General features: G+C 42.6%; 47 protein-coding genes, 1 tRNA gene and 1 pseudogene. 17 read left to right on the top strand and 32 right to left on the bottom strand.

All coding sequences use genetic code 11. The features are described from left to right. On the bottom strand, positions 1-248 hold a 248-nt coding region (locus tag PSF16_RS05605; protein WP_272688936.1), incomplete at its 3' end, for a LysE family translocator. Positions 249-350: 102 nt separating this feature from the next. On the opposite strand from PSF16_RS05605, the gene PSF16_RS05600 reads away from it, so the two are divergent. Genes PSF16_RS05600 through PSF16_RS05590 form a run of 3 tightly spaced genes read left to right on the top strand, consistent with a single transcriptional unit; the run spans position 351 to position 2,464 of the window. After that, complete coding sequence (locus PSF16_RS05600) at positions 351-1,334, top strand: hydrolase (RefSeq protein WP_006663029.1); 984 nt, start codon at positions 351-353, stop codon at positions 1,332-1,334. Then, positions 1,331-1,549: a YheU family protein gene (locus PSF16_RS05595; protein WP_006659547.1), complete on the top strand. Its 219-nt coding sequence runs from the start codon at positions 1,331-1,333 to the stop codon at positions 1,547-1,549. The genes PSF16_RS05600 and PSF16_RS05595 overlap by 4 nt, the downstream gene beginning before the upstream one ends. A gap of 48 nt (positions 1,550-1,597) precedes the next feature. Next, on the top strand, positions 1,598-2,464 hold the full coding sequence (locus PSF16_RS05590) for a phosphoribulokinase (protein ID WP_006663030.1): 867 nt from the start codon (positions 1,598-1,600) through the stop codon (positions 2,462-2,464). 77 nt (positions 2,465-2,541) lie between these two features. Here the strand turns inward: PSF16_RS05590 and PSF16_RS05585 are convergent, their stop codons facing one another. Further along, entirely contained in the window at positions 2,542-2,946 is a 405-nt protein-coding gene (locus PSF16_RS05585; RefSeq protein WP_006663031.1) for an OsmC family protein, read from the bottom strand. Between the two features lie 324 nt (positions 2,947-3,270). Here PSF16_RS05585 and crp point away from each other — a divergent pair, with 324 nt between their 5' ends. The 3 genes from crp (at position 3,271) to PSF16_RS05570 (ending at position 5,848) form a co-directional block, all read left to right on the top strand. Next, positions 3,271-3,903, top strand: coding sequence for a cAMP-activated global transcriptional regulator CRP (crp, locus tag PSF16_RS05580; RefSeq protein ID WP_006659550.1), 633 nt, complete (start codon positions 3,271-3,273; stop codon positions 3,901-3,903). 198 nt (positions 3,904-4,101) lie between these two features. After that, positions 4,102-4,470 carry a hypothetical protein gene (locus PSF16_RS05575; RefSeq protein WP_272688935.1) on the top strand — a complete coding sequence of 123 codons (369 nt, stop codon included), beginning with the start codon at positions 4,102-4,104 and terminating at the stop codon, positions 4,468-4,470. A 184-nt stretch (positions 4,471-4,654) separates the two neighbouring features. Then, positions 4,655-5,848: a hypothetical protein gene (locus PSF16_RS05570; protein ID WP_272688934.1), complete on the top strand. Its 1,194-nt coding sequence runs from the start codon at positions 4,655-4,657 to the stop codon at positions 5,846-5,848. 87 nt (positions 5,849-5,935) lie between these two features. Here PSF16_RS05570 and PSF16_RS05565 read toward each other — a convergent pair whose 3' ends face one another. The 3 genes from PSF16_RS05565 to ppiA all read right to left on the bottom strand — a co-directional run bounded on the left by PSF16_RS05565 (position 5,936) and on the right by ppiA (position 8,857). Continuing rightward, a complete protein-coding gene (locus PSF16_RS05565; protein WP_272688933.1) occupies positions 5,936-7,153 on the bottom strand; it encodes an aspartate aminotransferase family protein in 1,218 nt (405 codons plus the stop codon). A gap of 131 nt (positions 7,154-7,284) precedes the next feature. After that, positions 7,285-7,860 carry an aminodeoxychorismate synthase component II gene (locus PSF16_RS05560; protein ID WP_006659554.1) on the bottom strand — a complete coding sequence of 192 codons (576 nt, stop codon included), beginning with the start codon at positions 7,858-7,860 and terminating at the stop codon, positions 7,285-7,287. A 424-nt stretch (positions 7,861-8,284) separates the two neighbouring features. Beyond that, complete coding sequence (gene ppiA, locus PSF16_RS05555) at positions 8,285-8,857, bottom strand: peptidylprolyl isomerase A (RefSeq protein WP_006659555.1); 573 nt, start codon at positions 8,855-8,857, stop codon at positions 8,285-8,287. 267 nt (positions 8,858-9,124) lie between these two features. Between ppiA and yihA the strand changes: the two genes are divergently transcribed. Continuing rightward, positions 9,125-9,745 carry a ribosome biogenesis GTP-binding protein YihA/YsxC gene (gene yihA / locus PSF16_RS05550; RefSeq protein ID WP_006659556.1) on the top strand — a complete coding sequence of 207 codons (621 nt, stop codon included), beginning with the start codon at positions 9,125-9,127 and terminating at the stop codon, positions 9,743-9,745. Between the two features lie 113 nt (positions 9,746-9,858). On the opposite strand, the gene PSF16_RS17445 is transcribed toward yihA, so the two are convergent. The 5 genes from PSF16_RS17445 to PSF16_RS05530 all read right to left on the bottom strand — a co-directional run bounded on the left by PSF16_RS17445 (position 9,859) and on the right by PSF16_RS05530 (position 15,486). Then, complete coding sequence (locus tag PSF16_RS17445; RefSeq protein ID WP_438361642.1) at positions 9,859-9,906, bottom strand: hypothetical protein; 48 nt, start codon at positions 9,904-9,906, stop codon at positions 9,859-9,861. A gap of 517 nt (positions 9,907-10,423) precedes the next feature. Beyond that, the gene (polA, locus tag PSF16_RS05545) at positions 10,424-13,228 is read right to left on the bottom strand and encodes a DNA polymerase I (protein WP_272688932.1); all 2,805 of its coding nucleotides are present in this window, start codon (positions 13,226-13,228) and stop codon (positions 10,424-10,426) included. A 329-nt stretch (positions 13,229-13,557) separates the two neighbouring features. Next, positions 13,558-14,181 carry a thiol:disulfide interchange protein DsbA gene (gene dsbA, locus PSF16_RS05540; protein ID WP_006663036.1) on the bottom strand — a complete coding sequence of 208 codons (624 nt, stop codon included), beginning with the start codon at positions 14,179-14,181 and terminating at the stop codon, positions 13,558-13,560. A 33-nt stretch (positions 14,182-14,214) separates the two neighbouring features. Next, entirely contained in the window at positions 14,215-15,210 is a 996-nt protein-coding gene (locus tag PSF16_RS05535) for a serine/threonine protein kinase (RefSeq protein WP_272688937.1), read from the bottom strand. Between the two features lie 6 nt (positions 15,211-15,216). Beyond that, positions 15,217-15,486 (bottom strand): YihD family protein, encoded by a 270-nt coding sequence (locus tag PSF16_RS05530; protein ID WP_006659561.1) that lies wholly within the window; start codon positions 15,484-15,486, stop codon positions 15,217-15,219. Positions 15,487-15,700: 214 nt separating this feature from the next. Here PSF16_RS05530 and mobA point away from each other — a divergent pair, with 214 nt between their 5' ends. Both mobA and mobB read left to right on the top strand, forming a co-directional pair. Beyond that, a complete protein-coding gene (gene mobA / locus PSF16_RS05525; RefSeq protein WP_154601672.1) occupies positions 15,701-16,288 on the top strand; it encodes a molybdenum cofactor guanylyltransferase MobA in 588 nt (195 codons plus the stop codon). Between the two features lie 2 nt (positions 16,289-16,290). Beyond that, positions 16,291-16,809 (top strand): molybdopterin-guanine dinucleotide biosynthesis protein MobB, encoded by a 519-nt coding sequence (gene mobB / locus PSF16_RS05520; protein ID WP_006659563.1) that lies wholly within the window; start codon positions 16,291-16,293, stop codon positions 16,807-16,809. Between the two features lie 35 nt (positions 16,810-16,844). Here mobB and PSF16_RS05515 read toward each other — a convergent pair whose 3' ends face one another. From PSF16_RS05515 to PSF16_RS05490, 6 genes and pseudogenes are all read right to left on the bottom strand, one after another. Further along, complete coding sequence (locus PSF16_RS05515; protein WP_036959695.1) at positions 16,845-17,858, bottom strand: LacI family DNA-binding transcriptional regulator; 1,014 nt, start codon at positions 17,856-17,858, stop codon at positions 16,845-16,847. Next, a complete protein-coding gene (locus PSF16_RS05510; protein ID WP_154633268.1) occupies positions 17,855-18,595 on the bottom strand; it encodes a ribonuclease Z in 741 nt (246 codons plus the stop codon). Before PSF16_RS05510 ends, PSF16_RS05515 begins: the two co-directional genes overlap by 4 nt. Next, positions 18,585-19,625: an ABC transporter ATP-binding protein gene (locus PSF16_RS05505; RefSeq protein WP_006659566.1), complete on the bottom strand. Its 1,041-nt coding sequence runs from the start codon at positions 19,623-19,625 to the stop codon at positions 18,585-18,587. The genes PSF16_RS05510 and PSF16_RS05505 overlap by 11 nt, the downstream gene beginning before the upstream one ends. 12 nt (positions 19,626-19,637) lie before the next feature. Next, positions 19,638-20,450, bottom strand: a complete 813-nt coding sequence (locus PSF16_RS05500; RefSeq protein WP_272688931.1) for a carbohydrate ABC transporter permease — start codon at positions 20,448-20,450, stop codon at positions 19,638-19,640. A 2-nt stretch (positions 20,451-20,452) separates the two neighbouring features. Next, a pseudogene (locus tag PSF16_RS05495) lies at positions 20,453-21,317 on the bottom strand (carbohydrate ABC transporter permease). Positions 21,318-21,365: 48 nt separating this feature from the next. Next, complete coding sequence (locus PSF16_RS05490; RefSeq protein WP_006659569.1) at positions 21,366-22,583, bottom strand: ABC transporter substrate-binding protein; 1,218 nt, start codon at positions 22,581-22,583, stop codon at positions 21,366-21,368. Positions 22,584-22,819: 236 nt separating this feature from the next. On the opposite strand from PSF16_RS05490, the gene PSF16_RS05485 reads away from it, so the two are divergent. Then, entirely contained in the window at positions 22,820-23,518 is a 699-nt protein-coding gene (locus PSF16_RS05485) for a helix-turn-helix transcriptional regulator (protein WP_006659570.1), read from the top strand. Positions 23,519-23,568: 50 nt separating this feature from the next. Then, positions 23,569-24,168, top strand: coding sequence for a glutathione S-transferase family protein (locus PSF16_RS05480; RefSeq protein WP_036966515.1), 600 nt, complete (start codon positions 23,569-23,571; stop codon positions 24,166-24,168). Between the two features lie 8 nt (positions 24,169-24,176). Here PSF16_RS05480 and PSF16_RS05475 read toward each other — a convergent pair whose 3' ends face one another. From PSF16_RS05475 to PSF16_RS05460, 4 genes are all read right to left on the bottom strand, one after another. Continuing rightward, positions 24,177-25,316 (bottom strand): terpene synthase family protein, encoded by a 1,140-nt coding sequence (locus tag PSF16_RS05475; protein WP_036974124.1) that lies wholly within the window; start codon positions 25,314-25,316, stop codon positions 24,177-24,179. Between the two features lie 12 nt (positions 25,317-25,328). Further along, on the bottom strand, positions 25,329-26,288 hold the full coding sequence (locus PSF16_RS05470; RefSeq protein ID WP_272688930.1) for an SAM-dependent methyltransferase: 960 nt from the start codon (positions 26,286-26,288) through the stop codon (positions 25,329-25,331). Between the two features lie 167 nt (positions 26,289-26,455). Further along, complete coding sequence (gorA, locus tag PSF16_RS05465; protein ID WP_006663047.1) at positions 26,456-27,808, bottom strand: glutathione-disulfide reductase; 1,353 nt, start codon at positions 27,806-27,808, stop codon at positions 26,456-26,458. A 117-nt stretch (positions 27,809-27,925) separates the two neighbouring features. Then, positions 27,926-28,768: a 23S rRNA (adenine(2030)-N(6))-methyltransferase RlmJ gene (locus PSF16_RS05460; protein ID WP_006663048.1), complete on the bottom strand. Its 843-nt coding sequence runs from the start codon at positions 28,766-28,768 to the stop codon at positions 27,926-27,928. 230 nt (positions 28,769-28,998) lie between these two features. On the opposite strand from PSF16_RS05460, the gene PSF16_RS05455 reads away from it, so the two are divergent. Both PSF16_RS05455 and yhjD read left to right on the top strand, forming a co-directional pair. Further along, positions 28,999-29,400 (top strand): DUF1090 domain-containing protein, encoded by a 402-nt coding sequence (locus tag PSF16_RS05455; protein ID WP_006663049.1) that lies wholly within the window; start codon positions 28,999-29,001, stop codon positions 29,398-29,400. 175 nt (positions 29,401-29,575) lie between these two features. Next, the gene (gene yhjD / locus PSF16_RS05450) at positions 29,576-30,568 is read left to right on the top strand and encodes an inner membrane protein YhjD (RefSeq protein ID WP_272688929.1); all 993 of its coding nucleotides are present in this window, start codon (positions 29,576-29,578) and stop codon (positions 30,566-30,568) included. A 44-nt stretch (positions 30,569-30,612) separates the two neighbouring features. Here the strand turns inward: yhjD and PSF16_RS05445 are convergent, their stop codons facing one another. Beyond that, positions 30,613-31,671, bottom strand: coding sequence for an NAD(P)H-dependent flavin oxidoreductase (locus tag PSF16_RS05445; RefSeq protein ID WP_272688928.1), 1,059 nt, complete (start codon positions 31,669-31,671; stop codon positions 30,613-30,615). Between the two features lie 245 nt (positions 31,672-31,916). Here PSF16_RS05445 and PSF16_RS05440 point away from each other — a divergent pair, with 245 nt between their 5' ends. Next, entirely contained in the window at positions 31,917-32,909 is a 993-nt protein-coding gene (locus tag PSF16_RS05440) for a serine hydrolase domain-containing protein (RefSeq protein WP_272688927.1), read from the top strand. Positions 32,910-32,950: 41 nt separating this feature from the next. Here the strand turns inward: PSF16_RS05440 and PSF16_RS05435 are convergent, their stop codons facing one another. The 10 genes from PSF16_RS05435 to glyQ form a co-directional block, all read right to left on the bottom strand. Then, positions 32,951-34,483: an insulinase family protein gene (locus PSF16_RS05435; protein ID WP_272688926.1), complete on the bottom strand. Its 1,533-nt coding sequence runs from the start codon at positions 34,481-34,483 to the stop codon at positions 32,951-32,953. Between the two features lie 354 nt (positions 34,484-34,837). Beyond that, positions 34,838-35,536 (bottom strand): HAMP domain-containing protein, encoded by a 699-nt coding sequence (locus PSF16_RS05430; protein ID WP_006663054.1) that lies wholly within the window; start codon positions 35,534-35,536, stop codon positions 34,838-34,840. Between the two features lie 195 nt (positions 35,537-35,731). Further along, the gene (gene dppF / locus PSF16_RS05425) at positions 35,732-36,742 is read right to left on the bottom strand and encodes a dipeptide ABC transporter ATP-binding subunit DppF (protein ID WP_006663055.1); all 1,011 of its coding nucleotides are present in this window, start codon (positions 36,740-36,742) and stop codon (positions 35,732-35,734) included. Then, positions 36,739-37,719, bottom strand: coding sequence for a dipeptide ABC transporter ATP-binding protein (gene dppD, locus PSF16_RS05420; protein ID WP_006659583.1), 981 nt, complete (start codon positions 37,717-37,719; stop codon positions 36,739-36,741). The genes dppF and dppD overlap by 4 nt, the downstream gene beginning before the upstream one ends. A gap of 12 nt (positions 37,720-37,731) precedes the next feature. Further along, positions 37,732-38,634: a dipeptide ABC transporter permease DppC gene (gene dppC, locus PSF16_RS05415; RefSeq protein ID WP_006659584.1), complete on the bottom strand. Its 903-nt coding sequence runs from the start codon at positions 38,632-38,634 to the stop codon at positions 37,732-37,734. An 11-nt stretch (positions 38,635-38,645) separates the two neighbouring features. Further along, entirely contained in the window at positions 38,646-39,665 is a 1,020-nt protein-coding gene (gene dppB, locus PSF16_RS05410) for a dipeptide ABC transporter permease DppB (protein WP_272688925.1), read from the bottom strand. A 177-nt stretch (positions 39,666-39,842) separates the two neighbouring features. Next, positions 39,843-41,441 carry a dipeptide ABC transporter periplasmic-binding protein DppA gene (gene dppA / locus PSF16_RS05405; RefSeq protein ID WP_432652904.1) on the bottom strand — a complete coding sequence of 533 codons (1,599 nt, stop codon included), beginning with the start codon at positions 41,439-41,441 and terminating at the stop codon, positions 39,843-39,845. A 639-nt stretch (positions 41,442-42,080) separates the two neighbouring features. Continuing rightward, positions 42,081-42,157, bottom strand: a tRNA-Pro gene (locus tag PSF16_RS05400). A 230-nt stretch (positions 42,158-42,387) separates the two neighbouring features. Further along, on the bottom strand, positions 42,388-44,457 hold the full coding sequence (gene glyS / locus PSF16_RS05395; RefSeq protein WP_006659588.1) for a glycine--tRNA ligase subunit beta: 2,070 nt from the start codon (positions 44,455-44,457) through the stop codon (positions 42,388-42,390). Positions 44,458-44,466: 9 nt separating this feature from the next. Further along, positions 44,467-45,375 carry a glycine--tRNA ligase subunit alpha gene (glyQ, locus tag PSF16_RS05390; RefSeq protein WP_006659589.1) on the bottom strand — a complete coding sequence of 303 codons (909 nt, stop codon included), beginning with the start codon at positions 45,373-45,375 and terminating at the stop codon, positions 44,467-44,469. Positions 45,376-45,575: 200 nt separating this feature from the next. Between glyQ and PSF16_RS05385 the strand changes: the two genes are divergently transcribed. Then, entirely contained in the window at positions 45,576-46,139 is a 564-nt protein-coding gene (locus PSF16_RS05385) for a DNA-3-methyladenine glycosylase I (protein WP_006659590.1), read from the top strand. A gap of 205 nt (positions 46,140-46,344) precedes the next feature. After that, on the top strand, positions 46,345-47,601 hold the full coding sequence (locus PSF16_RS05380) for a valine--pyruvate transaminase (RefSeq protein WP_272688923.1): 1,257 nt from the start codon (positions 46,345-46,347) through the stop codon (positions 47,599-47,601). A gap of 219 nt (positions 47,602-47,820) precedes the next feature. Here the strand turns inward: PSF16_RS05380 and PSF16_RS05375 are convergent, their stop codons facing one another. Continuing rightward, positions 47,821-49,479 carry a putative transporter gene (locus PSF16_RS05375; RefSeq protein WP_006659592.1) on the bottom strand — a complete coding sequence of 553 codons (1,659 nt, stop codon included), beginning with the start codon at positions 49,477-49,479 and terminating at the stop codon, positions 47,821-47,823. A gap of 326 nt (positions 49,480-49,805) precedes the next feature. Here PSF16_RS05375 and PSF16_RS05370 point away from each other — a divergent pair, with 326 nt between their 5' ends. Then, on the top strand, positions 49,806-50,150 hold the full coding sequence (locus PSF16_RS05370) for a YceK/YidQ family lipoprotein (protein WP_036959671.1): 345 nt from the start codon (positions 49,806-49,808) through the stop codon (positions 50,148-50,150). Positions 50,151-50,167: the final 17 nt, after the last annotated feature.

Here is a 50,167-nt window from a genome sequence, read left to right as displayed (position 1 = left end):
AAATAAATGCTACCAACGATTTTCAGCACGATATGAATTGCTGGATATAATAGTAAGAGTGCAGCAACGCCGAATGCAGACAAATAAAGAATTGACTGCATTCCAAGCATTATTCCTAATAATAATCCGATACTACGACGGAATCCGTAGTTAGCGGCACAAGAGGTCAACAACATATTGTTAGGGCCTGGCGTGACTGCGGCAATGAATAAAAACGTAAAAAGCGAAAAAATTAGCCCCAGAGTCATTTATACTATGTTCCTCAACCTAAATATGTTTACTTGCATCACAGAAAAATAACAGTATGTTATGTGACTCTCAAGCGTTCCCACTAAATAAAAAATAAGGCCATGTCAGAAAATTTCCGCCCTATGAGTTGGGCAAAAAATCCACACCTCCAAACCTTATTACCAAGGATCTTTCGGCGTACCCCGAAAATTGTCCCCACATGGCAGCGATTAGAATTGCCTGATGGTGATTTTATCGATCTTGCATGGAGCGAAAACCCAGAACAAGCAAGTAAAAAGCCTCGTTTAGTGATTTTTCACGGATTGGAAGGAAATTTTAAAAGCCCTTATGCCCATGGGATGTTAGAAAGCGCCCAAAAGCAAGGGTGGCTAGGCGTAATTATGCATTTTAGAGGGTGTAGCGGAGAACCTAATCGCCAAAAACGTATTTATCATTCCGGTGAAACCAGCGATGCTCGCTATTTTTTACATTGGTTGAAACAAACCTGGGGGGATGCTCCAACTGCAGCAGTCGGTTACTCTCTTGGCGGTAATATGTTAGCCTGCTATTTAGCAGAGAATGGTGAGAATGCCGAATTGGATGCGGGGGTTGTTGTCTCTGCACCACTCATGCTAGAAGCCTGTTCCATCAAAATGGAAAAAGGTATTTCTCAACTATATCAGCGCTACCTACTTAACGGGTTAAAACGCAATGCAACGCGCAAGTTGGTACGCTACCCCGGCTCGCTTCCGCTTAATTTATTGCAACTTAAGCAGCTTAAACGTATTCGCGAATTTGATGATGTCATTACTGCGCGCATCCACGGCTTTGATGATGCGGCGGATTATTATCAAAAATGCAGTGCGCTACCTAAATTATCACAGATTACAAAACCCACACTGATAATCCACGCCAAAGATGACCCATTTATGGCGCCGGAAGTGGTACCAGATTTAAGCCATTTACCTGCAAATATTGAATACCAAATGACGGAACATGGTGGGCATGTTGGATTTGTCGGTGGCAGTTTTAGAAAGCCGCAAATGTGGTTGGAAACACGTATTCCGTTGTGGTTAACATCGTATTTGAATGAGCAAAAATCATGATTATTCCGTGGAAAGATCTCGCGCCTGAAACTCTAGAAAATCTCATCGAAAGTTATGTTTTACGCGAAGGCACCGATTATGGCACCCATGAGAAAAGCTTGCAGGATAAAGTGAATGACGTGAAACGGCAGTTAGTTTCTGGCGAAATTGTGCTAGTCTGGTCTGAGTTACATGAATCGGTAAATTTCATGCCTAATAACCAGTTTCGCCCGTAGCGCTGTTTCTCAAAAATAGTGGTCATGGCGTAAAACAGGGAGTCCACTATGTCAAAGAAGCATCCGATTATTGCAGTGACGGGTTCGAGTGGCGCAGGAACAACCTCAACGAGCCAAGCATTTCGTAAGATATTCCATCAATTAAATATCCGCCCTGCGACCCTTGAAGGGGATAGTTTTCATCGCTATACCCGCCCTGAAATGGATATGGCTATCCGTAAAGCCCGCGAACAAGGACGCCATATTAGTTATTTCGGTCCTGAAGCCAATGATTTTTCTCTACTTGAACAAACCTTAATTGACTACGCGACAACCGGTTATGGGCAGTCTCGTAAATACCTCCATACCTACGATGAAGCCGTGCCTTATGGGTTACAACCCGGTACTTTTACGCCGTGGGAGCCACTGCCATCCAATACCGACGTGTTATTCTATGAAGGGTTACATGGTGGTATTGTCACGCCAGAACACGATGTGGCACAACATGTTGATTTGCTGGTTGGCGTTGTACCTATCGTCAACCTTGAATGGATTCAAAAGCTTATTCGTGACACCACCGAACGGGGGCATTCTCGGGAAGCTGTGATGGATTCCGTAGTCCGTTCAATGGGAGATTATATTAACTATATTACGCCACAATTCTCTCGTACCCATATTAACTTCCAGCGCGTTCCGACGGTTGATACCTCTAATCCTTTTTCAGCAAAAGCGATTCCCTCACAGGACGAAAGTTTTATTGTGATTCGTTTCAGGGGATTAGAGCAGATTGATTTTCCCTATTTATTATCCATGCTAAATGGTTCGTTTATTTCAGCAATGAACACCATTGTGGTGCCGGGTGGGAAATTAGGTCTCGCAATGGAGCTGATTATGATGCCATTAGTGGAAAAACTCATGAAACAGCGTAATGGGTAGCTCAGCATTATAATTAAATAGATTAATGATAAGATGCTTATCGATAATAAAGATAAGCATCTGAATATAAAACACGATTATACGTTTTTAATTTCGAAGCTATGAGTCACATTCACCGTTTTTTCTAACATGATTGCGACGGAGCAATATTTTTCCGCAGAGAGTTGGACGGCGCGTTCAACGACTTTGTCTGTTAATTCACGACCAGTGACAATAAAATGTAAATTGATATCAGTGAAGTAGCGAGGCGCTTCTTCGCGGCGCTGTGACGTTAATTTCACTTCACAATCAAGAATATCCTGACGACCTTTTTGAATGATGGAAACAACGTCAATCGCACTACATCCACCCGCCGCCATTAAAACCATCTCCATTGGGCTGGGCGCTTTATCCCCTGCATTACCATCCATCATAATTTGGTGACCTGATGCTGACTCACCTAAAAAAGAGAGTCCTTCTACCCACTTTACGCGTGCTTCCATTTTTATTCCTCTCAAAAAATAGTGATGTTTATCGCCTCATTGTTCCATATATCTAGACAATGTTATATCAGCATTATTAGGCTGAAGCGATACAGGGAAGACATTCGACATTGGATATGATACAAACAATGCTTAGTTGATAGGATTAAGATCAAAACTCAACGTTTCAATTGATTATATTATACAATTGATATTAATTTGCATTGGTCCATAGCAGCATTAATAATAGGCATCAATGTGACTTAATATGCTAAGCTAGACACTTTAAAGTCAGCCTTTCCCTACTTTTCGAAAGGTTGCAATAACATACAGAGGATAACGCTAATGGTTCTCGGCAAGCCACAAACAGACCCTACTCTTGAATGGTTTTTGTCACACTGCCATATTCATAAGTATCCATCCAAGAGCACTCTGATCCATCAGGGTGAAAAAGCAGAAACCCTTTACTACATTGTTAAAGGTTCAGTGGCTGTTTTAATCAAAGATGAAGAAGGCAAAGAAATGATTCTCTCTTATTTAAATCAGGGAGACTTCATTGGCGAACTTGGGTTATTTGAAGAAGGACAGGAACGTACTGCATGGGTTCGCGCAAAAGTTGCTTGCGAAGTCGCTGAAATTTCCTATAAGAAATTCCGTCAGCTGATTCAAGTCAACCCAGATATCCTGATGCGTCTTTCTGCGCAAATGGCGAATCGCTTGCAAACCACTTCCGAAAAAGTAGGTAACCTTGCATTCTTAGACGTTACTGGTCGTATTGCTCAAACATTGTTAAATTTAGCAAAACAACCTGATGCGATGACTCACCCTGATGGCATGCAAATTAAAATTACCCGTCAGGAAATTGGTCAAATCGTCGGTTGTTCCCGTGAAACAGTGGGTCGTATTTTAAAAATGCTGGAAGACCAAAATTTAATCTCCGCGCATGGTAAAACAATTGTTGTCTACGGCACACGATAATTTATTTTTCCGTCTAGCTTATTAGCTGGACTCTGAATAAAAAGGGTTTGTATCAGTGATATAAACCCTTTTTTATACATGTCAGTAATATAACCTTTTAGCCTGAACAAAAAATAACCGCGCTTTTTGATATTATAGAAAACATTCTTCTATATAGAATACTGAATAGTTAGCCAATAATTATTTAGGATTTCATTCATGATACACATTAATAATCTAAGCCATGCAGAGTCTCTTCAGCATTTAGAGAAATACCAAAAACGCTGTATTAACACTTTCTTGAAAAAGCAGGCTTTTTTCGAACATTTAGATGCGGCAAATCGCTCAACAACAAAATGCCCCGCATTAGCGAAAAAGCCGCTGGAAAAAGTCAACAATTTGCCTCAAACACGTTTTGTATCTTCATTGAGTATTGGTCGTTTAGTTCCTAATAGCCAACCTACCCAGCATGTTTCTAAGCCGAAGGTAGCGGTTATGTTTGGTACTCATTCAAACAAAAACATTGATACCCATTCAATTGAATTTAATAAGAGCTTCGCATTCTTTAAGGATCTTACGAACAAATAGCATTCCAAATTTTTGCCATATGTAGCACCTTAATGAATATGCCACACTTTTGCCTAACCGCTATTTGTTAGGCCTTTTTTATCAATTAGTTAATTATCTAAAGTCGTTTTTTTATATTGCAAGTACATATTACTGAATAAACTAGCCTCATTTTTACATTATCAAGGTGAGGTATCATATGCCCATGTCATTCCCAAAAATTCGATGTGACACCAGTTCCGCACTCAAACTCTATATCCAAAAAACCAACCAAGGTTCATTAAGTTCTGAGACTAAAATTTCATTAATTGCCAATCAAATTGCTAAAATAAAAAGTCGTCATGATTTTTTTAATTTAAAAAATCATGAAACAGAATTAAAAGACCAAAACACCACTCACGATTTTATTATGACCACAATGGATGATGCATCATGGGATGATGAGTCATTTGAATCCTGTGAACAGTTGCCTGCTTGGAAACAAGAAATTTATGATGATTTTGCATCAAATAAATTTAAAAAATGGGATAAACAAACTAAACCATTAATCCATAATCATTACGATGGCACGGTATTTGCTCAATATTTTAATGCTAAAGAAGAACAGCATGAAAATAGCCTCCCCCCCACGCAAACACCGTCTGACACAGCCACACCACAAATATCCCAGCCTCCAGCCATTGCATTATCTCGAAAATTAAAAACAGTGAAACAAGAAAAGAAACAGCTCAATACAACAGTAAAACCGACGGTATTCCGTACAGATGGCACTCCGGTGAGCGCAAAACAACAATTAGCATCCAGTGACCGACTATCTAAGCATAAATCGTCGAATTTAACGCTGGTAAACTTAACAAAAAATAGTCAGAAAGAGCACGTTACCCGACATACACCAAAATCGACGATCAAACCTGTTCGTAATGTGATATCAAAAACAACACACACCAGAATGAATTCAGCCAGTGAAAAAACTCGAGCTTCAACATCATTCAATCCGATATTAGAAGAGAGAAATATTCCAAATGAATTTTCTTATAAAAAACCGGAAAGCCCGGCAATACAGGAGACAAAATCTACGTCCCTAACGATAAAAACGAAGAAAATTAATGGCAATTTTATCGGACTTTACACATCAGGAAGTACAGTCAAGTCGACAACTGACATGACGAAAAATAGGAGCACTGAAAATCAGTCAATAAAGAAAAATATCTCGTCGAAAAAAACCTTCAACTCTCGATTAGAACAAGAAAAATCAATTAATCGATTACAAAATCATCGAACTCAACAACCCATAATGTCGCAGTTACAAGATGGATTTGTTATGAATATCAACAAAGAAATGGTAAGAAATGCACAGCAAATAAAAGCATTGAAGACCGATATTGCCGTGAAAAAATAGAACGCAGAAATTATCAAACAAAGAATAGCAGCCCGAAAATAAGTCTAAAGCTCAAAGAGGTATCACTCTCTTTGAGCTTTGAGTTAATTATTCAGCCAATAGCTTTTCTATTGCTGCCGTCAGTTTCGCCATCCCACTGTTAATCTCTTCCTCAGAAATAATCAGTGATGGTGTGAAGCGCAACACGTTGGCTCCTGCACTGAGCATCATCAACCCTTCTGCTGCACTGGCTTGTAACACATCTTTCGAGCGATTCAGTAATTTACCTTTGAGCTCTGCACCAATTAATAAGCCCATTCCACGAATTTCAGCAAAAATTCCATATTGGTCATTTAGCTTATTTAGGTGTGCGATAAATAACTCACGGCGTTTTGCAACACCCTCAAGCACTTCATCTGTATTGATAATATCGAATGCTGCATTACCGACTGCACATGCTAGTGGGTTTCCACCGTATGTCGTACCGTGAGAACCTACTTCCATCGTTTGTGCAATATCTTCAGTGGTGATCATCGCACTGATTGGAAAGCCGCCACCGAGCGCTTTGGCAGTGGTTAAAATATCAGGTGTCACATCGTAATGCATATAAGAGAATAGCTTCCCTGTACGCCCCATACCGCTTTGTACTTCATCAAAAATAAGCAATGCATTATTTTCATCGCAAAGTTGACGTACTCCTTGCAGGAATTCTAGAGTTGCAGGTGTCACCCCACCTTCTCCTTGAACGGGTTCCAGCACGACTGCACACGTGTTTTCATCGATAACCGCTTTGACGGCATCAAGGTCATTGAAAGGCACATGAATAATATCTGCAGGCTTTGGGCCAAAACCATCTGCATATTTTGCTTGCCCGCCAACTGACACCGTAAATAATGTTCTGCCATGGAAAGCTTGCTTAAATGCAATGATCTTCGTTTTATATGGGCTATATTTGGTGATGGCATATCGACGCGCTAGCTTAAATGCGGCTTCATTTGCTTCAGAACCTGAATTAACAAAAAACGCGCGGTCTGCAAACGTTGCTTTCGTTAATTTTTGAGCCAGTTTTAGCGCCTGTTCATTCGTAAAAACATTACTCACGTGCCACAGTTTTTCGCTTTGGTCACGCACGGCCGCAACTAGACTCGGATGACAATGACCTAGCGCTAAAACCGCAATCCCGCCTGCATAATCAATATATTCTTTACCTTGCTGATCCCAAACGCGGCTCCCTTCGCCTTTAACTGGAATAAATTCAGCTGGCGAAAAAATAGGTAGCATAACCTGATCGAAAGTTTGCCGATTGACTGCTTGTTGTTCTGACATACCCCTCACCTGCTCTTTATCGAATGCTTAAGTGAAAATATAAGCATCAAATATGAATAAAAAATCAATAAAGCGCAAGAGGAAAGGGTAAAATATGCATAATTAATTTTGCTAGCCGGAAAATATAGTGACTAGTATTTGAGGAAGTTACTCAACAGCTCATGACCTTGTTCGCTGAGAATACTTTCGGGATGGAATTGAACCCCTTCTATTGGCAGGGTCTTGTGGCGGATCCCCATAATTTCATCAATATCCCCGTTATTCAATGACCAAGCAGAAACATCAAAAGAAGCAGGAAGTGTTTCAGCCGCAATCACAAGAGAATGGTAGCGGGTCACAGTTAAAGGTCGGTTAAGCCCTTTAAATACCCCCTGATGGTTATGATGGATAGACGAAGTTTTGCCGTGCATCACTTCACGCGCCTTTACAACAGATGCGCCAAATGCTTGACCAATCGCTTGATGACCTAAGCAAATACCCAAAATAGGTACTTTGCCCGCAAAATATTTTATCGCTTCCAGAGAAATCCCCGCCTCATCTGGCGTACAAGGACCGGGTGAAATGACCAAATGGGTTGGAGCCAATTGTTCAATTTCTTCAATGGTAATTTCGTCATTACGTTTCACCAGCACTTCAGCCCCTAGTTCGCAAAAGTATTGGTATAAGTTGTATGTAAATGAATCGTAATTATCAATAAGTAAAAGCATAGTAGCCTATCCGACTGATTTTTATCATTATAAGTTTTTTGTTTATGCATAATTTATAGCGGTTAGCAATCAGAGCGCCACCCAAAATCCATAAATTTACACAAAGGGCGGCTATCATAGCACAGCCAAGACAGGAAAATAGCCTATTTAAGTCAAGTAATCTATTTTCAATATAAAAATTTCCATATAAAAATCATGGAATTATATTCACAGAGATATAACAATTTCATAATTGGACAAGAAATGCTTTAAATACAATAAAGTAAAATCACAACGGTCAGATGGGTAAAATCAGAAGATACGGTTAACCCACGAAAAAATCATGCATTCGCAAGCTAGGAAATAAGAAAAAATGCAAAGAAAGGGGTTTTAAACGAAATAAAGAGGATGATTAACGAAAACCATCCTCTTCATGAGAAAGATATTAAGGCTTTTTAATCACTTCAGCAGAAATAATCGTGATTGGTTCAACAGGAACATTTTGGTATGGTCCGACATTCTCTGTTTTGACTTTCGAAATTTTATCCGCGACATCCATTCCTTTAACCACTTTGCCAAATACGGCATAGCCAAAATCACGCTGTCCGTGATCTAAGAATGCGTTATCAGCAACATTAATAAAGAATTGGCTTGTTGCACTGTCTTTATTTGCACTACGCGCCATCGCAATGGTTCCACGTAAATTACGTAACCCATTATCAGCTTCGTTAGCAATTGGTGCACGAGTTTGTTTTTGCTGCAATTCTTTATTAAAACCGCCGCCTTGGATCATAAAGCCGGGAATCACACGGTGGAAAGTGGTGCCGTTGTAATAACCTTCATTAACATATTGCAGGAAGTTTTCAGTACTAACAGGGGCTTTTTTACTATTTAGCTCTAATTCAATATTACCTGCTGACGTCACTAATTTAACGTAAGTTTCACCAGCTGCTAATGCAAGAGAAGTTGTGCTCATCGCACAGACTGCCAATAATGGCACAAAAATTCGTTTCAACATTCAAGATCCCTTTTGTTAATACCCAAAAACATATTAATGCCCAATTCTAGAGCGAAGCGGGGGTAATTGCTAAAGATTTACCTATATTTACGCCGAATAGTTAAATTTCGCTAAATATAATTAATTGTAGGACATTTAAATGAGAAAGCTTTCGCATAATGTCATTCTCAAATAGATATAGCATCAAATATCCCCCTTTTGTTGTTTGTATGCTATTCAGTCGCTATAATCCCCCAGCCTTTTGAGGCTACTCAGGGAGAACCACCAATGGCAATTAAAAACCACAACTATCACATGACAAAATTTGTCATCAGTGCCCCCGATATCCGTCATCTGCCAAAAGATACGGGCATTGAGGTGGCGTTTGCTGGCCGATCTAACGCGGGCAAATCCAGTGCATTAAATGCATTAACACAGCAAAAAAGCTTAGCGCGTACCAGTAAAACACCGGGAAGAACTCAGCTTATCAACCTATTTGAAGTTGAAGAGGGCATTCGCCTAGTTGACCTCCCGGGCTACGGTTATGCCGAAGTGCCTGAAGACATGAAGCGCAAATGGCAGCAAGCTCTCGGTGAATATTTACAAAAAAGAGAATGTATCAAAGGGTTAGTAATTTTGATGGATATCCGTCATCCACTGAAAGACCTTGATATGCAAATGATCGAATGGTCAGTTGCGATGAACATTCCCGTCCTCGTTCTACTCACCAAAGCTGACAAACTGGCTTCTGGCGCGAGAAAGAAACAATTAATGGAAGTTCGCCAAGCATTAGCACCTCTTGAAGCTGAAGGCGATATTGAAGTGGAATATTTCTCGGCACTGAAAAAGATAGGTATTGATAAGTTACGTATCAAACTCGATAGCTGGTACAGTACTTCCGCAGAATAATCTTTTCATTCCTTGTACGCCAATCGCGGCGTACAACGGTCTATGCCGTTAGCGCATCAGAATTTATGCAAAAAAAATGCTCCAGTCAAAAACTTGACTGGAGCAGCTAATATTCAGCTAAATCCGATTACGTGAAGTAAAAGGTCTGAAAGATAGAACATCTTACCTCTGTACCCTACGCCTGATAATGTACTTTATTTTTCGCTCGAAAAAAAGGCTTTTTGTAGTTTTTTTTCAAAGCTTACTACGATTCAGCCCCGAGAATCGTCTAAAAACTCGCATAAAACGTATTTTTACTACATATTTATGAGATCTAAGTCGCATAATTATCCCTTACGTCATTTCGCTGATAGTTTTAAAATTCAGTGTTTTACCGACGAATTAACTGCAATTTAAAGAGAATAAAATGGCGGAAAGATTAACGCATGTTCCACTGATAAAAAAACACCCCAAACATTGTCGCCAACCTTTGGGGTGCCTTACATTATCTTTTGCTTAGCTCTTGCTCTTGCTCTTGCTTTTAGTTTTTACATCTAAGATCGTTGTGCCAACCAATACTCTAAATAGTTCATGTTGTGGTAAGGCGGTGAACGAAGACAGCTTGGGGAGCATACACAAGTATGTGACCCAAGTGGCTGAGTGAAACCAACGCCGCCACAGCGTGAAATATGACGAGTATTAATGGGCTTCGTCCCAGTTCGAGCCAACCCCCACCTCCACTTTCAGAGGAACATCCAGCACCATACTCTGCTCCATCAGCGCCTGAACCTTCGCTTTCACCTTCTCTAGCTCGGATTCTTTGACTTCAAAAACCAATTCATCGTGTACTTGCATTAGCATGTCCGCACTTGGTTTTTCTGTTTCAAGCCAATTATCCACGGCTATCATCGCCTTTTTGATAATATCGGCTGCGGTACCTTGCATTGGTGCATTGATTGCTTCTCGCTCTGCCGCTTTACGACGCATACCGTTGCTCGACTTGATGTCTGCGAGATACAATCTACGCCCTTCTAATGTCTCGACATAGCCTTGTTCTGATGCTTGCAAACGCGTATTTTCCATATAACGCAATACGCCCGGGTAACGCTCAAAATAGAGATCCATATAACGCTGTGCTTCTCCGCGAGGGATCCCTAACTGACGCGCCAGTCCAAATGCGCTCATACCATAAATCAAGCCAAAGTTAATCGCTTTTGCACTACGACGTTGGTCGCTGGTCACTTCCTCTAATGGAACACCGAAGACCTCCGCAGCTGTTGCTCTATGAATATCTTTCCCTTGCGCAAAAGCGGTCAGTAAGCCTTTATCTTGGGAAAGATGCGCCATGATACGCAATTCAATTTGTGAATAGTCCGCAGCCATGACCTTATAACCATCACGAGCCACAAACGCTTGGCGGATACGACGACCTTCTTCGGTACGCACTGGAATGTTTTGTAAGTTCGGGTCACGTGAAGATAAACGTCCCGTCGCAGTCACAGCTTGATGATAGGACGTATGCACACGCTGCGTTCTTGGGTTAATCATTAGTGGTAGTTTATCGGTATAAGTCGATTTGAGTTTCGCTAAGCTACGGTGTTCTAACAATAATTTTGGTAGTGCATGGTTTAAGGCTAGCTCTTCGAGCACTTCTTCATTGGTTGAAGCTGCGCCACTTGGCGTTTTCTTAATAACAGGCAATTGCAGCTTTTCGAACAAAATCGTCTGTAGCTGTTTTGGCGATGCCAAATTAAACTCTTCACCTGCCAAGTCGAATGCTTGTTTTTCCAATTCAGCTAAACGCGCCGTAATGACTTGAGATTGAGCCGTCAATACAGCGGCATCAATCAGAACACCTTTACGCTCCATCCGCACCAGCACAGGGACGAGTGGCATCTCAATATTCTGGAAAACATGGGCTAATTTTGGTTCAGACTCCAGTTGAGGATATAACGCTTGATGTAATAGCAACGTCACATCAGCATCTTCGGCAGCATAATTCGCCGCTTGCTCTAATGGAATTTGATTAAAGGTTAATTGCTTTTTGCCTTTACCCGCAATCTCTTCAAAACTCACGGTTTTGTGGTTGAGATGACGATCGGCGAGGCTGTCCATATCATGGCGTCCCATACCCGCCACACTGTTCAACACATACGATTCCAGCATCGTATCAAACGCGATGCCTTTTAGTTCAATATCGTAATTTAGCAGGACTTCGGCATCATATTTTAAATTTTGACCGATTTTGCCAATCTTCTCATTCTCCAAGATAGGCTTCATAACTGCGATCACCTCGTCCAACGATAGCTGGGCAGGGGCATCAAGATAATCGTGCCCGACAGGTAAATACGCCGCGCGACCTGCTTCGATAGCAAAAGACATTCCCACTAAGCGAGCTTCTTGAGTATCTAAGCTGTCGGTTTCAGTATCAAAGGCAAACAGCGTCGATTCGCTCAGTTTTTTTACCCAACGGTCTAACTGTGCTTTGTCTAAAATCGTTTCATAATTTTCAGCACTCAGCGTCGGTACTGCTGGCTTAGCTTTTGCTGCTGGCTGGCTTTCTGGAGCACGATAACTTTCAGCGACTTTTGCAGATTTTGCACCTTTGCCGTCCATCCAAGTCCCATTTTCAACATCTGCTAGCCAACGTTTGAATTCATAACGGCTAAATAATGCATGCAGTTTATCCGCATCGAGCTCCGCAACTTTTAACTCTTCGCAAGGCTTATCTAGTTCAACATCGGTTTTGATAGTGGCTAACTGGTAGGATAAAAACGCTAATTCGCGGTTATCTTCCATTTTAGGCGCAAGGGTTTTAGAACCACGGAAACCTAATGGAGCAATAGCCTCTAAATTTTTATAGATATCTTCTAAGCTACCAATACCTTGTAACAACGCGAGTGCGGTTTTTTCGCCAACGCCTGGGACCCCCGGAATATTATCCGATGAATCACCCATTAGCGCGAGGAAGTCGATAATTAAACTTGGTGGAACGCCGTATTTTGCTTCCACTTCTTCAGGTCCTAAAATGGTGTTGGTCATAGTATTAATTAGCGTGATATTTGGCTCGACTAATTGCGCCATATCTTTATCACCTGTACTGATTAACACCGGCATACCCTTGCTGCTCGCTTCACGCGCTAACGTACCAATCACGTCATCTGCTTCCACTCCGGGGATCACCAACAGAGGAAGTCCCATCGCAGCAACCATTTCATGTAATGGCTCAATTTGCGCGCGTAAATCATCTGGCATCGGCGGACGATGGGATTTGTAGCTTTCAAACAATTCATCACGGAACGTTTTTCCCTTGGCATCAAAGACAACAGCCACATGACTTGGGGTGTATTGCATGATTAGGCTACGTAGCATATTCAACACGCCATACATCGCTCCGGTTGGTTCACCAGCGCTGTTGGTCAATGGAGGGAATGCATGATAAGCACGGTACAGGTAGGAAGAGCCATCTACCAAAATAAGGGGATTTTCAGCAATCTGAGCCATAATCTGTCATCATCTTGTTTATCGGGAATGAATGGGGAATAGGATGCCACATTGTGGCTTCAGATACACCTTGAGATTCAAATTCCCACACAGTTATCGTTTTTTATACTGGCGAACATCCTGTGGATAACTTTGTGAGTAAAATTTGGTTATCTAACGGATTCAATAAGTAAGAGAATTGCAACAAGAAAACAAGAAAATAAAATCAATGAGTTAGCGACTAGAGGTTTGATGTATCACAAATCAGGGGGGATAGTCGAATTGTGGATATTGATAACGGACAATCCGTAAATAAAAAGATAGCGGCAAGTTACCGCTATCTTCTTGGATTATTTTTTATTGACTAAGAAGTTCACAACTTTTGAGTACTCTTTAGCATAGTCATCTGCGTTATCCACAGAAATACCATTATTACGGATTTGGTACTTACCATCGACGAATAACGCTGGCACGCCGCGCAGTTTTAAATCTTGCGCTGCATTTTGCTGTTTCGCGACTAACGATTTCACAACAAAGCTATTCAGTGCTGCATCATATTCTTCGCCAGTCACACCCGCTTTAATAAACGCATTACGGATATCTGCTGGGGTATTGATAGTTTGCGTTTTTTGAACGCCTTCAAACAGAATTGGGGTCACTTTATCTTCGACTTTCAGCACCATCGCGACTGCCCATGCTTGAGTCAGCTGAGCACCTAAAGGACCTAAGAAATCAACATGATAACGAGCTTTAGTCACGCCTTCTGGCAGGTTTTTCTCAACGGTCTGTGGTACTTTATATATGCTTTCAAACTGATAACAGTGTGGACAATAAAATGAGAAAAACTCTAGTACTTGCGGTAAATCCTGTACCGGAGGTTTAACATCAGAGTACTCTTTACCTTCTGAATAATTTGCTGCTGCGGCACCAAAAGACATGGCAATACCAATCAAAGCCAACATGATTTTTTTCATAGAAAACATTCTCCAAAAACACAGTCTTAAATATTAAAATTGCGGGTTCAATTGCAAAGGAACTTCCAACAATCGTTCGGTTTGCTGTGCAAACTCAATTGATTGTTTTTGCCAAAAATCAGCAGATTGGATCCATGGGAATGCTTTCGGAAAAGCAGGATCTTGCCAGCGACGAAGGATCCATCCTAAGTAATGCACCATTCGCATCGCACGTAGCGGTTCAATCAGCTTTAACTCACGTACATCAAAATCGCAAAACTCGTTATACGCTTCTAATAACGTATCCAGTTGAATAATTTGCTCTTGGCGTGAGCCATTGAGCAACATCCATAAATCTTGTACCGCAGGACCATTGCGAGCATCATCAAAATCCACCAGCCAAGCTTCATCCCGCCACAAAATATTACCGGGATGACAATCTCCTTGTAGGCGGATAAACGATTGCTGAGCAGGCCACAGTATTTTAACTTGAGCAATCAACTTATCTAACGAATCAATTAATGGTGTTTTATCACGCTCTCTAATTAATGAACTCGTAGCAATAATATTTCTAGGCTGATCGAGATATTCATCCACACCGATAGTCGGACGAAATGCAAAATTTCGTTGTTTGCCTATCTGATGGACACGACCTAATAAATGCCCTACCCCTTCAAGTTGAAATAAGTTATCTGTTTCATATTGGCGCCCTCCGATGCTCGGAAAGACTGCAAACATAAATCCACCAAACTCTAAAACAGTCTGCCCTGCAAATTCTAACGGTGCTGCGACTGATAGACCTTCATCTTGCAGCTCAAGGGTAAAATCATGCTCTTCTTGAATTTGAGATCGGTTCCAACGCTCAGGTCGATAAAACTTCACCACATAGCGCTGGCGATTTTCATCCTGAAATTGGTAAACACGATTCTCGTAGCTATTTAGCTCAGTGAGCCCTGATTCGGGATAAATACCCGCTTCCATCAACGCATCAAGGATCACATCAGGGGAGATTCCACTAAAGTTAAAGCTCGAATGTTCTGTTAAATCCATATCCATTTAGTCTTTTATGATGCCACGCGCGCGCAAAATCGCCGTTTTAAAATCATCCTCGTAATCTTTTTGAATACCAGGGATAACCGCATTACTATCAGTACCACGCATTTTCAGATGATAAATTAATACGTCGTCAGTCAGTTCAGATAAACTGCCTTTAAAACCCGCTTCATCAGCCAGTTTTTGCAATAGTTGCACGAGATTTAAATCTGAGTTGTCCTTCCATACTGGATGCAGAAGTTCAATGACTTCATTTAAACGATGGCATTTCATGTTTATTCCTTATCACGAATATTCGATACAAGTTACCAATAATCCTACAATAGAAAAAGGGAACAGTTGTCAATCTAAGTAAAGTTTAACCGTTTCTTGTATTAATATTCATTGATTTTATAGGAAAATAGAATAGATTTTAGCTGTAACTATACTCAAAAAATTATTTAAGTTCGTTGAAACATTTTCGCTAAGATTTTCAGAGATATTGAACATGTCATTTCGTCAGTCAATTACAGGCGTTATCCTCGCAGGCGGCAAAGGCACTCGCATGGGAGGGCAAGATAAAGGGCTCATACCTTTATTGGGTAAGCCGTTGTACCGCTATATTATTGAACGCTTACAGCCACAAGTTGGTCGGTTACTGATCAACGCAAATCGCCATCACGCCGAATATGCTCAAAGCCAGCTGCCTGTCTTTAGCGATTTGACGACCGATTTTTCAGGTCCGTTAGCTGGTATGCAAGCCGCACTGCATCAAGCCACGACAGATTGGCTGCTATTTGTCCCTTGCGATGTTCCTGAATTTCCAACTGACTTAGCTGAGAAAATGTTTCATGAAAAAGGTGAGCATCTTGCCTGCTACGCCTGTGATAATGAGCGAGAACACCCCACATTTACTCTGCTCCATCGGTCTCTACAAAAAACCTTGGATGATTACCTCGCAAGAGGGGATCGCAAATTGATGCTATTTATGCGTGAAATCGATGCAAAAAGCGTCATGTTTACCTCTGAAACAGGCACATTTGCTAATTTAAATACGCCGGAAGATAGCCGTAACTGGGAGTTGCAACAAAAATAATCATGAGCCAGAACACGTTACCTTTACTCGGGATCACCGCCTACAGTGGAACCGGAAAAACCACCCTACTCAAAAAAGTTATCCCGTTACTGAGACAACGCCATGTCCGTGTCGGCTTAATCAAGCACACGCATCACGATATGGAGATTGATACACCGGGCAAAGACAGTTATGAATTACGTAAAGCAGGTGCAGATCAAACGTTAGTCGCCAGTAATCAACGCTGGGCATTAATGACCGAAACCCCTGAATGCAATGATATGAACCTGAATTACCTTGCCAGCCGTTTTGATCCTACCTCATTAGATCTGATCTTAGTTGAGGGCTTTAAAGGTGAGCCTATCGATAAGATCGCACTGTTCCGATCCGATGTTGGTAAACCCTTAAATGGCTTAATTGATGAGTATGTTGTGGCAGTCGCCAGCGACGAAATCATCGATACCAATGTCCCACAGTTGGATATCAATAATCCAGACCAAGTAGCTGATTACATTGTCTCTTGGTGGCAAAAAAGCCAGTAACCTAAATACACAAAACGCCTCATTGTAGGCGTTTTTTATGCACTTTTTCGCACGATGAGTTCCGGTTCCAGCTGAATCAGTTTTGGTTGATAGCAGGACTGAGTCCAAATCCCTTCCAGTAAAATCATGACTTGCTGAGCAATGCTATTCACTGGCTGCGCCAACGTTGTAAGTTGATACCCTTCCCATCCCGCCATTGGAATATTATCGCACCCAATTATCCGTAATTGTTGTGGGATCTCGATATTTAACCTTTGGCGGCAATAATCCATCACGCCTAGTGCCAAAGAGTCCGCAGCACAGAAGAGTCCCTCTAAGGATGTCATCTGCGGTTGATGCAATAATGCTGCCTCAAATCCAGCTTGGTAGCGGTAGCTTCCTGCTGATAAGCAGATCGGTTCTGGCTGACCTAATGCCATTAAATAACGCTTAAATCCTTGATAACGTTCATTTGATGCTTGACCATCCCCTCTTCCTGCCATAAATCCTAGCTTGCTTAATCCTAAACTTAATAGGTATTTTGCCGCCATTTCCCCCGCTAATTGATTATTCGTTTGCACTGACGGAATCAACCCTGTGGCATCAGCACGACCCAAGGTAATGAGTGGTAACGAGAGCTTTAGGCACAGATGAAAATGTTCCGCAGGAAGTGACCCTACCACCGCTACCACCCCATCAATTTGGTAGCCCGATAGTTGTAGAATCGCACCATCAAGATCGCTCGCCTGTTTCACATTCAGCAGCATAGGCTGTTTCCCATGGCCTTGTAAGGCGCTAGATAACGCTTCAAACAAATAAGACTCATAGGGGTTCGATAAATCACTGACCAGAATAGCCACAATATTCGAACGTTTTTTCTGAGAGGGCATACCGAGCGTACGAGCAAAAAAATTGGGTTGATACCCCAACTTTTTCGCCGCTTCTAGGATTTTTTGCTGTTTTTTCGGGTGGATACTTGCCCCTTCAGTAAACGCCCGAGATACTGACGAACGCGAAACACCCGCAATCTCTGCAACGTCGGATGCCGTTACTTTTCGGTTGTGCATCATGCTAAGCATTCCCCCTGCTGAGCCAACTGAAGAAACGGATATTCGACAATATGTTCACTCAAGCTATCTCGGGAACGCTGCTCAATATGATAAAGCCGCCATTGGCTATTCGATTTTGGAGATAACTTTTGTAATCGCTGGTGTAGAGACGCCCAAGAGCCATGACTCGGATGAATATCGAGGGTTTCACACTCCAAAAATACCCAATCACTTTGTAACGCCAGTTGTTCCCCTTGGGGCGAAATCTCACCATCCCCTGAGTAAAACAGGCTGCGCCCCGAATTCGCCGTCAGGTGCAAGCTACGATTACTCACCGAATGCTGCGTTAACGCCGTTGTCACTTTCCAGTCGCCAATATACTGTATGTCTTCACTATTTTGCCGAATAATGTCAAATCCTAATTGAGATTTAGGCCAGTGGGCAAACGCCAAAAGTGGCGTTAATAATGCCCATTGTTCCCGCTGAGCAATAATCGTCAGTGGGTGCTTACGCTGGTATGAATCCATCCAATTCAGCAAAGACGTTAATCCCAAACAGTGATCAGGATGGGTATGCGTCAGATAAATTGCGTCCAAGTCCTCCACATGCATTTTTCCAAACAGCGCTTGAGGAACTGACGGACCACAATCTACTAACAATTGGTAACCGAATTCTTCCACCAAGATACTGGCGTTTGTCCGCTCACTGTCATAAGCATCCCCCGTTCCTACGACGGTAATTTGAAAACTAGGCTGCATGGTTCGTCCTTATTTGTTGGGGCTCAATCCGTTGTTCCTGCGCATCAAAAAAATGTAACGCCGAACGCCCAACGTTAATCGGCAGCGCATCACCCGCAACATAAGCCTGATCACTTTCCACCACAAAGTGTTGACCTTGTAATGAACCATAATAGAGACGAGAATGCCCAAGAGGCTCCACGACAGAAATTGGCATGAGTGCATCGGGGTGTTGATTGTCTACCACGACTTGATTAGGACGAACCCCCACATATGCCGCCTCAATCGGTAATCGCCTATCTATCGAATTAAATACTTGTGGTGTCATAAAGTTCATCACCGGAGAGCCAATAAATGACGCTACAAACTTATTCGCAGGTTGGTTATATAGCGCTTCTGGCGTACCTACTTGCTCAATGCGCCCTTGATTTAAGACGACGATGCGGTCGGCTAAGGTCATAGCCTCAACTTGGTCATGTGTCACATAAATCATGGTGGCCTTTAGGTTTTGATGAAGCTGTTTCAAGTAAATACGCATCTCGCCGCGTAACTTAGCATCGAGATTCGACAACGGTTCATCAAATAAAAAGAGTTCGGGGTCACGCACAATTGCACGACCAATGGCGACACGCTGGCGTTGCCCGCCAGAAAGCGCTGATGGTAAGCGACCAAGTAAATGCGTCAGCTGTAAGTTTTCGGCGGTAGCGCGAACTTTCTGAGTAATATCCCGAGCGCTCATACCCGCCATTTTGAGCGGAAATCCCATATTTTTCTCGACACTCATATGGGGGTATAACGCATAAGACTGGAACACCATTGCCACATGCCTCAGCGAGGGATGCACATCATTCAAGCGCTGACCATTCAGTCGCAGTTCTCCTGCTGTTATCGATTCCAGCCCTGCAATCATGCGCAGCAATGTGGACTTTCCACAGCCAGAAGGTCCCACAAACACCACAAATTCACCCTCATCGATCGTTAAATCGACTTGTGGGATTACGCAGTGTCCCCCGTAACTTTTACCAATTTGAATGAGTTCAAGTTTTTTCATGATAAGTGCCTATTATTTCAATCCCATCGAGAAACCACGTAGTAAATAACGCTGCATATAGCCCGCAAGTGCCAGCATTGGCAGTGAAGAAACAATCCCTATCGCCATCATTTCACCCCATGCAGTGCCGTCTTCTGTCATAAAATTAGAGATAAACAGTGGGAGGGTGAATTTGTCCGGCGTATGAATAAATAACAGTGAAAACAAGAACTCATTCCAGCCTAGGATCATGGAGAAAATTGCTGTTGCCACTAGCCCCGGCGCACAGAGAGGAAAAACAATATAGCCCAAACGGCGTAATAGATTTGCGCCATCCATCGCGCCCGCTTCTTCAATTTCTAACGGAATATCGCGGATAAATCCAAGCAGCATCCAAATACAAAACGGCAAGGTATACACCTGATAAGACAAAATCAGTCCGATACGCGTGTTAAGTAACCCAACGTGATTCATCAGAGAATAAAGCGGAATAGCAATGACAATGGGCGGCATCATTTTGATAATTAAAACACCCAGTAAAAACACGTTATCGAGCTTTGCGGGAAAGCGATAACGCACTAAGGCGTAAGCACAAAAAAAAGCGAGTATCACAGAGAGTGCGGTAGCCCCTACAGAAATTAAAACGGTGTTACCAATTAACCTTAGCAAATCCCCTTCAAATAAGGATTTAAATGCCGAGAAACTCGGCTGGCTAGGTAATAGCTTAGCCCCCGATTGCAAAATTTCAGAGGGTGATTTAAACGCTGTGCCAAACATCCAAATCATGGGTAGCGTCATACTAAAAACAGCAATCCAAACAATTAACGAATGTATTTTTGCTTTCATAATCAGCGCCCTTTCATGACGTTACGGGCATAAATCAACGTCATCAGTAATGAAATCGCCAGCATCACTAATGCCGCCGCGCTCGCCATGCCTAAATCGAAGAATCGAAAACCGTATTTATAGACAAACATCGATAATGTCTCGGTGGAGTTGCCTGGCCCCCCACCTGTCATCACATACACTTTGTCGAATAACTTAAATGTATCGATAGAACGCAGTAAAAACGCCAACATCAACTGTTTTTTGATTAACGGGAGCGTGATGTAAATAAAGGATTTCCAACCTTTTGCACCATCCACCATCGCCGCTTCGCCAATATCTTTAGGAATGGACTGTAAACCCGCCAAAATGATCAGAAATGCCATCGGTGTCCATTGCCATGTATCAACTAATGCAATGGCATACAGGGCTAAATTCGGATTGAATAACCACTCTTGGGGGGGGGAGTCCGATAGCCACCAGCAAACTATTTAAAAAACCAAAATCATAGTTATACCAAGAGCGCCAAATCGATGAACACACCAGTGTTGAGAGCATCATTGGGTAGATAATGATAGGTAAAGCAAATTTTCGCCCAGCAAATTGACGGTTAAACAGCAGTGCTAGCCACAGTCCTAAGAGAACCTGGGCGATGGACGCTACTAGCGTAAAAATGAACGTATTTTTGATGGCAGCCAGAAAGAAAAAGTCATCGAACAATTCAGCAAAGTTTGACCAGCCAATAAAGTGATAACTATCATCGATATAATCTACCTGCCCAAATGCGTGATACAGCACGGATACGATGGGATACAGCGTCAATAATCCCAGCATAATAAGTGCGGGGAAAAGTAGCCAAAACAGCTGTTTACGATTTTCAAATAACATACTCAGCATTCCATAAAGGCGCTAGAAGCTAGCGCCATGAAAACATCACTATTTTTTGGTGCTACGTTCAATACGTTTTTGTGCTTGTTCCAAAGCTTGATCTGCGGTCATTTGCCCCATCATCGCCATTTGTAAAAAGTCCCCAAGAATACTTTCCACTTCTGCCCAATTTTGAATACGTGGGCGCGCTTTACCGGCCTCTAATGCGGCGGCTTGTTGTGGGTACCAACGGTATTGATTTACGACTTGGGGGTCTGCATACACACTATGACGGGTAGGTGGCGTACCAAAATTTAGCGCTAAAGCTTTTTGCATCGCTGCACTGCTAGCAAATGCGAGGAATTGCTCGGCTTCTGCTTTGTTTTTCGCATCCGCCGGAATGGCTAACTGCCAAATACCTAACATTGGTGCTGACTGCCCTGTTTCTGCGGGAGGTGCCATCATTTCCATTTTACCCACCACATTTGATACCTTGGCATTATCAAGATCAGGCACCCATGCTGGCCACACTTCGATTGCCATCGCCGCTGTGCCTTTTTGTAACGCATCACGCACTTCATCGGCGTTATACACATCGACACCTTTCGGTGCATATTGCTTCATCGCCAAGAACGTTTCTAACGCTTGTTTGGCTTGTGGAGTATTTAAGGTTGGTTTACCGTTAGCATCAACAACATCGCCACCATATCCCCACAGAATTGGTAAAAATCCCGTCACGATCGGGTTACCTTTCACACCACGATAAACCACGCCATTGGCTTTGCCATCTTGGCTAATGGTTTTCGCTGAGTTCAACACATCCGTCCATGTTTTCGGTTGCTGAAGTTTATACTGGTCGAAGAGGTCTTTATTCCAAGCGAACATCGCCACGTTACCTACCATTGGTAACGCATAGGTCGCCCCTTGACCATCTTGGCGACCAATATCCACGGTGGATTGAATAAAGTCTTTATCGTGTAATGCATCAGGAAGCGGAGATAACCACTTATTAGCAAGGAACTCAGGTGCCCATGTGTCGTCCATTAAGATCACATCATAGTTGCCCGTCTTTTCGCGCATGGAGAGCACGACGCTTTCGTATAACCCTTTACTTGGACGCTTCACTAGCGTGATTTCTGCTTTTGGATTATTTTTTTTATATTCATCGACAACAAACTGCATCGCATCACCGTAACCACTGTCTCGACCGGCAATAACTAATTCTGCGGCGCTAGCGCCAAATGTTGAGGCGATCAGAGCTGATGCCAATAATGTGCGCTTAATCATTTGCTTCTCCTAGTGTTTGGTTTTGCAGTACGAATTTTTGTTAAGTGATTTTTTTTTGCACGCGCGTTCAAATTGCCATGGCAGGCTACGGCGGGGAGATGACAGTGAGATGAATAAGAAGTGAAGGTTTTATGGAGTATAGGTTTTATGGCGTGTAGTGAAGACGATTAGCATTACATTGCTACTTTCTTTAGTATGATGACAATAACTTGCATAACATCCTAATTGAGAGCTGAATGACTCGCACCCAACGCCTACTCACGCTGATCCAGATCCTGAAAGAGAATCGCTATCCGGTTACCGCAGACGCCCTTGCCTGTCAGTTAGAAGTGAGTGTTCGTTCCATTTATCGTGATATTGAATCGCTACGCGACCAAGGGGCTGAAATTACTGGTGAAGCTGGCATCGGTTATCAGTTAAAAAGCGGATTATTACTGCCACCATTGATGTTCGATGAAAATGAATTGGAAGCGCTGATTTTAGGGTTACGCTGGGTAAAAAGTAACGCTGATACAGAACTCAAAAATTCAGCTCTACGCACGCTCAATAAAATTAATGCCATGGTGGGTAAAGAGGCGCAGATCATCCTAAACAGTAATACTTTATTTGCCCCGACAACTCAGCTTAATGAAGTTGACGAGCATGTGGCTAAAAATTTGCGCTTGAGTTTACGGGAAGAGCGCAAAGCCAAAATAGCGTATATGGATATTAAAGGGCAACCCAGTGAACGGATTATTTGGCCGATTGCGGTGGGCTATATGAAAGATACCCAAGTGTTAGCCGCGTGGTGCGAGCTGCGCCAAAGCTATCGCCATTTCCGCTTAGATAGAATGCAATCTTACACCGTGTTAAGCGAGACACTTCCCTACCCGAAAGGCTATTTACTCACCCGTTGGCAACAAGAAGTCTTGTGTGTCACTCCTGACAATTTCTGACACTGCTCTCGCCTATAGTGAGTGCTCTACTTCATTTAAGGAAAATCACGATGAGCGAGCTAGTTCTATTTACCAATGCAATGTCCCGCGGCAATACCGCTGAATTACTCTTAAAAATGATGGACGTTCCCTATAAGCGCATTGAATTAGCTTATGGTGCAGAGATGCACACCAAGGAATACCTTGCCATTAATCCGATGGCAAAAGTACCCGCATTAGTTGATGGAGATGTCATTGTTACTGAATGTGCGGCGATTTGTCTTTATTTAGCCGATAAATTTATTGAAAAAGGCTTTGCTCCAGCACTCAATAGCCCTGAGCGTGGTGCTTATTACCGCTGGTTTTTATTCACCGCAGGTCCGATTGAATCTGCGTTTACCGTCCTTGATTTAGGTGTGGAATTAACAGAAGAACAGCAAAAATCGTCAGGCTTTGGCAGCGTTGAACGCACTTTAGCAACACTAGATGTCTGCCTTGCCAGTGCCAAACCGTATATTTGTGGTGAAACATTGATGGCAGTTGATGTGTATGTGGGCTGCTTTGTGATGTTTTTAACTAAATATTGTAACTATACCGCCACCCCTGCGATGCAAAAATATATGGATAACTTAGCAACACACCCAGAGATTGCTGCGCTGCTGGCGATGTAGTACGTTCTCTACGCATCCCTTGAAAACATGTCGAATGAATTCAAGGGATCGTAATGCCACCACCAACGAACCGCATCAAAATCAATCGGCTGAGTTGCATTAAATTGTGACTCTGGAAGTTGCTCCGTCAAACGCCCTCCCTCAAACACACTCTCTCCGCCCTGACCGCTGATAGATTTATAGCGTCGTGTGTTTTGTGACCAGACTGTCGCGCCCATATAGTAGCGAATCAACGTTTCAATATATTCGCAGACACCCGCAGGGGCTTCTTTTTCAATATCTTTTTTCAAACGCAAAATCAGCCCAAGTAGCCGATCACGCATCTCCAAATATTCCTGAATTGCCTCATCGAACCCATATTGACGCTCACGCATCAGCACACGAATTAAATTATGTTCTTTATCCGTCGCACCACGTACAGATTCTTTGATATAAGCGTGAGGCTCCGCTTCCCATACCATTAAGTTGGCTAGCGCTTCAAATAACACGCGAACTTTACGATTTTCATAGTCACTCTGAGCAATATCCACATTTGCAATAATGTGCCCTAATGTCGGAAAAGCAAGTGCGCCACCTCCCGTTAAACGGATCGTCATATAATCATTCAATGAAGGGGCTGGGTTCACGGCTTTCCACATTTCTGCCATCATATACACCCGCATATACTCCACAAACCTCGCGGTTTGTTCTGCCGTTGCGTATTTATCTAAGCGAATACGTAGGTCGCGCGCAGCAAGCGCGTATCGATCATTAGATAGCTTGTATTCCGGCACCTCAAATTGTCGCCAAATCTCTGCTGAATATTGAATCAGCTTTTCAGGTTGATGTGCGACTTCCCCCTCATCGCAGTATTCATCGTCGTAAGCAATTGACCACATACAAAAATCAATGCCGATTTGCAGTAGCTCATCACTGCCGACCGGGAACATTAACGAACCAAACCATGCACAATGACAGTTTGCCAGCCGCGCTCGTTGGGTGTCATCAGCGTATAACTCAAAGTGGTCAGCATAGTCCCGAGTGACTTTTTCAAATGGGTGATGGTCATACTCATCAAGTTGAATATAAGGTGTGGGATTGTTGGGATAAAAGCTAGGATGAATAGCGGGTAAAAATGGGTGAGGTAGAGAAGGAAGTTGTAATGGCATGCAATGACCTCTTTATTTTTTCTCGACAATGATGCTGTAAGTGGAAACTTTGTTTTTTAACAGTGCGACAGAGAAGTTTTCGGCTAAAACCCGTAGCTCTTCTAAAGCCCCATCGACACCTTCAGGGAAATGGCGTTCAATATTGGCTTTGGATTCCATTAACCAACGGGCGACATCAATATTTGACGGTAGCACCCGAAAATCGTTAATAACGAATCCGCTATGTTCAATAACTTGCCGAACATACTTGGGAGTTTTGCGGTATTTGCAAGCTAATCGGTCAACTTCATCGGGGGTATCTGACTGATATTCATCCAATTCTATATTGTATAAATTATCTGAAATGATGATTTTTCCACCCTTACGCAATCTTGGATATAGCGCAGAAAATACTTTTTCGAAAACATCGTTGGTGAAATGGGAAATGACGCCGCGAATAATCGCTAAGTCATAATATTTTTCTTCATCGGGTAATAATGAGAGGTCATGAGCTTGGCATAAATACAGATTGATTCGCTTACGAAGCCGCTCGTCACTATAGAGTTGATCGCAATAATCAAGCTGTTGGGCGCTAATATTCATGCCATCTAGGGTGGCACATTCCGTAAAGTATTCGGCTAAATATTTCAGCGTATATCCCCAGCCACACCCTAGATCCAGAATTCGTCCCACCGCTGGTCTGTTGGATCCCGTAACACCCGCTAGAAAAAGCTGCTGATTGAGATGTCGTAATCCTGATTTATCTAACGATGACAAGAGCCTACCATCGAGATAGTTTTCATTGGAAATGAAAGGACCATCATAAACACCAAATTGGAACAGCAATAATTCGCCAATCGCTTTTTTCCATTTTTCGGGGTCTTCACTGTAAGTTAAAGCGACTTTATCGCCATATTCATCATGTTGAACGCTGTGAATTACATGGTATTTTGCACCACATTGTGGCACACCATCAGAAAGCAACGGATCCATATCTACTCCACAAAAAATAAATGATGGAGGGAAGATAATAGGAAGCATGCCCAATTAATAATGTAAAAATTAATAGGGGCTGATAAGAACCTTTCGGGGGAATTAAAAAGTAAAAAGGCCAGATATTATCTGACCTTCTTTTTTATGACTTATTTACACGCAAATGCTTAACGCATTGTCACGAACTCTTCTGCACCGGTTGGATGGATTGCGACGGTATTGTCGAAATCTTTCTTGGTTGCGCCCATTTTTAGTGCAACCGCGAAGCCTTGCAGAATCTCATCCATACCAAAACCAATTCCATGAATACCAACAATTTTTTCATCTTCACCCACACATACCAGCTTCATGCGGCATGGTTGGCGATGAGAAGTGACTGCGGTATACATCGCGGTAAATGAAGATTTATAGCATTTCACGGCATCTGAGCCATATTTTTCAATCGCTTCTGGCTCAGTTAAACCCACAGTACCAATTGGTGGATGGCTGAACACAACCGTAGGTATGTTGGAATAATCTAAATGCTCATCTGGTTTGTTGTTAAATAAACGCTCAGATAAACGACGACCCGCAGCAACCGCAACAGGCGTTAATTCAACAGCACCCGTGTTATCACCGACAGCATAAACACCCGCTACATTGGTATTTTGGTACTTATCGACCTTGATATACCCTTTCGCGTTCAGTTCAACACCCGCCGCTTCAATATTCAGGTTATCCGTCATTGGCTCACGACCGATTGCCCAAATCAACGCATCAACGGTTTGCTCATGACCATTTTCTAATTTAAGTGTCAGTGAACCATCTGCATTTTTTACCACTTCTTTCGGAATGGATTCAGTATGCAGTGTTGGACCTTCGGTGTTCATCACTTCCACTAGCGTTTCAACGATGAGTGGGTCAAAAGCACGTAGAGGCGCATGTTTACGAACAAACAGGTGTGCTTCGCTACCTAAACCATTCAATACACCTGCCAGTTCAACCGCAATATAGCCAGCACCGACAACAGCAACGCGTTTTGGTAACGCTTCCAATTCAAAGAAGCCATCGGAAGTCATGCCATATTCTGCACCGGGGATCGCAGGGATCACTGGGCGTCCACCTGTTGCGATCAGAATATGATCCGCAGTGTAGATTTCACCATTGACTTCAACAGTATGCGCATCAACGAAACGGGCAAAACCTTTAATTACGTCAACTTTATTATTACCCAGCACACGGTCATAAGATTGATGAATACGGTCGATATAAGCAGTACGACTTTCAATTAATTTCTTCCAATTGAAATCATTGATGGTGGTGTCAAAACCATAGTCTGGACCATATGCACGAATCGCTTCGGAAATTTGCGCTGCATGCCACATCACTTTTTTCGGTACACAACCGACGTTAACACAAGTGCCGCCTAACTCTTTGCCTTCAATTAGGGCGCACTTTTGTCCGTACATCGCGGCACGGTTCATTGACGCAATACCGCCGCTACCGCCGCCAATTGCAATATAGTCGTAATGTTTGCTCATAACTTGGTTATTCCCATTTGTTGAATTACGAATACGTTAATATTCTCTTATTATGCTATGTAAACATAAACATTTAAGATAGCTATTGCCTGTTACTGCAATAGCCAGAGTCTATTGTTACTCAGGTACAATCCACTCAACTAATGTATGTCCAGTACCTTCTGGCACCAGTGTTTTATGTAACCACGGCAGGACATTTTTCATCTGCTGCTCAAGTTTCCAAGGCGGGTTAATCACAATCATGCCCGATGCGGTCATTCCGCGCTGGTCACTATCAGGGCGCACGGCTAATTCAATTTGCAGAATTTTACGGATCCCCGTTGCTTCTAATTGATGAACCATACGCTTAATTTGCTGGCGTAGTACCACTGGGTACCAAATCGCATAAGTGCCAGTTGCGAAACGTTTATAACCTTCCATAACGGCTTTTACGACGGCTTCGTAATCTGATTTCATCTCATAAGGTGGGTCCATCAGCATAAAACCACGACGACTTTGAGGTGGTAATTTTGATTTTAATTGTTGGTAACCATCTTCACGAGCCACTTGCGCGCGGCTGTCACGAGAAAACTCAGTACGCAGTAATGGGTAATCACTAGAGTGTAACTCGGTTAAAACCAGTTTATCGTCTTCACGCAGTAAATATTTCGCTAATAATGGCGAACCCGGATAATAACGTAAGCGCCCATTTTCGTTTAAACGACGCACAATGTTCATATACGGGAGAAGTTCCTCAGGTAAATCTGGTTGCTCCCAAATACGTGCAATCCCTTCGAGATACTCTCCTGTTTTTTCTGCATGTTCGCTGGTTAATTGGTAGCGACCCGCACCGGAATGCGTATCCAGATACAGAAATGGTTTCTCTTTTTCTTTAAGAGATTCAATAATCAGACTTTGCACCGTATGTTTGAGAACATCCGCATGGTTGCCTGCGTGAAAGCTGTGACGATAACTTAACATGTCGCGTTTATTTCCTGAGGAATTCAGCGGTCACCATTGTGAACGCTGTTAAATAGAGTCTGTAAAGAAGGTCTGTTGAATGAAAAATAGACCGAATAATTTCTTTCGCGCCATTATAGCTAAAATTTGATGGGATTGTCATAGTGACAAAACATGACAAAATTACACATGACCTTTCTTTGCCGAAAAGTTATCCTAAGCAAAATTTAAAACCATAACAAGGAAAACCAATGAAACGAGTATTCATAATATCCTCCATTTTAACCTTATTTTTAGTGAATAACTCTGCAATGGCTGGAAATTCATCACAGGGTTGTGAAATTAAAAAACAGAAGATTGAAACTCAGCTCAAATATGCGAAAGAGCATGGTAATACATATCGCATCAATGGGCTTGAACGTGCTCTCGACAATGTGACTCGCTACTGCACATCCGATTCACTCTATCGTGATAGCCAGGAGAAAATCGCTGAGAAACAAGAAAAAGTCGCTGAACGCGAAGCTGAGTTACAAGAATCTATCCAAAAAGGTGATCCTGAAAAAATCGCTAAACATAAGCGTAAAGTGGCTGAAGCCAAAGCTGAATTGAAAGAAGCCCAAGATCTTGCGGATATCTACAAAGACACACTTTAATAGAAAAATAAATATAATCAAATAGTTATATTTTATTTTTCACCTCACCCCATGCCTAATTTAGGATAAATAACGGCATGGGGTGAAATTACCAACAAACATAGGCTATAGTATAAAATAATATAGAATGGTGAATTATAAGCATATTTTGATTAAGCAGTGAAAAGGGGAACGCATGTCAGACATGCAAGATGAGCGACAAAAAGAGACCAACAAATTAAAATCCACTCTAAACAAAAGCCTAGATGGTAGTAAAAAAGCCCTAACGTTCTCAATGAGAGTGGTCGATTTTGTTTGTGCAATTCCATTTATTGCGCATTTAATCCGCACTGCCCAACGTTTTACCGATAGAATGGGCAACCAGTTTGGTGCCGCAATTACCTATTTCTCGTTTTTATCCCTGATCCCTGTACTAATGTTTAGCTTCGCTGCGGCGGGTTTCGTGTTAGCCAGTAATCCTGAATTACTTGAGAAGCTCATTCGTGGTATTTCCGCAAATATCACTGATCCGACGTTAGCCAATACGCTTGAGCAAACTATCGACACAGCAATCCGCCAGCGTACCACCGTGGGATTAACTGGTTTAGCCTTAGCCGTTTACTCTGGGGTTAACTGGGTAAATAACTTACGTTTGGCGATTTTGGCACAATCTCGAACAGTATGGGAGCGTAACGAAGCAGAACAAGAAAATATCATTTTCCGTTATGTTCGTGACTTTTTTGCCCTCATTGGCTTACTTATTGCGCTTATTGTCACCATTACCCTAACGTCTGTCGCAGGTTCTGCGCAAGCGACGATTGTTAGTACGCTTGGATTAGACAGCATCGAGTGGCTTAAGCCCGTTTGGACACTGATTGGCTTAGCGATCTCCATTACCGCCAACTTCTTATTATTTTTGTGGATTTTCTGGATATTACCGCGCATGCAACACCGACGCCGTTCACTGTTAAAAGGAACGTTGCTAGCTGCAATTGGTTTTGAAATTATCAAATCGATTATGACGTGGATTTTACCTACCTTAGCATCATCACCATCAGGAGCAGCTTTCGGTTCGGTGCTGGGATTAATGGCATTTTTCTATTTCTTTGCCCGATTAACGTTATTTTGTGCAGCTTGGATTGCCACCGATGAGCCAAAAGGCACAACCCAAGACGTACTCATGTCTTAACGTCAACAAAGGGGAATGAGCGGTTCACCATTCCCATAACTCTCTTACACCATCTCTTTCACCAACGTTTCCATTAAATCTTTTGCGCTCATTTCACGCACTTTCGCCACATTTTGCCCTGCCCAATGAGCCGCATAATCATCACTACCAGACTGGGTTGCTGCTGCATTAAGCTGCTTACCAACATCATAAGCTATGGGGTAATCGGGTAATTTACTCACATCATACTGCTGCCCTGTCTGCATAAACTCATTAAAAATGCCACGGGCAGGTCGACCGGATATTGCAGCCGTTAAATGGGTATTATCTGTGGTTTGACTCTTTAATTTACGGCGATATCCATCGTTTGCCGCAGATTCAGGACACAACAAAAATGCAGTGCCTAATTGAGCCGCAGATGCGCCATGAGAAAGTGCTTGTTTAATATCAGCACCATCCATAATTCCCCCTGTTGCAATAATTGGCAACTGGGTATGCTTGGCTAACAATGCCACCAGCTGATTAGTCGTGAGTTCCTCATCTTTGGCTTGTACATCAAACATGCCACGATGCCCGCCTGCCTCAATTCCTTGAGCAACAATGGCATCAATACCTGCATCTTCGATTAATCGCGCTTCCTGCAAATTGGTCGCCGTCGCCATCGTGAAAATACCTTTTTCTTTCAAGGTGTTGATAATTTCACGAGACGGCACATTAAAATGAAAGCTCACTACCGCGGGTTGCCTTTCTAAGAAGAGCTGTAGCATCGCAGGGTTATCCAAGAATGAAAGATAGATTTCATCCAATTGTTCCGGAGATTGGCGATTAAATTGTTGAAATTTTGGCTGTAAATGTGTCAGCCAAGCCTGCTCATTTTGACTATTACGCTGTGGTGTCGCATGGCAAAACACATTTACATTGAAGGGCTTATCCGTTAACGCTTGAGTCGCCGCTATCAATGTTCGAGCTTGCTCTACCGAACACGCACCTAAAGCAAGGGAGCCTAATCCGCCCGCGTCACAAACAGCAGCAACCAAAGCAGGCGTAGAAACCACTGCCATCGGTGCTTGAATAATCGGATAACGTAGGTTGAGGCGATGCAGCAATACATTCGAGTTATTCATACTTTCCCTTACCTTTTTATGCTTACGCGACAGATGAATGACATGTTAATAAATTGCATATAATATGTATCTTTATCATTCTATCCCAATATTTTCCCAATGAACCTAACTGTTTATCGGAATGTGATAGCGACCGCATTTCTCATGACTATCATAAAATTAGCGTATTAAACGCATTTTAAGCGTTTCTGTTATCGCCATAACATCACTAAGATACAGAGAGTCCATCCCTAAGGAAGCCGTCCATGCAAATCTCTCTGTTAGAAAATTTACCTTGTGGTGTTGTGGTGTATGTCCGTAATCACTCCCAAGACTGCGTTGGAACATTTTGCGCACGTGGAAGCGATCTTTCTGGAGAACCGTTAACAGTCGATACGCCTTTGCGTATTGCCAGTAATACGAAGCCGTTTACCGCTGCGGCGATTCTACGTCTCGCTGAGATGGGAAAATTGTTCGTTGATGATAGCATTTCTCACTATATCTCCCCCAAATACAATCAATTGCTCACGCCTAAATATGATACTGATGCTATTACTATCCGCCACTTACTCAGCCACAGTAGCGGATTATTAGATCATGCCAATGAAGAGTACCTCAAAGAGGTATTAAAGCGCCCAGACTATCAATGGACGCGAACAGAGCAAATTGAGTTATATGTTCAGCAAGATCATCCGTTTTTTCCGCCTTCTGAAATGTTTATCTACTCTGATACAGGCTATATTTTGCTTGGAAATATTATTGAACGCATAACAGGACAAACATTGGGAGAAGCCGTTCGAGAATTACTAAAATTTAATGTAATTGGCTTACAGTCCGCCTATTGGGAAACGTTTGAATACCCAAGCACAACTGTACCACGCGCGAAACAATACTTAGGTAAGCTCGATTGCTCCGATATGGATCCTTCCATGGATGTTTATGGCGGCGGAGGTTTAGTCATGTCATCAAAACAAATGGCGCAGTTCTTTAAAGCTTTGTTCTGCGGGAAAATATTTGATAAACCAGACACATTGAAAACCATGTTAAGTGCAGGAGACCATGAAGGAGCAAGTCATTATCGACTTGGGATTATGGCAAAAGAAATCAATGGGATGATGCTATATTCTCATTTAGGTTTTTGGGGTTCAGTCGCTTACTACTCACCGGCAACTCAAACAAGCATCGCGGGGTTTGTTGATCATCGAGATTCGCGAAATGTTTTGATTCAAGTGGTTGAATCCCTCTTAACCTCAGCGTAAAAAAAAGCCCTCATAGAGGGCTTCTTGATGAAGATAATGTATTAGCGAGTCAGTGGTGCAGGTATTGGTAGTGCCGGTGCAGGCACTCCATCTTGCGGCTCTGCGACTGCTGAAGCTTCTGGAGCAGGTTCCACAATCACTGCTGGAGCAGGCCATAACACTTGCGTGAATTTTTGGCGAATCTGCTCTGCATCCATGGTCTGTTTTTCTTTTGGCTGAGCTAAAACAATTGCGGCTTCTTGAGATAATAAACGACGAGCTTCCATGTTGACTTGCTCAAGATTCTGGCTGCCTAAGAATGCTTGTCTGAGCAATTGATACTGCTCAGGTGCAATATCCACCACTCCATTTTGCTGAGAAATCAAACGTTGGCTAATCAACACGTCGGTACTGGTACGTGCATACGCAGCAAACAACTGTGACAATTGCACTTGTTTCTCTTTCATCATGTCGTTGAATAGCTCTGGGTCGATACCATTTTGGTTGATTGCCGCCAACTCATTTAAAACCACATCCGAAACAGCTGCCATTTTTTCTGGCGGCGCTGAAATCGCTAATGTGCAGCTTGCTTTTTGATATTGAACACGGCAATCCAGACCTGGCGTTACACCATCGTCAACAAATTTCTGCTTAAAGGTTTTCTGTAATGAGCGGTAAATAGCTTCACGCGCCAGATCACTTCCCCAATAACGTAACAGTACATTGGAGTCTTTAATCGGTAACCAATCGATATCCCAAATTAGAGAAAGCGTATCTTGTGTTGCTTTATCTTGCAGAATATTAATAGATTGCGGCTTGACTGATGATAATACGGCAACTGAAACTGGTTCAGAACGTCTACCTTCTAGTGATGAAAACGCTTGAGTGATGCTATCAGATAACATACGCGCATCGACATGCCCAGCCACATACAGTGTCATGACATCGGGTGTATACCATTTTTGATAAAACGAGTTCACACTCGCTAAATCTACTTTACCGTTTGGCTTCTGCCCTGGATCGTAGCCTAACATCGCCGAACCATTAAGGCGTGCACGCCACACAGGATCATTCGCATTGACAGGTAGTGTTGCCACTGGGACATTCGGTACGTTTAACCCACTTTGTAATGAGTTTTCAGTGTACTGCGCTCCAGCTACTGATGTTGCAAGCCAACTTAACGCCTGTTTGATAAGATCAGGACGGTTGTTTGGCAAACTTAAACTGTAGATTGTGTAGTCGTAAGAGACAACGGCTGGAGGTAACGGCATATCAGGATCAGTCGCCTGACGCCAAAAACTTTGTAATGTAGCAGCAGGAAAAGCGTCAGACTGATGAAGTAGCGCCATCCGAGGGATCAGATAGCTGTACCCTTTTTCACTGGCTTTCTCAGATAATGAACCTGTTTTAATGGCTAACCGAAGTTGAATTCGGTCATTTGGACGCTGTGGTGTTTGTAATAACTGCCAATTAAAGCCATTCTCGAGCTTTCCTTGCTGCCATGCTGGATCGGGTTGTAAAGGTTCAGCACTTGCAAAACCAGTGACTGATAAAAGTACCACTCCGATGATATATCGCACTTTCAAACCCTGCATGTAGACCCCTATGTTCTTTATATCCTTGTATTTAACCGTAAACAGCAACAGATGAATTAACGAAAAACGCTAATTGACTCGGTTAAGCGATATAATTTGGCTTCATCAAAAATTTGATTATCACTATACCCGAAAAAAACATCGTTGCATGTTATTGAGATCATTGGACTGCACTCACTACACTAAGTCGCTACGTTGATCACTAAAATACATCTTGAACACCGCCATCTCGAATGCGGATGTTTTGTATTTTTGAACACTATAAATAGCGAGAGCAGCCTGAATCTTGTCGCTAACAATATGATAGGTATGTGTAATGATATTAGACCACAAACCTTATAACATGTTCATGGCTTAATCTGAATTTTGTCGTTTTATTTGACGATTATAACCTTTCGCCAATAACCCTATCTCATCATCTTGATGATATTGAGAAACCTCTAGGTGATCGACCTGTTGATTTGCTTGCAATTCGCCCGCAATTTTACGTAGTGGGCGTACAATCATGCGGCTCACACACCATGTCATCGCAATAGCAATGATCAGCGCTAACAGCAAATAAGTTGTTATTAACAGTGCAAATGTGTTGAGAGCAAAACGGTATACCCGATTAGAATCCACTTGTAACGTCAAATAACCTTGAGGCTTCGCTTGTGGAGCCATGGTGCCATAGGCATACAAAGGTACCGTCATTTCCACAGGAATACCGATAAGAGGCAAAGACCATTCAGGGATCGGCTTTGGCGTGGCGAAGCTGAGATTCATCACCGTCGCATTATCTACCGTCACAATCGCCTTCCCCATAATTCCTGAGGTTTTCAGGCTGACAAGAAGCCTTTTGACTTCATTTAAATCAGAACTGAGTAGCGAGTCCGTTAATGGTTTTTGGACTTGAACTACAGCATTACTTAATTGATTTAAATAGTCTTGTTTGCGCTGTTCTAACAGGTAAGTAAATTGAATGGACAAAAAAAGTGCAAGAAAAAGCAACGTAATCACAAAGAATACGATCATGCTCTTAAACGTGAGTGAACGTTGGACACGAGTGTTCATTTCCCACAACCTTCCTAATCAAGCTGCTTTTTAAAGAAAAAAATCGGACGAACAGTATACTTGATTTTCCGTATAAAAGAGCATCTTTAAAAAAGAAAGATCACATATTTAGGATAAGCTCCAAATTAACCGCTAAAGTGAGTATAAACAGGATGAGGAAACGGCAGAAAGTCTGTTTTCTGCCGTCTAAAGTCGTTAATTCACGACCACTGCTTGTTTTTCGTCTTCTTCGACAGCAAAACACGCCACTAATTGCTCTCGATAATTTTTCAACGCAGGCTGAGATTGGGTACATGGACCGAACGCTCGTCGACAACGCGCTGCAAATGCACACCCTGGAGGTGGATTAAGCGGGCTGGGTAGTTCCCCCGTTAATTTGATTCGCTCACGGCGTTGGTCTGGATTCAAACGTGGTGTCGCAGATAACAGCGCTTGAGTATAAGGATGTTGAGGATTATTAAAAATCTGCTCTTTCGTCCCTTTTTCTACACAACGCCCCAAATACATCACCATCACTTCGTCCGCAATGTGTTCTACGACTGACAGATCATGGGAGATGAAAACGTAGGAAAGCCCCAATTCTTGCTGCAAATCCATCATGAGGTTCAAAACTTGAGCACGCACAGAAACGTCCAATGCCGAAACGGGTTCATCCGCCACAACCACATCAGGATCTAACATCAAGCCACGAGCAATCGCGATACGCTGACGTTGCCCGCCCGAAAACATATGTGGATAGCGACTATAATGTTCGGTTTTTAGCCCCACTTTAGCCATCATCGATAACACTTTTTCTTTACGCTGTTCTTTAGACAAGGAAGTGTTAATCAATAAGGGCTCTTCCAAAATTTGCCCCACTTTTTTACGTGGGTTCAATGAACCATAGGGGTTTTGAAAGACGATTTGAATTTTTTGACGACGTAACTTCTCCGCCGATTTATCTTTGATCAGCAAGTTTTGGTCGCGATAATACAGCTCACCCTCGGAAGGCTGCTCAATCATCGTGAGTAAGCGACCAAGTGTGGATTTACCACAGCCTGACTCCCCAACCACCGCCAATGTTTTTCCCTTTTCTAACTCAAAAGAGACGCCATCAAGTGCTTTCAGGGTTTTCTCCTTTGAGAAAACGCCCCCTTTCACTGAATAGTATTTTTTCAAATCTACCGCTTTTAATAACGGCATTCCTTTGGAATGTTGTTCACTCATAGCGTTGGTCTCCCCATATCATCCAGTGGCATATGACATTTCACCTGACGGTCGCCAATGGTCTGCAATGCAGGCTCTTCTTGGCGGCAACGATCCGTCGCGTACGGGCAACGAGGATTGAGCAAACACCCTTCAGGGCGATCATATTTACCAGGTACGACACCCGGCAATGACGCCAAGCGAGATTTATTACTGGCAAACTCAGGCAACGCACGCAATAGCGCTTGTGTGTAGGGGTGTCTTGGATGTTTAAAAATATCCTTCGCTTTTGCCGACTCCACCACTTGCCCTGCATACATCACGATAATGTGATGTGCTGCTTCTGAGACTAAAGCTAAGTCATGGGTGATCAACACTAACGCCATATTTTCTTGTTGTTGTAATTCCAATAATAGCTCGATGATCTGAGCTTGAATCGTCACGTCTAGGGCCGTGGTTGGTTCATCTGCAATCAACAACTTAGGACGACAAGCAATTGCCATCGCAATCATAATTCGTTGGCTCATCCCTCCAGATAATTGATGAGGATAAACGTCAAGACGAGAATGCGGATCGGGAATTCCCACCATATTTAAGAGATCAACGGCGCGCTGTTTACGCGTGCTTCTACTGCCACCTTGATGGACTTTCAACGCTTCCATAATCTGGTAGCCAACGGTAAAGCAAGGGTTCAGACTGGTCATCGGATCTTGGAAAATCATGGCCACATCTGCACCGACAATTTGACGACGTTCTTTTTCAGGTATGGACAGGAGATCACGCCCATCAAACTGCAGTGATTGTGCCATCACTTTTCCGGGGTAATCAATTAACCCCATAATCGCAAGAGAACTAACCGATTTACCGGAACCAGACTCACCCACAATTCCTACCACTTGTCCTTTCTCAACTTGATAGCTGATGCGGTCAACGGCGCGAAATGGGGTCTCTTCGTCACCAAAGTGAACAGAGAGTTGTTCTACATTTAACAATGCCATTAGATTACCTCATCACTGCTTGAGTTTTGGATCAAAGGCGTCACGCAAACCATCACCCATCAGGTTAAACGCTAATACCGTTAATAAAATTGCTAATCCAGGGAACGTAACAACCCACCATGCGCTTTGTGCAAACTGCAACACGTCAGACAACATCGTTCCCCATTCTGGTGTTGGCGGCTGAGCCCCCATTCCCAGAAAACCCAGTGCAGCCATATCTAGAATGGCATTTGAAAATCCTAACGACGCCTGCACAATCAGCGGTGCTAAACAGTTAGGTAAAATATTGACGAACATTTGACGGAATGCACCTGCTCCAGCAACTCTAGAAGCAGTCACATAGTCTCGGTTAACCTCTACTAACACCGCGGCTCGCGTCAAACGAATGTAGTGCGGTAATGCGACAAAGGTTAACGCTATCGAGGCATTGACAATGGAAGGACCAAAAATTGCGACTAGAACTAATGCTAATAATAAACTTGGCAGCGCTAACATGATGTCGACCACACGCATAATCAGCGCATCAACCACACCACCAAAATAACCCGCAATCACCCCAATCGTTACACCCATTATCAGGGATAACACAACGACTAAACAGCCGACTAACAAAGAAAGTCTTGCGCCATACATCAGTCGGGATAAGAGATCACGCCCCACATCATCCGTCCCAAGGATAAACTCCCATGAACCTCCGTCTTCCCAAACTGGCGGAGTCAACAACGCCTGACGGAACTGCTCATCTGGAGCATGAGGTGCTAATACGCCAGCAAAAATAGCGATTAATACCATCAAAATAATGTAGAACATGCCTACGACAGCGCCTTTATTGCGCTTAAAGTAATGCCAAAATTCTTGTAAGGGTGTCATCGGCTTCGGGGCGCTGACAGCTTTAGACTCAGTTGTTTGAGACATTCTTGCGCTCCTTATTTTTTATGACGAATACGAGGGTTAACAATGCCATACAGCACATCAACCACTAAGTTAACGAAGATAATCAAGGTGGCGACGAGTAATACACCCCCTTGAACGACGGGGTAATCTCGACGTTGTAATCCTTCAATTAACCAACGACCTAATCCTGGCCATGAGAATATCGTTTCGGTCAAAATAGCCCCTGCAAGCATTACCCCCACCTGCAAACCGATCACCGTCACTACCGGCAGCAGCGCATTACGCAGCGCGTGAATTAAAATCACACGTGCACGGCTGACACCTTTTGCGCGCGCAGTACGAATATAATCTTCCCCTAATACTTCCAACATGGCAGAACGCGTCATGCGCACAATCACGGCTAGCGGGATAGTTCCAAGGACAATAGAAGGTAAAATCAAATGTTCAACCGCATCTTTGAAGTCACCAGCTTCCCCCCAAATGAGGGTATCAATTAACATGAATCCAGTGAGTGGATTAGCGTCATCAAGGAAGACCGTGTCGCTAACCCTTCCGGCGACAGGCGTCAGATCCCACTGGACCGAAACCAGCATGATCAACATGATCCCCCACCAGAAAATTGGCATTGAGTAGCCTGTTAATGAAACACCGATCGCTGTGTGATCGAAAATAGAACCACGCTTAACCGCAGCTAACACCCCAACAGGGATCCCCACAGAAACAGCGAAAATCATTGCACACGTCGCCAATTCGACCGTGGCTAGGAAGCGAGGTAAAAATTCCTCCCAAACGCCAATGCGGCTTTTTAAGGAGATCCCTAAATCACCGTGCAGTACACCGTTCAGATAATGGAGGTATTGTTTCCAAAGTGGCTGGTCGAGTCCTAATTCAGCCATTAAATAGGCGTGTCTTTCTGGAGATAATCCTCGTTCGCCCGCCATAATCATGACTGGGTCACCTGGGATCATATGAACGAAAGCAAATGTAAGTAGCGTGATACCGATAAAGGTGGGGATCACGAGCCCGAATCGTCGGAGGATAAATTGCAGCATATCCTGAGTCTCTTTAATAATGCCGTCGACGGCTCTTAGTCCGCTTGGCTGGTCAGAAAAAACAACGTTTTCATCTGCTCACAAATAACTAAATTTATCTGTTTCTTCTGAATGTCAGAGGAGAAAACGCCCTCCGCTGCAAAGAGGCAACGAAGGGCATTTACAGATTAAAAACAATTACTTATCAATGTCTACGTTTTCGAAGTGGTGTTTACCTAATGGATCAACCACGTAACCTTTCACTTCTTTACGCACAGGCTCAAATACCGTGGAGTGAGCGATGATCAGCGCTGGTGCTTGCTCGTTCATCACCACTTGAGCTTGTTTGTATAGCTCAACACGTTTGTTGTGATCGGATGTCATACGTGCAGGTTGAATCACGTCTTCAAAGCTTTGATCACACCATTTAGAGTAGTTTGAACCCTGTTTTTTCGCTGCGCAGCTGAACAATGTCGCGAAGAAGTTATCAGGGTCACCATTGTCCCCAGTCCAACCCATCATTACAGTTTGTGGCTCGCCGCTCTTAGCTCGTTTCAGGTATTCACCCCACTCGTAGCTAACAACTTTCGATTTAACGCCAATTTTCGCCCAGTCAGCTTGGATCATTTCTGCCATTCTGCGCGCATTTGGGTTATATGGACGTTGTACTGGCATCGCCCACAGATCGATTTCAAACCCTTCAGGGAAGCCCGCTTCCGCCAGCAGTTTTTTCGCTTTTTCTGGGTTGTATTCGGTATCTTTAATCGCGTCGTTATAACCCCACATTGTTGGTGGAATTAAGTTTTTCGCTTTTTGACCCGCGCCCTGATAAACCGCTTGGATGATGGCGTCTTTATTTACAGCCATCGATAGCGCTTGGCGAACTTTTTGGTTATCCAGTGGTTTTTTCTCAACGTTATAAGAAAGGTAACCTACGTTCAGACCTGGCTGCTCCATTAACGTAATTTCTTTATCTGCTTTCATGCGTTCTAAGTCTGCCGGATTTGGATACGGCATAACTTGGCACTCATTTTTTTGCAGTTTTGCATAACGCACTGATGCATCAGGAGTGATAGAGAATACTAAGCGATCAATCTTCGGTACATTGCCCCAGTAGTCTTTGTTCGCTTTGTACAGAATACGAGAATCTTTCTGGTACTGTTGCAGCTCAAAAGGACCTGTTCCGATTGGGTTTAAATCAACTTTCTCAGGCGTTTTCGCTTTCAACATTTGATCAGCATATTCCGCAGATAAAATGGAAGCGAAGTCCATTGCCATATCAGCTAAGAATGGTGCTTCAGGACGAGTTAGTGTGATGCGAACGGTGTTGTCATCGACTTTCTCAACTTTGTCGATGATCTTATCCATGTCCATCCCCATGAAGTACTCATAGCTACCGCCAGAAACTTTGTGATATGGGTGATTTGGATCTTTCTGGCGCATGAATGTGTAAATAACATCATCCGCATTCAAGTCACGGCTTGGCTTGAAATCTTTATTTGAATGCCACTTCACGCCTTTGCGCAGATGGAAGGTGTACACTTTGCCATCGTCACTCACTTCCCAACTCTCTGCTAAACCAGGCTCAATTTCAGTGGTGCCCAATTTAAATTCAACTAAGCGGTTATACAGAGGAATAGAACTCGCATCATAAGTTGTCCCAGAGGTAAACAACTGCGGGTTAAACCCTTCAGGTGAACCTTCAGAACAATAAACCAGTGTTTTAGCCTGTACTGAGGCAGACACAGCCAAAGCAGCTAATGTTAAGCCTACTGTCTTTTTCATCGAGAGCGTCATTGGTAATGCTCCTGTGGTGTATGTTGTTTTATCGAATACTGAAATCCGCCTTGAACAAGACAGATGTCGTATCTGTATTTTTTTGTTATTCACTGTGCAATTAATCAACTGGAATACATTTCGTCAATAGCATTATTCTCTGTAACAATTTGGCTTAAATGACACATTTCGGATTATTTTGGTGTAAATATAGCCTGATATGTTACGAAAATGTTTATTAACCAGCGGTTATAACCACAGAAACATTACTGAATAGATTTTTATAGGGACGTTAATTATTTGTATATTTGTGATTAAGTGCTGAATTACTGAGCGGAAATGGTGGGCAATACAAAAAACTGCAACATAAAACGCTAAATAGAATTTGTATAAAACTATTTGATAGCTGATTGTTTTGCATGTTTTTTATACTAAAAATAATTATTAGCGAATTTATATATCATATTCCTATTTTCACGGGATCGCGGGTGAAAATACCAATCGCATAATGAAAGTGTGCTTTGAAGTGAATTTGAATTGAAGATATGGACTGAAAAAACATCGTCTTATTTGTGTGCAAAGAACAACAGAAGAAAGAAAAGAAAAATGAAGGAAACTATAAACGAAAAAACCCACCTCTATGAGGTGGGTTTTGGAATTTGGTCGGCGAGAGAGGATTCGAACCTCCGACCCACTGGTCCCAAACCAGTTGCGCTACCAAGCTGCGCTACTCGCCGAAAACGGTGTGAATAATACTGCCAAGAATGGGGATCGTCAACCCTATTTTTAGTGAAAACCGTTCGTATGCTGATAAAACCATCAAAATGGTATGGTTTCTTAATTTTAAGCCTATTTTAGGACAAAAAATAAGCGCTAAAAATATTTAGCGCTTATTTATCCCAATCACTGGGAAGGCAATATTTATTCAATCATTTTTTTAATCAAAAATAACTGACTAAAAATCAACCTATTGCAACAGAGAGATATCTGCTACTTTTAAGAATAACTCGCGAAGCTGGCTTAACAGGGTTAAACGGTTAATACGTACCGCAGGATCTTCATCCATTACCATGACGTTCGCAAAGAATTCATCAACCACTTCACGTAAAGAGGCTAACTCAACCAATGCTTCTTGGTAGTTACGTTCAGCAAACATTGGCGCTAACTTGTCTTGCAGTACCACAACGTGAGTTGCTAACTTCACTTCTTCTGGGGTTTTCAGTACAGAAGCTAACACGCTATCGGCGAGTTTTTCTTCTGACTTGCTCAGAATATTAGAAACACGTTTATTGGCGGCTGCCAGCGTTTGTGCTTCTTCTAAAGAGCGGAAGTGAGTCACTGCTTTAACACGAGCATCAAAGTCAGCAGGCTGAGTTGGGCGACGAGCTAATACCGCTTGGATGGTATCGATGCTGTAGCCTAGTTCTTGGTACCAAGAACGGAAGCGACCCAGCATGAACTCAACCACATCTTCCACGACATTTTTGTTAGTTAGTTTATCGCCATACAGACGCACAGCTTCTTGGGTCATTTCCACAAGATCAAGCTGATAGCCTTTTTCAACGATAATACGTAACACACCTAATGCCGCACGGCGCAGAGCGAATGGGTCTTTATCCCCTTTCGGATGCTGGCCGATACCGAAAATACCTGCGAGGGTATCCATTTTTTCTGCTAATGCTAATGCCGCAGAAACATCGGTAGATGGCAGTTCATCCCCCGCAAAACGCGGTTGATATTGTTCTTTCAGTGCAAGAGCAACATCTTCTGACTCACCGTCATGGCGAGCATAGTGCATTCCCATGACACCTTGAGTGTCTGTGAATTCAAAGACCATGTTGGTCATTAAGTCACATTTTGCCAGTAAACCAGCACGAGTTGCATGATTAACATCTGCACCGATTTTACTTGCAATCCAACCCGCTAACGCTTCTAAACGGTCAGTTTTATCACGCAGGGTTCCCAGCTGTTGCTGGAACAGTACAGTTTCTAAACGTGGTAAATTATCTTCTAGACGCTGTTTACGGTCGGTTTTGAAGAAAAACTCCGCATCCGCTAAACGCGGGCGAACAACTTTTTCGTTACCGGAAATAATTTGCTGAGGATCTGATGACTCAATATTTGCCACAAAGATAAAGTTTGGCATTAACTTGCCAGCATCATCATAGACAGGGAAATATTTTTGGTCGCCCTTCATGGTGTACACCAATGCTTCAGCAGGAACTTCTAAGAATTTATCTTCGAATTTTGCTGTTAGTACCACTGGCCATTCAACCAAAGAGGTGACTTCTTCAACTAAGCTGTCTGTGAGATCTGCTTTACCGCCTAACGCTTTAGCTGCTTTTTCTGCGTTCGCAATAATTATCGCTTTACGCTCAGCGTAATCCGCAATCACTTTACCACGTGTGCGTAAAATTTCTGGGTATTGCTCCGCGTTATCAATGGTGAATTCAGCTTCACCCATAAAGCGGTGACCACGAATAATACGGTCGCTCTTAATACCAAGAATCTCACCGTTAACGATATCACTACCCAACAGTAACGTGACCGTATGAACAGGACGCACAAACTGAGTGTCTTTATCTGCCCAACGCATTAATTTAGGGATAGGTAATTTCGCCAGAGATCGGCTTACCATATCAATCAGTAATTCACTGACAGGCTGCCCTTTCATTTGAGCACGATAAAGTAACCATTCACCCTTATCGGTTGTTAAGCGTTCCGCTTGGTCGACTGTAATACCGCAACCACGTGCCCAACCTTCAGCTGCTTTTGTTGGTTTACCTTCCGCATCAAACGCTTGCGAAATCGCTGGACCACGTTTTTCAACTTCACGATCTGGCTGAGCTGCGGCTAAGCTTTCTACTTTCAACGCTAAACGGCGAGGTGCAGCGAACCAATTCACCGCACCGTGAGTAATATCTGCACTATCTAATTCAGCCGTAAAGTTGGCTGCGAATGATTCTGCAAGAGAACGAAGAGCCTTCGGCGGTAACTCTTCTGTACCGATTTCCACAAGGAAAGTCTGTTGAGTCATGACAGCCTCTTAGTTCTTATGACACATAGGGAAACCCAGCGCTTCACGAGAAGCATAATAAGCTTCTGCGACCCCTTTAGTCAGGGTGCGAATGCGTAAAATATAACGCTGGCGTTCGGTTACTGAAATTGCTTTACGGGCATCCAGTAAGTTAAAGGTGTGAGCCGCTTTCAAAATACGCTCGTAGGCCGGCAGTGGCAGTGGCGTTTCTAAAGCGAGCAGGTATTGGGCTTCTTTCTCATACTCTTCAAAGCATTTGAATAAAAACTCAACATTTGCATGCTCAAAGTTATAAGTAGACTGTTCAACTTCGTTTTGATGATAAATATCACCATAAGTGGTCTTGCCTAGAGGGCCATCACACCAAACCAAATCGTACACGCTATCAACGCCTTGAATATACATCGCAAGACGCTCAAGACCGTAAGTGATCTCACCGGTAACCGGTTTACACTCCAAGCCACCTACTTGTTGGAAATAAGTGAACTGAGTCACCTCCATTCCATTTAACCACACTTCCCAGCCCAAGCCCCAAGCACCTAATGTTGGGTTTTCCCAGTTATCTTCAACGAAGCGGATATCATGGACTGTAGGGTCAATACCCAGCTCTTTTAATGAGCCTAGGTACAACTCTTGGATATTGTCAGGTGAAGGTTTGATAATCACCTGAAACTGGTAATAGTGTTGTAAACGGTTTGGGTTCTCACCGTAGCGACCATCGGTTGGTCGACGAGATGGCTGAACATAAGCTGCTGCGATAGGTTCTGGACCTAAAGCGCGCAAACACGTCATTGGGTGTGAAGTACCAGCGCCGACTTCCATGTCCAGTGGTTGAACAATGGTACAGCCTTGGCGCGCCCAGTAGTCCTGTAATGTCAGGATAAGACCTTGGAAGGTTTTGGTATCAAACTTTTGCATGTTAGATCCGCACGCGATACGTGAAATTTAAGAAAGTGACCAGTATACCCTTTGACCGCCAGATATACAGCAATGAATACATATGTAATCATTCTAAAAAGAAAAAAAATTAATTTCACCCCTTTAAAACTGTATTTTTATACAGTATAAAGATTCTATTCTTGCTCACAAGCTGAACATAATTAGAAAAAGGATGAAAAATGGAAACATTGCCCACTCGCTGCCATTGGGTTAACCAAGACCCTGAATATATTGCCTACCACGATAATGAATGGGGGAAACCTACCAAAGATAATCACCAACTATTTGAAATGATCTGCCTTGAAGGGCAACAAGCGGGGCTGTCTTGGTATACCATTTTGAAAAAACGCCAAGGTTATCGAGAACTATTCCATCAATTTGATCCCGAAAAAATTGCCTTAATGAATGAAACCGATGTAGAACGATTGATGCAAGACGCTCGCATTATCCGTAACCGATTAAAAATCAATGCGATTATTTCCAATGCTAAAGCTTATCTATCCATGAAAAACCACGGTGAGGATTTTTCGACGTTTATTTGGGCGTTTGTTAATCATCAACCTAAAGTCAATAACTGGACTGAATCATCCCAAGTTCCTGCGGAAACAGAACTGTCTAAAACACTCTCTAAAGCCCTAAAAAAACAAGGTTTTAAATTTGTTGGTTCAGTGACTTGCTACGCCTTTATGCAAGCCACTGGTATGGTTAATGATCATTTAGTAAGTTGTTGCCAATATAAATAAATCAGAGTTTATCCATAATAACCGAATAAATTGCAATTCAAATAAACTACATTTAACACACAAGTTAATTCAAAAAACCAATTTATTATTAATATTTGATATTTTATATGAAAAATAACTGTAACTATGCTATTGAACTCCAGATGGTAGCGCGGTATGTTTGAAATTCCATTAACAAACTCATCAATAGACGTGAAAAAACACAATGAATTTCTCTAAATTTGGTAATAAATTTGCTAAGAATTCAGGTATTTCAGAATTAATGAAAGACTTGAATGAAGGCATTCGAACCCCCGGCGCTATTATGCTGGGTGGTGGGAATCCTGCTCATATCCCCGAAATGGACAAATACTTTCAGGATCTCCTTGCAGAGATGTGTGCAAATGGTCAATTAACCGACACATTATGTAATTATGATGGTCCTCAAGGCAAAGATGCCATGTTGAAAGCGCTAGCAGCAACTCTAAAAGCGAAACTAGGCTGGGATATCAGTGCACGAAATATTGCGCTAACAAACGGTAGCCAAAGTGCGTTTTTCTATCTATTTAACTTACTTGCTGGTCGCTTTGAAGATGGTATCTCCCGTAAAGTTCTATTCCCTATCGCACCAGAGTATGTCGGGTATGCAGATTCAGGACTGGATGAAGATCTTTTTGTTGCTAACAAGCCACAAATTGAGTTCTTACCGGATGGACAATTTAAGTATCATGTTGATTTCAATACACTAGAGATCACGAAAGACATTGGGGTTATTTGTGTATCACGTCCAACCAACCCAACAGGAAACGTGATTACAGATGAAGAAGTTCTGCACCTCGATCAATTGGCGAAGCAGCACAACATTCCATTACTGATTGATAATGCCTATGGCGTTCCTTTCCCCGGTATTATTTTTAGTGAAGCCACTCCATTTTGGAATGAAAACATTATTCTGTGCATGAGCCTGTCAAAACTGGGTCTACCGGGCACACGTTGCGGCATCATCATTGGTAGTGAGGATTTAATTGATGCTGTCAGCAATATGAATGGCATCATTAGCCTTGCCCCTGGAGGTATTGGTCCAAGCATCGCACTTGAAATGCTACAGCGTGATGATTTATTTAAACTATCTCAAAATATTGTTGGTCCATTTTATAAACAGCGTGTTGAAGAAGTTATTAAAATCATTCGCCGCTACATTCCTGAAGATAGATGCCTCATCCATAAGCCTGAAGGCGCTATTTTCTTATGGCTCTGGTTTAAAGATATGCCAATTAGCGGTTTGGAACTTTACCGTCGTTTAAAAAAACGTGGTGTGTTGATGGTTCCTGGGCACTATTTCTTCCCGGGGCTTGAAGAGGATTGGCAACATGCACATGAATGTATGCGAATGAATTATGTACCTGAGCCAGAAAAAATTGAGCAAGGCATTCAAATCCTCGCTCAAGAGTTAGACAAAGCCTATCAAGAATCTGAACGCTAGGTCTAATTAATAGATTAAAAAAAGCCCTTTCCATCAAGGAAAGGGCCAAAATTAGCGAGAACTCCATAATTGAAATCGAATATATTTGTTCATGACAAATGTTATTCGCGGTTATTAAACCACTTTTCTGATATCAGTTATGGCGAGAACAAGCCCCAATTACCCCCTTATATAGACGGATACTTTTTCTCCACATCTCATTTTCCCATTCAACCATCGTCATAACGCCCAAAATAAAATGGCTAATAACTGCGGTGATATAATGCGTAAAAACATTGCTAATGGGTAAACCGTTGCATAGGAAAGTGCCGCAGCTCCACTCGTTGGGTGAATATTATTGGCAAAGGCTAATGCAGGAGGATCCGTCATTGAACCTGCGAGTACTCCACATAAACTTAGATAATTCATTTTACCGAAGATACGAGCAACTAGACCCGTGATGAACAACGGGATAAATGTAATTAATATCCCATAACCAATCCACCTGAGCCCATCACCTTGAATAAGAGTTTCGATAAAACTGCCACCTGAATTTAATCCTACCACGGCAAGGAACATCACGATCCCCAGTTCTCGTAATGCTAAGTTTGCACTTGGTGGCATAAACCAATACAACCGCCCAATAGTACCTATTCGACCAAGAATCAAAGCCACAACCAATGGTCCTCCTGCCAAACCTAATTTCAATGCAGCAGGAAAGCCTGGAACAAAAATTGGTAACGAGCCTAAAACAACACCTAAGCCAATCCCAATAAACACAGGTAACATTTGAACTTGTTGTAATTTTTGTTTCGCATTACCCAGTAAAGCCGTTACCGCTTCAATCGACTCTGGGCGCCCAACAATATTCAGAATATCACCGAATTGCAGCACTGAATTATTGTTCGCCATCAGGTCAATACCCGTTCGATTCAAACGCGTCACGACCACATCGTACTTTTGCTTCAGATTCAACTCTTTTAGTCGCTTACTTAGCACTGCATCATTAGTGACCACGACTCGGACTGAGTGTAATACGGAGCTAGATGTTGATAATGATGCGTCTACCTCTTCCCCTAAAATTAAACGAACTTTATTTAAGTCCTCTTTCTGCCCAACCACATGCAGTAAGTCACCAAGATGGATTTCCGTTGTTGGTTGAGGCACAACAAGCATTTCACCACGCTTGAGCCGCGAGCAAACAATTTCTTCATTACCTAGCATAGGAATATCTTGAATCATCAAACCATCAAGATTGCTATTACGTACCGCAATGTTCATGGTTTGCAATAAGTCTCTATGCTGAACATTTGTGCTATTAAACTCTGATGCTTCTTTTTCTACTGAAATGCGGAAAATAATTCGCACTAGCCACATCACTAAAAGAATACCGCAAATACCCATAGGGTAAGCCATGGCATATCCCATTCCCATCTGACCGATCAAACTAGGATCAGAACCTAAATCAGAAAGGATTTGCTGCCCCGCACCTAGGGAAGGTGTATTCGTTACAGCACCAGAAAAGATACCTAAAATAATCGGTAAAGGAATATCGGCAATTTTATAGATAATAGCGGTAACGACCGCACCTAAAATAACCACCATCAACGCAAAGCCGTTAAGTTTTAAGCCTGAAACGCGCAAAGAGGAGAAGAAGCCGGGTCCCACTTGTATCCCGATGGTATAAACAAACAGGATAAGACCAAACTCTTGAATAAAATGCAGCATATCATTATTGAGAGACAAGCCATAACTGCGTGCAAAATGCCCAACGATGATCCCACCGAAGAGAACGCCACCTATCCCTAAACCCACATTGCGAATTTTCCAATTACCTATCCATAAGCCTAATGCGGCAGCTAAGGCTAATAAACTGACTGTAAGCGCTAATTCACTCATAGACCGCTATCCTTTTGACGACAGTAACCAAAATATGGGACATACGGAGTATTACATTTATAACTGAATCGATTGTGCCAAATAAATACAAGGGAAGTTGTGTGATAGAGCACAGTTCACAGCAATTCAATCGCGCAGCTTAATTCCACAAATAAAACAATTCCATTGCTAATTATTAACATGACCGACATAAAATAATACAAAAAAGAACTATTATTCAGAGTGTATCTTAAATAATAATAGGTTCCCGAGATTGTGAATTTTTTGTTTTTAGTTATCATGATCTCAAGTTAGACAAAGCCCCTCTCAATGTAGGTCAACATTATATGCCAAGCTTGATTTTTTTTAGGTCGTTAGCATTTTCCACATCATTGATTTTTACATTGAGCGGTTGCTCAAGTATTATGACTCATGCAGGCCCTACCGATAGTTATTATCCTGGCACTAAAAATAGTATTGATATGTTGCAACATGAAGATACTGGCTGGGTTGTTAAACCGTTACTTATTATTGATTTACCGTTCACAGCTGTTGTAGATACATTATTAATCCCTATTGATTATATGCATTCCAGCGATTCTCAAACCGCTGAATCACCAAAAAAGCGCGTAGAACAACTTGATAAGCAACAAGAATCAAAAAAACATAATGAAAAGCCCATTATTGAATAGTATTTATTCGACACTCC

This window comes from Providencia sp. PROV033 (assembly GCF_028484855.1).
GTDB lineage: Bacteria > Pseudomonadota > Gammaproteobacteria > Enterobacterales > Enterobacteriaceae > Providencia > Providencia alcalifaciens.
The sequence above is the reverse complement of the archived record's forward strand: the minus strand, read 5'-3'. Positions and strand labels throughout refer to the sequence as shown.

Bases quoted from the DNA above. Each gene is read 5' to 3' on its own strand.
- PSF16_RS05570 (WP_272688934.1), top strand. From the start codon at position 4,655: ATGTCATTCCCAAAAATTCGATGTGACACCAGTTCCGCACTCAAACTC.
- PSF16_RS05480 (WP_036966515.1), top strand. From the start codon at position 23,569: ATGAGCGAGCTAGTTCTATTTACCAATGCAATGTCCCGCGGCAATACC.
- PSF16_RS05370 (WP_036959671.1), top strand. From the start codon at position 49,806: ATGCCAAGCTTGATTTTTTTTAGGTCGTTAGCATTTTCCACATCATTG.
- PSF16_RS05510 (WP_154633268.1), bottom strand. From the start codon at position 18,595: ATGCAGCCTAGTTTTCAAATTACCGTCGTAGGAACGGGGGATGCTTAT.
- PSF16_RS05530 (WP_006659561.1), bottom strand. From the start codon at position 15,486: ATGAAATGCCATCGTTTAAATGAAGTCATTGAACTTCTGCATCCAGTA.
- glyQ (WP_006659589.1), bottom strand. From the start codon at position 45,375: ATGCAAAAGTTTGATACCAAAACCTTCCAAGGTCTTATCCTGACATTA.
- ppiA (WP_006659555.1), bottom strand. From the start codon at position 8,857: ATGTTGAAACGAATTTTTGTGCCATTATTGGCAGTCTGTGCGATGAGC.
- PSF16_RS05475 (WP_036974124.1), bottom strand. From the start codon at position 25,316: ATGCCATTACAACTTCCTTCTCTACCTCACCCATTTTTACCCGCTATT.
- PSF16_RS05500 (WP_272688931.1), bottom strand. From the start codon at position 20,450: ATGAAAGCAAAAATACATTCGTTAATTGTTTGGATTGCTGTTTTTAGT.
- dppB (WP_272688925.1), bottom strand. From the start codon at position 39,665: ATGCTGCAATTTATCCTCCGACGATTCGGGCTCGTGATCCCCACCTTT.
- PSF16_RS05490 (WP_006659569.1), bottom strand. From the start codon at position 22,583: ATGATTAAGCGCACATTATTGGCATCAGCTCTGATCGCCTCAACATTT.
- dppD (WP_006659583.1), bottom strand. From the start codon at position 37,719: ATGGCATTGTTAAATGTAGAACAACTCTCTGTTCACTTTGGTGACGAA.
- PSF16_RS05600 (WP_006663029.1), top strand. From the start codon at position 351: ATGTCAGAAAATTTCCGCCCTATGAGTTGGGCAAAAAATCCACACCTC.
- PSF16_RS05505 (WP_006659566.1), bottom strand. From the start codon at position 19,625: ATGAAAAAACTTGAACTCATTCAAATTGGTAAAAGTTACGGGGGACAC.
- polA (WP_272688932.1), bottom strand. From the start codon at position 13,228: ATGGCTCAGATTGCTGAAAATCCCCTTATTTTGGTAGATGGCTCTTCC.
- yihA (WP_006659556.1), top strand. From the start codon at position 9,125: ATGGCAATTAAAAACCACAACTATCACATGACAAAATTTGTCATCAGT.
- glyS (WP_006659588.1), bottom strand. From the start codon at position 44,457: ATGACTCAACAGACTTTCCTTGTGGAAATCGGTACAGAAGAGTTACCG.
- PSF16_RS05575 (WP_272688935.1), top strand. From the start codon at position 4,102: ATGATACACATTAATAATCTAAGCCATGCAGAGTCTCTTCAGCATTTA.
- PSF16_RS05485 (WP_006659570.1), top strand. From the start codon at position 22,820: ATGACTCGCACCCAACGCCTACTCACGCTGATCCAGATCCTGAAAGAG.
- PSF16_RS05435 (WP_272688926.1), bottom strand. From the start codon at position 34,483: ATGCAGGGTTTGAAAGTGCGATATATCATCGGAGTGGTACTTTTATCA.
- PSF16_RS05380 (WP_272688923.1), top strand. From the start codon at position 46,345: ATGAATTTCTCTAAATTTGGTAATAAATTTGCTAAGAATTCAGGTATT.
- PSF16_RS05560 (WP_006659554.1), bottom strand. From the start codon at position 7,860: ATGCTTTTACTTATTGATAATTACGATTCATTTACATACAACTTATAC.
- PSF16_RS05585 (WP_006663031.1), bottom strand. From the start codon at position 2,946: ATGGAAGCACGCGTAAAGTGGGTAGAAGGACTCTCTTTTTTAGGTGAG.
- yhjD (WP_272688929.1), top strand. From the start codon at position 29,576: ATGTCAGACATGCAAGATGAGCGACAAAAAGAGACCAACAAATTAAAA.
- gorA (WP_006663047.1), bottom strand. From the start codon at position 27,808: ATGAGCAAACATTACGACTATATTGCAATTGGCGGCGGTAGCGGCGGT.
- PSF16_RS05385 (WP_006659590.1), top strand. From the start codon at position 45,576: ATGGAAACATTGCCCACTCGCTGCCATTGGGTTAACCAAGACCCTGAA.
- PSF16_RS05470 (WP_272688930.1), bottom strand. From the start codon at position 26,288: ATGGATCCGTTGCTTTCTGATGGTGTGCCACAATGTGGTGCAAAATAC.
- crp (WP_006659550.1), top strand. From the start codon at position 3,271: ATGGTTCTCGGCAAGCCACAAACAGACCCTACTCTTGAATGGTTTTTG.
- PSF16_RS05445 (WP_272688928.1), bottom strand. From the start codon at position 31,671: ATGAATAACTCGAATGTATTGCTGCATCGCCTCAACCTACGTTATCCG.
- PSF16_RS05565 (WP_272688933.1), bottom strand. From the start codon at position 7,153: ATGTCAGAACAACAAGCAGTCAATCGGCAAACTTTCGATCAGGTTATG.
- mobB (WP_006659563.1), top strand. From the start codon at position 16,291: ATGAGCCAGAACACGTTACCTTTACTCGGGATCACCGCCTACAGTGGA.
- PSF16_RS05590 (WP_006663030.1), top strand. From the start codon at position 1,598: ATGTCAAAGAAGCATCCGATTATTGCAGTGACGGGTTCGAGTGGCGCA.
- dppF (WP_006663055.1), bottom strand. From the start codon at position 36,742: ATGAGTGAACAACATTCCAAAGGAATGCCGTTATTAAAAGCGGTAGAT.
- PSF16_RS05460 (WP_006663048.1), bottom strand. From the start codon at position 28,768: ATGTTAAGTTATCGTCACAGCTTTCACGCAGGCAACCATGCGGATGTT.
- dsbA (WP_006663036.1), bottom strand. From the start codon at position 14,181: ATGAAAAAAATCATGTTGGCTTTGATTGGTATTGCCATGTCTTTTGGT.
- PSF16_RS05455 (WP_006663049.1), top strand. From the start codon at position 28,999: ATGAAACGAGTATTCATAATATCCTCCATTTTAACCTTATTTTTAGTG.
- dppC (WP_006659584.1), bottom strand. From the start codon at position 38,634: ATGTCTCAAACAACTGAGTCTAAAGCTGTCAGCGCCCCGAAGCCGATG.
- PSF16_RS05535 (WP_272688937.1), bottom strand. From the start codon at position 15,210: ATGGATTTAACAGAACATTCGAGCTTTAACTTTAGTGGAATCTCCCCT.
- PSF16_RS05515 (WP_036959695.1), bottom strand. From the start codon at position 17,858: ATGATGCACAACCGAAAAGTAACGGCATCCGACGTTGCAGAGATTGCG.
- PSF16_RS05440 (WP_272688927.1), top strand. From the start codon at position 31,917: ATGCAAATCTCTCTGTTAGAAAATTTACCTTGTGGTGTTGTGGTGTAT.
- PSF16_RS05375 (WP_006659592.1), bottom strand. From the start codon at position 49,479: ATGAGTGAATTAGCGCTTACAGTCAGTTTATTAGCCTTAGCTGCCGCA.
- dppA (WP_432652904.1), bottom strand. From the start codon at position 41,441: ATGACGCTCTCGATGAAAAAGACAGTAGGCTTAACATTAGCTGCTTTG.
- PSF16_RS05430 (WP_006663054.1), bottom strand. From the start codon at position 35,536: ATGAACACTCGTGTCCAACGTTCACTCACGTTTAAGAGCATGATCGTA.
- mobA (WP_154601672.1), top strand. From the start codon at position 15,701: ATGTCATTTCGTCAGTCAATTACAGGCGTTATCCTCGCAGGCGGCAAA.
- PSF16_RS05595 (WP_006659547.1), top strand. From the start codon at position 1,331: ATGATTATTCCGTGGAAAGATCTCGCGCCTGAAACTCTAGAAAATCTC.